Annotated in this window: 50 protein-coding genes and 4 pseudogenes (1 of these 54 running past the window's edge); 22 read left to right on the top strand and 32 right to left on the bottom strand. The window is 57.6% G+C overall.

The genetic code is table 11. From position 1 onward, the window contains the following. A protein-coding gene (gene ligD / locus FHW77_RS24725) for a DNA ligase D (protein ID WP_182590894.1) crosses the window boundary here: on the top strand, positions 1–2,531 show its 3' portion. It extends 121 nt beyond the left edge of the window; the window shows 2,531 of its 2,652 coding nt (coding positions 122–2,652); its start codon lies beyond the left edge, outside the window; its stop codon occupies positions 2,529–2,531. Between the two features lie 41 nt (positions 2,532–2,572). On the opposite strand, the gene FHW77_RS24720 is transcribed toward ligD (FHW77_RS24725), so the two are convergent. The 6 genes from FHW77_RS24720 to ku (FHW77_RS24695) all read right to left on the bottom strand — a co-directional run bounded on the left by FHW77_RS24720 (position 2,573) and on the right by ku (FHW77_RS24695) (position 6,595). Further along, the gene (locus FHW77_RS24720; protein ID WP_373968668.1) at positions 2,573–2,818 is read right to left on the bottom strand and encodes a hypothetical protein; all 246 of its coding nucleotides are present in this window, start codon (positions 2,816–2,818) and stop codon (positions 2,573–2,575) included. Between the two features lie 10 nt (positions 2,819–2,828). Continuing rightward, complete coding sequence (locus FHW77_RS24715) at positions 2,829–3,128, bottom strand: DUF982 domain-containing protein (protein ID WP_022557679.1); 300 nt, start codon at positions 3,126–3,128, stop codon at positions 2,829–2,831. 68 nt (positions 3,129–3,196) lie between these two features. Next, positions 3,197–3,673 (bottom strand): Hsp20 family protein, encoded by a 477-nt coding sequence (locus FHW77_RS24710; protein ID WP_182590893.1) that lies wholly within the window; start codon positions 3,671–3,673, stop codon positions 3,197–3,199. A gap of 170 nt (positions 3,674–3,843) precedes the next feature. Then, positions 3,844–4,875 (bottom strand): non-homologous end-joining DNA ligase, encoded by a 1,032-nt coding sequence (gene ligD, locus FHW77_RS24705; RefSeq protein ID WP_182590892.1) that lies wholly within the window; start codon positions 4,873–4,875, stop codon positions 3,844–3,846. Then, complete coding sequence (ku, locus tag FHW77_RS24700) at positions 4,872–5,684, bottom strand: non-homologous end joining protein Ku (protein WP_112635137.1); 813 nt, start codon at positions 5,682–5,684, stop codon at positions 4,872–4,874. The genes ligD (FHW77_RS24705) and ku (FHW77_RS24700) overlap by 4 nt, the downstream gene beginning before the upstream one ends. Positions 5,685–5,695: 11 nt before the next feature. Further along, entirely contained in the window at positions 5,696–6,595 is a 900-nt protein-coding gene (ku, locus tag FHW77_RS24695) for a non-homologous end joining protein Ku (RefSeq protein ID WP_182590891.1), read from the bottom strand. Between the two features lie 200 nt (positions 6,596–6,795). Here ku (FHW77_RS24695) and FHW77_RS24690 point away from each other — a divergent pair, with 200 nt between their 5' ends. From FHW77_RS24690 to FHW77_RS24670, 5 genes are all read left to right on the top strand, one after another. Then, positions 6,796–6,972, top strand: a complete 177-nt coding sequence (locus FHW77_RS24690) for a hypothetical protein (RefSeq protein WP_080823558.1) — start codon at positions 6,796–6,798, stop codon at positions 6,970–6,972. An 8-nt stretch (positions 6,973–6,980) separates the two neighbouring features. After that, complete coding sequence (gene xth, locus FHW77_RS24685; protein ID WP_182590890.1) at positions 6,981–7,757, top strand: exodeoxyribonuclease III; 777 nt, start codon at positions 6,981–6,983, stop codon at positions 7,755–7,757. A gap of 548 nt (positions 7,758–8,305) precedes the next feature. Continuing rightward, the gene (locus tag FHW77_RS24680; RefSeq protein WP_182590889.1) at positions 8,306–8,854 is read left to right on the top strand and encodes a TRAP transporter small permease subunit; all 549 of its coding nucleotides are present in this window, start codon (positions 8,306–8,308) and stop codon (positions 8,852–8,854) included. A 13-nt stretch (positions 8,855–8,867) separates the two neighbouring features. Then, the gene (locus FHW77_RS24675) at positions 8,868–10,376 is read left to right on the top strand and encodes a TRAP transporter large permease (RefSeq protein WP_045534939.1); all 1,509 of its coding nucleotides are present in this window, start codon (positions 8,868–8,870) and stop codon (positions 10,374–10,376) included. An 82-nt stretch (positions 10,377–10,458) separates the two neighbouring features. After that, on the top strand, positions 10,459–11,571 hold the full coding sequence (locus FHW77_RS24670; protein WP_034499231.1) for a TRAP transporter substrate-binding protein: 1,113 nt from the start codon (positions 10,459–10,461) through the stop codon (positions 11,569–11,571). Between the two features lie 65 nt (positions 11,572–11,636). Here FHW77_RS24670 and mctR read toward each other — a convergent pair whose 3' ends face one another. The 4 genes from mctR to FHW77_RS24650 form a co-directional block, all read right to left on the bottom strand. Further along, on the bottom strand, positions 11,637–12,269 hold the full coding sequence (mctR, locus tag FHW77_RS24665) for a two-component system response regulator MctR (RefSeq protein ID WP_182590888.1): 633 nt from the start codon (positions 12,267–12,269) through the stop codon (positions 11,637–11,639). Continuing rightward, entirely contained in the window at positions 12,266–13,663 is a 1,398-nt protein-coding gene (gene mctS / locus FHW77_RS24660; protein WP_006699343.1) for a two-component system sensor histidine kinase MctS, read from the bottom strand. The genes mctR and mctS overlap by 4 nt, the downstream gene beginning before the upstream one ends. 117 nt (positions 13,664–13,780) lie before the next feature. Further along, complete coding sequence (locus FHW77_RS24655) at positions 13,781–14,185, bottom strand: GFA family protein (RefSeq protein ID WP_064264062.1); 405 nt, start codon at positions 14,183–14,185, stop codon at positions 13,781–13,783. A gap of 54 nt (positions 14,186–14,239) precedes the next feature. Continuing rightward, entirely contained in the window at positions 14,240–15,139 is a 900-nt protein-coding gene (locus FHW77_RS24650) for a hypothetical protein (protein ID WP_034499235.1), read from the bottom strand. A gap of 629 nt (positions 15,140–15,768) precedes the next feature. On the opposite strand from FHW77_RS24650, the gene repA reads away from it, so the two are divergent. From repA to repC, 3 genes are all read left to right on the top strand, one after another. Beyond that, positions 15,769–17,052, top strand: coding sequence for a plasmid partitioning protein RepA (repA, locus tag FHW77_RS24645; protein WP_042936411.1), 1,284 nt, complete (start codon positions 15,769–15,771; stop codon positions 17,050–17,052). Further along, complete coding sequence (gene repB, locus FHW77_RS24640) at positions 17,049–18,074, top strand: plasmid partitioning protein RepB (protein WP_107341559.1); 1,026 nt, start codon at positions 17,049–17,051, stop codon at positions 18,072–18,074. The genes repA and repB overlap by 4 nt, the downstream gene beginning before the upstream one ends. Positions 18,075–18,270: 196 nt before the next feature. Continuing rightward, a complete protein-coding gene (gene repC, locus FHW77_RS24635; RefSeq protein WP_107341558.1) occupies positions 18,271–19,485 on the top strand; it encodes a plasmid replication protein RepC in 1,215 nt (404 codons plus the stop codon). Positions 19,486–20,398: 913 nt separating this feature from the next. Here repC and FHW77_RS24630 read toward each other — a convergent pair. The 8 genes from FHW77_RS24630 to FHW77_RS24595 all read right to left on the bottom strand — a co-directional run bounded on the left by FHW77_RS24630 (position 20,399) and on the right by FHW77_RS24595 (position 26,333). Continuing rightward, on the bottom strand, positions 20,399–21,409 hold the full coding sequence (locus FHW77_RS24630; protein WP_182590887.1) for a hypothetical protein: 1,011 nt from the start codon (positions 21,407–21,409) through the stop codon (positions 20,399–20,401). Positions 21,410–21,633: 224 nt separating this feature from the next. Continuing rightward, positions 21,634–22,839 (bottom strand): arsenite efflux MFS transporter ArsK, encoded by a 1,206-nt coding sequence (arsK, locus tag FHW77_RS24625; RefSeq protein ID WP_034499249.1) that lies wholly within the window; start codon positions 22,837–22,839, stop codon positions 21,634–21,636. Continuing rightward, positions 22,836–23,561, bottom strand: a complete 726-nt coding sequence (arsH, locus tag FHW77_RS24620) for an arsenical resistance protein ArsH (protein WP_022557053.1) — start codon at positions 23,559–23,561, stop codon at positions 22,836–22,838. Before arsH ends, arsK begins: the two co-directional genes overlap by 4 nt. Next, the gene (gene arsC, locus FHW77_RS24615; RefSeq protein ID WP_172873212.1) at positions 23,536–23,958 is read right to left on the bottom strand and encodes an arsenate reductase (glutaredoxin); all 423 of its coding nucleotides are present in this window, start codon (positions 23,956–23,958) and stop codon (positions 23,536–23,538) included. The genes arsH and arsC overlap by 26 nt, the downstream gene beginning before the upstream one ends. A gap of 5 nt (positions 23,959–23,963) precedes the next feature. After that, a complete protein-coding gene (gene arsB, locus FHW77_RS24610; RefSeq protein ID WP_022557055.1) occupies positions 23,964–25,004 on the bottom strand; it encodes an ACR3 family arsenite efflux transporter in 1,041 nt (346 codons plus the stop codon). Next, positions 24,980–25,453 (bottom strand): GNAT family N-acetyltransferase, encoded by a 474-nt coding sequence (locus tag FHW77_RS24605; protein WP_234905377.1) that lies wholly within the window; start codon positions 25,451–25,453, stop codon positions 24,980–24,982. The genes arsB and FHW77_RS24605 overlap by 25 nt, the downstream gene beginning before the upstream one ends. Next, a complete protein-coding gene (locus tag FHW77_RS24600; protein WP_142187331.1) occupies positions 25,450–25,980 on the bottom strand; it encodes an arsenate reductase ArsC in 531 nt (176 codons plus the stop codon). Before FHW77_RS24600 ends, FHW77_RS24605 begins: the two co-directional genes overlap by 4 nt. Next, a complete protein-coding gene (locus tag FHW77_RS24595; RefSeq protein WP_022557058.1) occupies positions 25,977–26,333 on the bottom strand; it encodes an ArsR/SmtB family transcription factor in 357 nt (118 codons plus the stop codon). The genes FHW77_RS24600 and FHW77_RS24595 overlap by 4 nt, the downstream gene beginning before the upstream one ends. 41 nt (positions 26,334–26,374) lie before the next feature. Between FHW77_RS24595 and FHW77_RS24590 the strand changes: the two genes are divergently transcribed. The 3 genes and pseudogenes from FHW77_RS24590 (at position 26,375) to FHW77_RS24580 (ending at position 28,453) form a co-directional block, all read left to right on the top strand. Next, positions 26,375–26,896 (top strand): DUF6428 family protein, encoded by a 522-nt coding sequence (locus FHW77_RS24590; RefSeq protein WP_022557060.1) that lies wholly within the window; start codon positions 26,375–26,377, stop codon positions 26,894–26,896. Positions 26,897–26,950: 54 nt separating this feature from the next. Then, positions 26,951–27,178: pseudogene (locus tag FHW77_RS27080) on the top strand (DUF7673 family protein); the annotation flags it as partial. 138 nt (positions 27,179–27,316) lie between these two features. Further along, positions 27,317–28,453 (top strand): annotated as a pseudogene (locus FHW77_RS24580) (site-specific integrase). Between the two features lie 15 nt (positions 28,454–28,468). Here FHW77_RS24580 and FHW77_RS24575 read toward each other — a convergent pair. The 7 genes and pseudogenes from FHW77_RS24575 to FHW77_RS24545 form a co-directional block, all read right to left on the bottom strand. Then, positions 28,469–28,882, bottom strand: a complete 414-nt coding sequence (locus FHW77_RS24575; protein ID WP_045534923.1) for a type II toxin-antitoxin system VapC family toxin — start codon at positions 28,880–28,882, stop codon at positions 28,469–28,471. Beyond that, on the bottom strand, positions 28,879–29,127 hold the full coding sequence (locus FHW77_RS24570; RefSeq protein ID WP_022557064.1) for a type II toxin-antitoxin system VapB family antitoxin: 249 nt from the start codon (positions 29,125–29,127) through the stop codon (positions 28,879–28,881). The genes FHW77_RS24575 and FHW77_RS24570 overlap by 4 nt, the downstream gene beginning before the upstream one ends. Positions 29,128–30,132: 1,005 nt before the next feature. Beyond that, positions 30,133–30,938, bottom strand: a pseudogene (locus FHW77_RS24565) (isocitrate lyase/PEP mutase family protein). Positions 30,939–30,954: 16 nt separating this feature from the next. Further along, positions 30,955–31,766: pseudogene (locus tag FHW77_RS26865) on the bottom strand (bifunctional transcriptional activator/DNA repair enzyme AdaA). Positions 31,767–31,816: 50 nt separating this feature from the next. Beyond that, positions 31,817–32,095, bottom strand: a complete 279-nt coding sequence (locus FHW77_RS27075; RefSeq protein ID WP_022557071.1) for a hypothetical protein — start codon at positions 32,093–32,095, stop codon at positions 31,817–31,819. 839 nt (positions 32,096–32,934) lie between these two features. Beyond that, a complete protein-coding gene (locus FHW77_RS24550; protein WP_244465128.1) occupies positions 32,935–33,330 on the bottom strand; it encodes an AAA family ATPase in 396 nt (131 codons plus the stop codon). 113 nt (positions 33,331–33,443) lie between these two features. Further along, on the bottom strand, positions 33,444–34,589 hold the full coding sequence (locus FHW77_RS24545) for a tyrosine-type recombinase/integrase (RefSeq protein ID WP_034499261.1): 1,146 nt from the start codon (positions 34,587–34,589) through the stop codon (positions 33,444–33,446). 192 nt (positions 34,590–34,781) lie between these two features. On the opposite strand from FHW77_RS24545, the gene FHW77_RS24540 reads away from it, so the two are divergent. Then, positions 34,782–35,921: an RHE_PE00001 family protein gene (locus tag FHW77_RS24540; RefSeq protein WP_182590886.1), complete on the top strand. Its 1,140-nt coding sequence runs from the start codon at positions 34,782–34,784 to the stop codon at positions 35,919–35,921. A gap of 34 nt (positions 35,922–35,955) precedes the next feature. Here FHW77_RS24540 and FHW77_RS24535 read toward each other — a convergent pair whose 3' ends face one another. The 6 genes from FHW77_RS24535 to FHW77_RS24510 all read right to left on the bottom strand — a co-directional run bounded on the left by FHW77_RS24535 (position 35,956) and on the right by FHW77_RS24510 (position 41,707). Next, positions 35,956–36,690 carry a DUF6602 domain-containing protein gene (locus FHW77_RS24535; RefSeq protein WP_182590885.1) on the bottom strand — a complete coding sequence of 245 codons (735 nt, stop codon included), beginning with the start codon at positions 36,688–36,690 and terminating at the stop codon, positions 35,956–35,958. Continuing rightward, complete coding sequence (locus FHW77_RS24530) at positions 36,687–37,637, bottom strand: AAA family ATPase (protein ID WP_182590884.1); 951 nt, start codon at positions 37,635–37,637, stop codon at positions 36,687–36,689. Before FHW77_RS24530 ends, FHW77_RS24535 begins: the two co-directional genes overlap by 4 nt. Continuing rightward, the gene (locus FHW77_RS24525) at positions 37,637–38,149 is read right to left on the bottom strand and encodes an HORMA-1 domain-containing protein (protein ID WP_182590883.1); all 513 of its coding nucleotides are present in this window, start codon (positions 38,147–38,149) and stop codon (positions 37,637–37,639) included. The genes FHW77_RS24530 and FHW77_RS24525 overlap by 1 nt, the downstream gene beginning before the upstream one ends. Positions 38,150–38,156: 7 nt before the next feature. Further along, complete coding sequence (locus FHW77_RS24520; RefSeq protein WP_182590882.1) at positions 38,157–39,122, bottom strand: CBASS oligonucleotide cyclase; 966 nt, start codon at positions 39,120–39,122, stop codon at positions 38,157–38,159. Between the two features lie 289 nt (positions 39,123–39,411). Then, positions 39,412–41,544: a PD-(D/E)XK nuclease family protein gene (locus FHW77_RS26855; protein ID WP_286086148.1), complete on the bottom strand. Its 2,133-nt coding sequence runs from the start codon at positions 41,542–41,544 to the stop codon at positions 39,412–39,414. Between the two features lie 19 nt (positions 41,545–41,563). Then, entirely contained in the window at positions 41,564–41,707 is a 144-nt protein-coding gene (locus FHW77_RS24510; protein ID WP_182590881.1) for a hypothetical protein, read from the bottom strand. 130 nt (positions 41,708–41,837) lie between these two features. On the opposite strand from FHW77_RS24510, the gene FHW77_RS24505 reads away from it, so the two are divergent. From FHW77_RS24505 to brxL, 9 genes are all read left to right on the top strand, one after another. Beyond that, the gene (locus tag FHW77_RS24505; protein ID WP_182590880.1) at positions 41,838–42,722 is read left to right on the top strand and encodes a BrxR family helix-turn-helix transcriptional regulator; all 885 of its coding nucleotides are present in this window, start codon (positions 41,838–41,840) and stop codon (positions 42,720–42,722) included. A gap of 347 nt (positions 42,723–43,069) precedes the next feature. Next, positions 43,070–43,573, top strand: a complete 504-nt coding sequence (locus FHW77_RS24500) for a BrxE family protein (protein WP_210277069.1) — start codon at positions 43,070–43,072, stop codon at positions 43,571–43,573. Between the two features lies 1 nt (position 43,574). Beyond that, positions 43,575–44,360, top strand: a complete 786-nt coding sequence (locus FHW77_RS24495) for a BrxA family protein (protein ID WP_210277068.1) — start codon at positions 43,575–43,577, stop codon at positions 44,358–44,360. Further along, complete coding sequence (locus FHW77_RS24490) at positions 44,341–44,916, top strand: BREX protein BrxB domain-containing protein (RefSeq protein WP_182590878.1); 576 nt, start codon at positions 44,341–44,343, stop codon at positions 44,914–44,916. The genes FHW77_RS24495 and FHW77_RS24490 overlap by 20 nt, the downstream gene beginning before the upstream one ends. Positions 44,917–44,940: 24 nt before the next feature. Beyond that, positions 44,941–48,567, top strand: a complete 3,627-nt coding sequence (gene brxC, locus FHW77_RS24485; protein ID WP_182590877.1) for a BREX system P-loop protein BrxC — start codon at positions 44,941–44,943, stop codon at positions 48,565–48,567. Between the two features lie 2 nt (positions 48,568–48,569). After that, positions 48,570–50,459 (top strand): Eco57I restriction-modification methylase domain-containing protein, encoded by a 1,890-nt coding sequence (locus FHW77_RS24480; protein ID WP_182590876.1) that lies wholly within the window; start codon positions 48,570–48,572, stop codon positions 50,457–50,459. Next, the gene (locus FHW77_RS24475; RefSeq protein WP_182590875.1) at positions 50,456–52,357 is read left to right on the top strand and encodes a BREX-1 system adenine-specific DNA-methyltransferase PglX; all 1,902 of its coding nucleotides are present in this window, start codon (positions 50,456–50,458) and stop codon (positions 52,355–52,357) included. The genes FHW77_RS24480 and FHW77_RS24475 overlap by 4 nt, the downstream gene beginning before the upstream one ends. 87 nt (positions 52,358–52,444) lie before the next feature. After that, positions 52,445–54,973: a PglZ domain-containing protein gene (locus FHW77_RS24470; protein WP_182590874.1), complete on the top strand. Its 2,529-nt coding sequence runs from the start codon at positions 52,445–52,447 to the stop codon at positions 54,971–54,973. After that, on the top strand, positions 54,970–57,063 hold the full coding sequence (gene brxL / locus FHW77_RS24465) for a BREX system Lon protease-like protein BrxL (protein ID WP_182590873.1): 2,094 nt from the start codon (positions 54,970–54,972) through the stop codon (positions 57,061–57,063). The genes FHW77_RS24470 and brxL overlap by 4 nt, the downstream gene beginning before the upstream one ends. A 120-nt stretch (positions 57,064–57,183) precedes the next feature. On the opposite strand, the gene FHW77_RS26620 is transcribed toward brxL, so the two are convergent. Continuing rightward, a partial coding sequence (locus FHW77_RS26620; RefSeq protein WP_210277067.1) for a hypothetical protein occupies positions 57,184–57,671 on the bottom strand: 488 nt, incomplete at its 5' end.

The raw sequence follows: 57,671 nt of genomic DNA, 5'->3' as shown, positions 1-57,671 counted from the left end.
ACGCCACGCGGCTCCATTATGACCTGCGCCTCGAACTCGATGGCGTCTTCAAGTCCTGGGCTGTCACCAAGGGACCGTCTCTCGATCCCCAGGACAAGCGCCTGGCCGTGGAGGTCGAAGACCATCCACTGGACTATGGTGACTTCGAAGGCACGATACCAAAAGGTCAGTATGGCGGCGGCACGGTCATGCTCTGGGACCGTGGCTACTGGGAGCCGGAAGGCAACAGGACGCCCGAGCAGGCTCTCGCCAAGGGCGACTTCAAATTTACCCTTGAAGGCGAGCGGCTGCATGGCAGCTTCGTCCTGGTGCGGATGCGCAACGACCGTGACGGGGGCAAACGGACGAACTGGCTGCTGATCAAGCATCGCGACGACTTCTCGGTCGATGAAAACGGCGCCGCCATCCTTGACGAAAACGACACGTCGGTTGCCTCGGGCAGAACCATGGCCGCCATCGCTGCCGGTAAAGGAAAGAAACCAAAACCGTTCATGGTGCAGAGCGGCGATGTGCAGGCCGACGCCGTCTGGGACAGCAATCATGGACTGGCGGCAGACAAACGTGCGGGGGATGCGAAGAAAAAGCGCCCGGCAGCGCGGAAAGCAGTGAAGTCCGCGATGCCCGACTTCATACCTCCGCAGCTTTGCGAAACGCTCGAACGCCCACCCTCGGCCGATGGCTGGATCCACGAGATCAAATTCGACGGATACCGTATTCAGGCGCGCATTGAAAACGGCGAAGTCACGCTGAAGACGCGCAAGGGGCTGGACTGGACGGCCAAGTATCCGGCGATTGCGACGTCGGCCGCAAGCTTGCCTGATGCCATCATCGACGGTGAGATCTGTGCGCTCGATGAAAACGGTGCCCCGGACTTCGCCGCACTTCAGGCGGCGCTGTCAGAAGGTAAAACGGATGCGCTCGTCTATTTTGCTTTCGACCTGCTGTTCGAGGGGAGTGAGGATCTAAGGCAACTACCGCTCACGGAACGCAAGAAAAGGCTCGAAGCGCTGCTGAGTAAGGCGGGGGGAGATCCGCGCCTGCGGTTCGTCGAACACTTTGAGACCGGCGGCGATGCAGTATTGAAATCGGCGTGCAAGCTCTCGCTGGAGGGCATTGTCTCGAAGCAGGCGGATGCCCCCTATCAGTCGGGGCGTACCGATACCTGGGCGAAATCCAAATGCCGCGCCGGACATGAGGTTGTCATTGGCGCTTACGCCAAAACCGACGGCAAGTTTCGTTCACTTCTTGTCGGCGTCTTCAGGGACAATCACTTCGTCTATGTCGGGCGGGTCGGGACCGGCTATGGTGCCAAAACGGTGGATACAATCCTGCCGAAGCTTCGGGAACTGGAAACCTCAAAATCGCCTTTTACCGGAATAGGCGCTCCGAAAAAGGAACCCAACATCGTCTGGGTCAAGCCCGAACTGGTGGCCGAGATCCAGTTCGCTGGCTGGACCGCGGATGGACTGGTCCGTCAGGCAGCCTTTAAGGGTTTGCGCGAAGACAAGCCGGCGAAGGAGGTCGAGGCCGAAACGCCGGCATCGCCCGGGAAAACTGAAACGCCAACGCCGGCCCGGCCAAAGCCGTCGCGACCGGCACGCGGCAAGAACACCAAGGCAGAAGTTATGGGCGTGATGATCTCCAGCCCTGACAAGCCACTCTGGCCCGATGCAAATGACGGTGAGCCGGTCACCAAGGAAGATCTCGCGCACTATCATGAGGCCGTTGGTCCATGGCTGATCGACCATATCAAGGGACGGCCATGCTCTATCATCCGGACACCTGACGGCATCGGCGGTGAGCAGTTCTTCCAGAGACACGCGATGCCGGGAACGTCGAACCTGCTCGAGCTTGTCAAGGTGTTCGGCGACAAGAAACCCTATCTGCAGATTGATCGCGTTGAGGGCCTTGCCGCCATCGCCCAGATCGGCGGCGTCGAACTGCATCCCTGGAATTGCGAGCCCAACGAACCGGAGGTGCCCGGTCGTCTTGTCTTCGACCTTGATCCGGGTCCGGACGTACTCTTCTCCACCGTGGTCGAAGCCGCGCGGGAAATGCGCGACCGGCTGGAGGAGCTTGGCCTCGTCAGCTTCTGCAAGACCACCGGCGGCAAGGGCCTTCACGTCGTCACCCCGCTTGCGGTACCGAAGGGAAAGAAGCTGAGCTGGCCGGAGGCGAAAGGCTTCGCACACGATGTCTGCATGCAGATGGCCCGTGACAACCCTGACCTTTACCTGATCAAGATGGCGAAGAACCAGCGCAACGGCCGGATCTTCCTCGACTACCTGCGCAATGACCGAATGGCGACTGCTGTTGCGCCGCTGTCACCGCGCGCCCGGCCAGGCGCACCAGTATCGATGCCACTGACCTGGAAACAGGTAAAAGCGGATCTTGATCCGAAACGCTTCACCATTCGCACCGTACCGGCGCTTTTGTCGAAGACAACCGCCTGGGAGGATTACTGCGACGGGCAGCGTTCGCTGGAGCAGGCCATCAAGCGGCTGACGAAGTCGATGAAACAGGCCGCCTGAGAGCGGCCTGGATCAAGACCCGTAGCGCCGGTCAAGGTCGCTCAGCGCAGCCTGAACCTCATCGATTGGACAGGTTCCGGCGTTCCAGGCATATGGCGGAACGCCGGCCTTGAGTCGATCGTGTAGGGGTCCGAAGCCCAGGCGGCCAAAATGGTCCTTTTTTCGTCGACTTGGAGCGTGGTTGCATCCACCACATCGACCGGCCGCGCAATTTTCATACCCGTGGACAGGATTGTCGTGCCCATCAGTGCGATATCGCTCGCGGTAAGCTGCGGATTCTCATGCATGTCGGCTTCCTCAGCGAACGTGCGGATCCTTGTCGTGCGGGTGACGGGGCGCGGAGATGACATCAACGTCCGGGGCCAGCAGATCGTGTTTGGCGGCAAAGGCTGCAAACAGACCCCGGGCGGTGTCCGCTTCGATCTCACCGCGCAATGCCGCGCTGCAGGCCTTCAGCGCCATTGAATGCGCCGTATCGCGCATCGATGCCGGCCATTCCGCCAGATGCCGGTAAGCGTCGATGACGCTGCGAACCTCGGTCGGAAATCCAAGGCCGATAAGGATGGTTACGGGCTCTTTGAACATATCGGGTTTCATCGCGATCTCCTTCCTACCCCCGATGTTGACGGGCGCCGCTGCAGCGGCGCCCGTTTTTTAAAAATCGATCAGGCAGCCTTTTGCGCTTCGATCTGCGCCGGGGCAACCTTATGCTGAAGGGCCGGGCTGGTCTGGATATCGATCTTGCGCGGTTTCAAGGCCTCAGGAATCTCACGAACGAGATTGATCGACAGAAGACCGTTGCGGAGATCGGCGCCATTCACCCTGACATGGTCGGCAAGTTCGAAACGATGTTCGAAGGGCCGGCCGGCTATACCGCGATAAAGGTATTCATCGGCGGAAGCGTCCTGCTTCTTGCCGGTAACGGTGAGAAGGTTGGATTGAAAGGTGATGTCGAGCTCGTCCTCGGCAAACCCTGCGACCGCGACCGAAATCCGGTAGCTGTCATCGCCGGTCTTGACGATGTCATAGGGCGGCCAGTCGCTGATCGAGCGGGCGCGCTGGGCATTTTCAAGAAGATTGAAGATCCGGTCGAAGCCGACGGTCGAGCGGAACAGGGGTGCGTAGTCATAAGATGTTGCCATAGCCATATCCTCCTTGAAGCAACATGGGTACAGAAGCGCCGAAAGGCGGCGCTTCCAGCAAGTCCAGCCCTGTCTCAGCAGCTGGCGGCAATCGATTTGGTTTTCGGGAATTTACGATTCAAGTTCGTCGTCAAAAAAAAATTGACGTCCACGCGCCGGCCAAGACCAACTCAGTCGAGTTCATGGACCGCGGCATTGTCCTGTACCTCGCGCAGGCCTTTATAGGACGCATGACGCAGGTTGCCATCGTCGGTCCAGCCACGGAACTCGATTTCGGCGATGAGCGTCGGCTGCGCGAAGACGTAATTCCTGCCCTTGAGCGGAACGGCCGGTGTCTTCGTCTTCAGCCTATCCAGGGTCTTCTTCAGATACGCCGCATCTTTCTCCTTGAACCCGGTTCCAACGGCGCCAACATAGACCCAGTCATGTCCACGTCTCGCCGCCAGCAGCAAACTGCCGATCCCGCCGCGCGCCACCGCCGACTGCTCGTAACCGACAATCATGAAGCTCTCGCTTTGAACACACTTGATCTTCAGCCAGTCTCCGGTCCGGCCCGAGCGATAAGGGCTGTCACGATGTTTTGCGATGATTCCTTCCATGCCGAGGGAGCACGCGCTCGCCAATAATTCAGCGCCGTCCGCTTCTATTTCTTCGGACAGCTGGATTGCGCCGGTCGCGTCTTCCAGCAGGTCCCCCAGCAAGTGCCGGCGGACCGAAAGCTCGGTACGAGTGAGATCGTGACCATCGAAATACATAAGGTCGAAGGCGAAGAGTACGGCTTCTGTCGACGCCCGTTTGCCGCCTCGCCCGCCGAGCGAGCGTTGCAGAGCGCCGAAATCGGAGCGACCCTCGCCGTTCAACACCACCGCTTCGCCGTCAAGGATGGCTGTTGCAATTCCAAGGTCCCTGGCCGCTGCGGCGATAGCGGGAAACCGGTGCGTCCAGTCGTGGCCGCCCCGGGTAATGATCCGCACACCCTTCGGCTCGATATGGACCGCGAGCCGATAGCCGTCCCACTTCATTTCATAGACCCACTCGGGGCCGGACGGCGGGGCCGTCTTCAGGAGCGCCAGACATGGCTCGACGCGATCTGGCATCGGGTCGAACGGCAGATTGGGCTGAGCCGGATCGCGCCTGCGGCGCGGCTGCGATTTTGCCGTCAGGCTGTCATTCTGCAGGAGCGGCTTGGCGGGGCGTTTCATTTGCCCGCCCGGTTCTCGGCCGCAACCGACTTCTTCAGCGCGTCCATGATATTGATGACATTGCTGGGTGCCGACTTCGTCGGTGTGGATGTCCTGGGTTTTGCAGACTTCTTCAGCGCTTTCTTCTTGGCGGCAATGATGTCAAGCAACCGGTCCTGAACCGGATCGATGACCATCTTGGGGTCCCAGTGCTGCGTTTGCTTTTTGATCAGTTGCTGCACGAGACGCATCATCTCGCTATCGGCCGTTTCATCTTCTTCGATCCCGCCAAAGTAAGTATCCTCGTCACGGACTTCATCCCCATAGCGTAGCGTCCACAGAACGATACCCTTGCCGCGTGGCTCAAGCATGACGGCGCGCTCGCGGCGGGTAATTACGAGACGTGAAATCCCCACCATGTTCTGCGCTTCCATCGCATCCCTGATGACCGAGAATGCTTCCTGGCCGACGGCATCGTTGGGTGAAAGATAATAGGGCGTGTCGAGCCATATCCACTCAATGCTGTCACGGGGCGTAAACGTCGAGATGTCGATGGTCTTTGTGCTGTCGAGCGCAACGTTTTCCAGTTCTTCGTCTTCGAGGATGATGTATTCATTCTCGCCACGCTCATAGCCCTTGACCTCATCCTCCTCCCTCACCTCTTTTCCGGTAACGCTATCGACGTAGTGGCTGACGACCCGGTTTTCGGTATCGCGGTTGAGGGTGTGGAAGCGGACCTTCTCACTTTCGGACGTTGCCGGCATCATCTGCACGGGACAGGTGACGAGCGAGAGTTTCAGATAACCTTTCCAATAGGGACGGACAGCCATGATTTCCTCCGTCAGCCGGCGCGGCGCGTCTGTGACGAGACCGCATTTGATTTGGCAGCAGCACCCGGTTTTGAAGCCTTCTGACGGCCACCACTCTTATTGGCGTTAGAAGCGGCGCGTTTCTGGCTGGATTTGGTGCCCATGCCAGCACTCTCACGCAGCGCCTGCAAAAGGTCGTTTTGCTTGGGGACCGCTGCGGCCTTCTTCTTCGGCAGGGCCCTGCCCTCGATCTTGGCCTTCACCAGCTCGGCAACGGCGGCCTCATAACGGTCGTCGAACGTGCTGGCGTCGAAGGTCCCCTTCTTTGTGCCGATAATGTGCGCGGCGAGCTCAAGCATCTCGCCTTCGATCTTAAGGTCCGGCAACTCCTCGAAGGCCTCCGCCGACGAGCGGACTTCATAGTCAAAGTTGAGCGTCGTGGCGATCAGGCCCTTCGCGTGTGGCCTGATCAGCACCGTACGCAGGCGTCGGAAGAGCACGGTGCGGGCGATCGCAGCAACTTTGGCTCGTTTCATACCATCGCGCAACAGAACGAAAGCTTCCGTCCCCATCCTGTCGGGCGCCAGATAATACGGCTTGTCGAAATAGACGCTGTCGATCTCGCTGCAGGGGATGAAGGCGTCGATCTTCAGCGTCTTGTCGCTGTGAGGCACGGCGGCAGCCACCTCATCCGGCTCGAGAACGATGTACTGGCCGTTCTCGATCTCATAGCCCTTGACCTGGGCGTCCCGTTCCACAGGATCGCCGGTCTCGCTGTCGATGAATTCGCGTTTCACCCGGTTGCCGGTTCGTCGATTGAGGGTGTTGAAAGCGATCCGTTCCGATGATGATGCCGCAGTGTAGAGAGCCACAGGACACGCGACCTCTCCGAATTTGATAAAGCCCTTCCAGTTCGCTCGCGGGGCAACCATGACGCAAAACTCCTGCCACAACCAATGCGATTCAAGCGAATCAGCGTGCATTTGTTCCGAGTCAAAACGAATCATTTTTCAAGGACTTAAGGCCACGATCATCACTCGCATTACGAGTCTGCGCTAGACTCTTGATTCCGGTGCATCTTTTTGCGGCGACGAACGTTTCCCCGTCACGAAACGCGAAGAGGAGGCCCGTTATGAGCAAACGTGAACTGATCGATACCGGAACCGACAAGCGTTATGTCCGCCGCGATAAGGACGGCAAGTTCAAGGAAAGCGTCGACGTCTCGCGATCGCTCTCCGCCGACGCACGCCACGATGCGAAGCATGATGCGAAACCGGGCCAGGGTGACCGGGGTGATCGCAAGCACTGACGAACCCGGTGAAGCTCGCCACGTACAACGTCAACGGCATCAACGGCCGGCTCGAAGTCCTGCTTCGCTGGCTCGATCAGGCAAAACCCGATGTCGTCTGCCTGCAGGAGTTGAAGGCACCGGACGAGAAATTTCCGCGCCGCCAGATTGAGCGCGCGGGCTACGGCGCCATATGGCACGGGCAGAAATCATGGAATGGCGTTGCAATTCTCGCCCGGGGTCAGGAACCTCTCGAGACGAGCCGGGGGCTTCCCGGAGACCCTGACGACAGCCACAGCCGGTATATCGAGGCTGCCATCGATGGCATGATCATCGGATGCCTTTACCTGCCGAACGGTAACCCGGCACCGGGCCCAAAATTTGACTACAAGCTGCGTTGGTTGGAGCGGCTGCGTTCCTACGCAGGTCAACTGATTGAGCTGGACGTGCCATGCACCCTTGTCGGAGACTTCAACGTCATGCCGACCGATCTCGATGTCTATAAGCCTGAGCGCTGGCGAGACGATGCTCTGTTTCGCCCCGAGGTTCGCGCAGCCTATGCCGACCTGATCTCTATGGGCTGGACGGACGCCATCAGACTGCTGCATCCAAATGAGCGAATCTATACGTTCTGGAAGTACTTCCGGAACGCGTTTGCTCGTAACGCGGGTCTGCGCATCGATCATTTTTTGCTGAGTTCGTCACTAGTCGAACAACTGCAGGCTTGTGGCGTCGATAAGTTTGCGCGTGCGTGGGAGCACACCAGTGATCACGCCCCCGCCTGGATTGAGCTGGACGACCGATAGAGAGAGGATCAGGGTGCTTCGCAGCCTCCCTGCTGGCGGCGATTGGCGGACCAACATTTCGCATGAGCGCTGTCATCGCGGCCGGGCTGGAAAGATCTTGTCCATAATCGAGAACATGTCGACGACTTTGGACTATCGTAACGCGTCCGAAAAGCCGGCGTCCATCTTGCTTGTAGAGAGGCGATCAAGTCGACGATTCAGGGGTCGCAACCGCTCTCAGATCTTAGCGGCGATCAAGGTTGCAAAAAGCCATGCGACGGTCTTCCTGAGGAGATCGGCCGATGATGGCGGCAGAACATTGGGCAGCCGCCTAACCTTCATCTTGGGCGCGCGTTCAAGTTGAAAAGACGCCACCAGCACCAACGCGCTTTTGTCTCAACATACGGCACGTTTCTGCTTTGATACGCTCTTATACCCAGTTCTCGGTATGCCTGAACAAGTTCGACCGTGGCAGCTCTTGAGCGAGAACCGGCCATTGATATCTTGCCCGCATTAGAGCGGCAGCACGTGTATTGAGGAGTACGCGGCCGCTTTCTGGGGAGGATCTCATGAGATTTCTGTTGGCCGTTTCGCGCGCCATTGATGCAGCCAATTCCGCGATCGGCAAAGGTATTTCGTGGCTGCTTCTGGTGGCTATTTTCATCAGCGCCATCAACGCGGTCATGCGCAAGGCGTTCTCCATGAGCTCAAACGCATGGCTTGAATCACAGTGGTACCTTTTTTCTGCCGTATTCCTGATCGCCGCCGCCTACACGCTCCTCAACAATGAGCATGTGAAGGTCGACCTTGTTTACGGGAATCTTCCGCGCAAGGGGCAGTTATGGGTCGATATGCTCGGCACCATCTTCTTTCTCATGCCTTTCTGCATCATCACGGTCTATCTCTCCTGGCCCGTGTTCCTGCAGAAATTCGCCTCCGGCGAAGTTTCGAACAACACGGGCGGCCTTATCCAGTGGCCGGTCTGGGCGCTAATCCCGATCGGTTTCAGCCTCCTTGCCCTGCAGGGTGTTTCGGAGCTCATCAAGCGCGTCGCCATCCTGCGCGGCGTTATTCCTGATCCGGTTGCAGAGGCAGACGCCGAAGCGGCGATGCTCTGATCGAAGGAAAACAATAATGGCATTCATTGCGGAAAATCTCGCGCCGATCATGTTCGCCGCGCTCATCATCGTCCTGCTGCTCGGCTACCCGGTAGCCTTCGCCCTGGCCTTCGTCGGCTTCTTTTTTGGTTTCATCGGGATCGAACTCGGGCTGCTCCCGGCAACCCTGTTTCAGGCCATTCCCGATCGCATCTTCGGCCAGATGTCAAACGAAACATTGCTGGCCATACCTTTCTTCACCTTCATGGGGCTGATCCTCGAAAAGAGCGGTATGGCGGAAGATCTGCTGGACACAATCGGCCAGCTGTTCGGACCCGTCCGCGGTGGCATTGCCTTTGCGGTGATTTTCGTAGGAGCGATTTTGGCCGCTACCACAGGCGTTGTTGCAGCCTCGGTCATCTCGATGGGCCTTATCTCGCTGCCGATCATGCTGCGTTATGGTTATGACCGCAAAATCGCCGCCGGCACGATCGCAGCGTCGGGCACGCTGGCGCAGATCATACCGCCGAGCCTCGTCCTGATCGTACTCGCCGACCAGCTCGGACGCTCGGTTGGTGACATGTACAAGGGCGCTCTTGTTCCCGGCCTGATGCTCGTAGGGGCTTATACGCTCTACATCATCATCACCTCGATCATCAGCCCGGCAAAGGTCCCGGCCTTGCCATTGGAAGCGCGGACCCTGCGTGGCGGCAAGCTGCTGCTGAAGGTCATCACCTCTCTGGTGCCACCTCTCGTGCTGATATTCCTTGTGCTGGGCACGATCTTCCTCGGCATCGCAACGCCGACGGAAGGCGGCGCGATGGGAGCGGTGGGCGCGCTTGCGCTTGCGCTCGCCAACCGCAAACTCAATTTCGGTCTCATACAGCAGTCGCTTTACGCCACCGCGAAGCTGTCGTCCTTCGTGCTGCTTATCCTGCTCGGCGCGCGGGTCTTTTCGCTGACGTTTTACGGCGTGAACGGGCATGTCTGGGTCGAGCATCTCATGACGTCGGTCCCGGGCGGAGAAATCGGCTTCCTGATTGTCGCGAACCTGCTGGTCTTTTTCCTAGCCTTCTTCCTCGACTATTTCGAGTTGGCCTTCATTATCATCCCGCTCCTGGCACCTGTCGCAGATGCTCTCGGCATCGACCTGATCTGGTTCGGCGTCATGCTGGCGGTCAATATGCAGACATCGTTCATGCATCCGCCCTTCGGTTTCTCGCTGTTCTTCCTGCGATCCGTGGCGCCGACACGCGCTTACAGGGATCGCATTACCGGGCAGACGATCCAGCCGGTGACGTCAACCCAGATTTATCTGGGAGCAATCCCCTATCTCTTTATTCAACTTGCCATGGTCGTCATCATCATCGCCTTCCCTGGCATCGTGATGCACTACAAATCGGGCGCCAAGCAGGTCGATCCGTCTGCCGTCCATATCAACGTTCCCATGCCGAGCGCAGGGACGGACGCCGATCCTTTCGCAAATCCCTTCCTGGCACCCGGCAACAGCGCGCCGAGCTTTGGAAAGCCCTCGACACCTTGAAATCAGTCGGGCGCGGAGGCGCCCGTCACAGCCTGCCGGCGGGCCAAACGCCGGAGACGTCTAAAGAAGGAGGAGGTAATTCATGAAGGTCAATCCAGGTCGCCGGCAACTATTGTCGGGCGGCGTGCTGGCGGGGGCGGCTGCGGCCGTTTCCACACTGGCAACGCCGGCCATAGCCCAATCTTTGCCCAACATTCGTTGGCGTCTCACGTCAGGCTTCCCGAATAATCTGGATACGATCTACGGCGGTGCCGTAGTCATGTCCAACGCCCTGAAGGCGATAACGGGAGGCAAGTTCGAAATCCAGGTTTTCCAGGCAGGCGAGATCGTCCCCGGCGCTCAGGCGATCGACGCCGTAAAAGCCAATACCGTCGAAATCTCCCATACCTGCGGATATTATTTCACCGGCAAGGATCCGACGTTCGCCATCGGCTCGACCATTCCGTTCGGCCTGAACGCCCGCCAGCAAAATGCCTGGCTTTATCACGGCGGCGGTAACGAAGCTTACAACGAGTTCCTGTCCGACTATGGCGTCATCGGCATTCCCGGTGGTGCGACGGGTGCCCAGATGGGCGGCTGGTACCGCAAGGAAATCAAGAGTCTGGAGGACATCAAGGGCCTCAAGATGCGCATTGCCGGCGTTGCTGGACAGGTGCTGGCCAAGCTCGGCGCCGTGCCGCAGCAGCTTCCGGGTGGCGACATTTATCCCGCGCTGGAGCGGGGAACCATTGACGCTGCTGAATGGGTAGGTCCCTACGACGACGAAAAGCTCGGCTTCTACCAGATCGCGCCCTATTATTATTACCCCGCGTTCTGGGAGGGTGGACTGACGATCCACTTCTTCGTCAACAAGGATCAATATGCGGCCCTGCCCGAAGAATACAAGGCAGCGCTGGACACCGCTTGCAAGGCCGCCAATATCAACATGCAGGCGCTCTACGATGTCAAGAACAAGGACGCGATCCGCTCGCTGGTGTCCAAGGGCACGCAGCTTCGACCGCTGCCTCGGGATGTACTCGACGCCGCCTACAGGGCGACCTTCGAACTCTACGACGAATACACCCAGAAGCACCCGGCATGGGCCAAGATCTATCCTGGCTGGAAGAAGTTTCGAGATGAGAGCTTTGAGTGGTTCCGCGTGGCCGAATATACCTATGACAGCTACGGCTATGCGATGCAGACGGCAGGCAAATAAGCCTGCATAAACGTCTTTCGGGCCCCGGGATGGCGACATTTCGGGACCCGATTTTCAGCCTCGTCTTACTCTTTGATAAGTCCGTTATCTACCGCATAGCGAATGAGGCCGGCGGTCGTCGCGATATCAAGTTTCCGCTTGATGTTCTTGCGATGGGTTTCCATCGTGCGCTCCGAGATATCGAGCGTAAGAGCAGCATCGCGATTACTTTTCCCGCGTGCGATCAGAAGCAGAACGTCCTGCTCACGTGTTGTCAGCTCCTTCAGCCTTCCGGATGATCCCTCCATAAGGACATCGCGGACACCTGAGGAAAAATAAGTTCCACCGGCGGCCACGGTCTCGAGTGCTGCCACAATTTCTTCGGTCGCCACGTCTTTGAGGATGTAACCGGCAGCACCATACATGACCGACGTCGATATATATTCCCGGCTGTCATGCATGGACAACATCAGCACCCGAGAGGAAAGGTGCTTCTCCCTGAAGAGCTCAAGAGCATCGATGCCATTGATCTGTGGCATGTTTATATCCATCAGTACGACATGGGGTTGCGTGGCGACAGCCGTATCAATACCCGCCGTGGCAGAGGCCGCGGTCCCAACGACCTCGATATGCTCATAAGTCTCAAGCACAGCCTTCAACCCGTCCAGAACCAGAGGGTGGTTATCGACAAGAAGGACACGGATCGAATGACGGTTCACTCTGCAGCCTCCTGTAGACGTTGGCCTCGATCCTTCATGGCGGTAATCGGCAGGACCGCGCGCAGAACAGTGCCTTTTGCGGAGCTTTCGACTTCAAGCCTGCCGCCGAAATGGGTCATGCGTTCCTGCATGTTTCTCAAGCCAAGGCCCTTGCTGGCCGGCATCTCCTTCTCTGTCCGGGCGGCCGGAAATCCGCGTCCATTATCGCTGACGACCATCTGCACCCTTTCATCCCGACTGGAGAACCTGATGGTCACCTGCGTTGCATCGGAATGGCGCTCGATATTGGTGAGCGCTTCCTGGGCAACACGATAAAGGGCGACGCGTGCTTCAGGAAGCAGCATGTGCTTGAAAGCCACGGACTCGAGCGTGGCGGCGATGCCGGTTCGTTCTGAAAAGCTTGAAATCAGTGCTTCCAGCGCCGCAGATAACCCCAGATCGTCGAGAACGCGGGGTCGCAAATCATGAGAGATACGGCGGACCTCCTTGATCGCCTCGGTCAATGCCGACGCACCCTTGCCAATCGCTTCGACAGCGCCCGTGTTCTCCGGCGTCACTTTGCGCCGCGCAAGATCGATTGCGAACCGGACACCGACCAGATTTTGAGAGATGCCGTCGTGCAACTCGCGAGCGATGCGCAGGCGCTCCTCTTCCTGAGTATCGATCACCCTCTGCATCAATGCTTTGAGACGGCCGTCTGCCAGCCTTTGCTGGCGCAGATTGAGCACCATACATGTGGCAAACACCAGCAGCACCGCAGGGACCGAAAACAAGGCAACAATCAGGAAATTCCATGTGATGGAGTGACGTAGTTCTTCCTTGGCCGCCGCCGTCGCGGCGAAAACATCATCCAGATAGACCCCTGTGCCGATCATCCAGCGCCATTTGTCGAGGCCGGCGGCGAAAGAAAGCTTGTCAGCCATCTTGCGTGTGGAGGGTTTCTCCCATTTGTACTGGACGAGGCCACCCCCCTCCTTGGCTTTCTGAATCAGGTCGTAGATAACCCTGTTGCCGTCAGGATCATAGAGATCAAGCCAGTTATTGCCGGGGCGGAAATTCTGCCGCGGATGAACGACATTTATCCCATCATAGTCATAAACGAAGAAATAACCGTCCCTGCCATAATCGAGGTCTGTCAGAATACGCTTGACCTCTTCCTTGGCGGTTTCGTCATCCGGTCCCGCTTTATCGTAGACCGAACGGATCGCGGAAAGGGCGAGATTGGTGAGGTTGAGAAGTTCAGCCTCTTTTGCCGCAAGCATGTTTCGCTCGAAGGCATCGATACTGGTGCGTGCCAGCGTCATGGACTGCCAGGTGATGAGCGCCGTAATAACGATAATGGCAAGAACAAGGGGCCCTATTGCCAGTGCAAGGATCTGGTTCCTGAGTCTCATGCGGCCCCTCCGACACATTCGCTCCGACGCATCTTCACCTAACAACAGTTCGCGCTGCAAGTCGAGCATCCCCGGGCCCGTGACCAGGATGCCGCAACAAGCCTTTTTGACCGACGCTTAGTCTTTGGCTCGACCCGGAAGATCGGTTAGGCTCTGCGCCCATGGCAAAGCCGAAGAGCACCAGATCTGCGAACGGGGCCTCAGTTCCTGACGCTGGTTCACCGTTCCCAGTCTGATCCCAATCTGCTCTGCATCCTCGTGCTCTCCGGTCGTGTAGACGGGCGATCCGCAGTCGGCACAGAAGAACTGGAGGCGCCGGCGGCCGTTGTCGGCGCTCTTTACGTAAAGTCTGGGCGTACCGGACGTGATCTGGAACCGGTTGCGGTGTGTGCTGACGGTCACTCTATACGCGGAGCCGGTCAACCTCTGGCAGTCGGTACAGTGGCAGATTGCGACGTCCTGCGGGTCAATCTCGGCTTCATACGTGATCTTTCGGCATTGGCATGCGCCATCGATGTGCATGTGAGGCTCCTTTCATTGTTGCTATTGAAACGTCGAGGATGCCTCCCCCAGACATTAAATCTGCCCCGCCCGCGCCCCGTCGTGGGCGTGGCCGTCCTTGCGCCTGCGTCGTTCGCGCATTTTCGCCTGCCGTCTCGCAGCCCGCAATTCGTCCAGTGTCGGCTGCCACCAACCGCGGTTCCTATCAAACTGGATCGGCTCGTGTTGTGCCGGCCAGGTGTGAATCAGCTCTTCCAGTGTGGGCAATCGCCACAGTACCCACACATGTTCATCGCTGACGCCAGGATGGTGCTCTGCGACCTCTGCCGGATCGACAAGTTCTCCGGTCACTTCGGTGGCGACAACTACGCAATAGGCAGGGGTAGCCACCGGTCGTCCTAGGGGCGGCATTTCGTCACTTGCAACGGGAAGCCTTTTCTTCCTGCGTTCCGCCGCGCGCCGCTTTGTCCTGGCTTCTTCCTCCGTGCCTCTTCTGGCTTGGGCTCTCTTGCGTCTTTCCTCTGGTTCTGCCCGTTTTGCAGCATCTTCAATAGCATCCCATCGCTGCTGTAGTTCCTCATAGAATGCAAAGGGCACTTCCCAAGCTTTGGCTTCACTGTTCCAGCGGGCGAAGGGAATCTGTCGTAGTTCGTCAACGACCTCACGGGAATAGGGCGTTCGGACGCGCAAACCGCCGTTGTGGACCTCCAGGTATGGGCTCAGTATAGGCTCAAACTCGAAGAGGTCGCGTCCCCTCTCCTCTTCGAAGGGAGCCTTGCGGTCGGCTTCCGACGCCAGCCACCGGTCAATTCGGCGCCGCGCGGTGCTGCCGGGAACCGTCCACGCCTGTAGGCGGTCACTCCATCGCGCCTTGGGAAAAGTCTCTCGGAACCGTGCGACGGTCATGCGGTCGAACGGAAACGACACCGTTTCCAAAACCGGGTTGTTGGGCTGATGCTCTTGTTCGTCGTCCATTTCAGAAAACGATCCGCCGCGGGCCCGGTTGCGTCCAGTGCACGAATTTTAAAAAACTAAACGCGCCACTAACCCGTCCGCGAGACAATCCCCGACAGAAGCTGACCGACGAATGCCAGGGAACCCACGATGATGGTGATCGGTCTTGCAACGGCTGACTTCGCGCGCCGACTTGCCGTCAACAACACAGACGGCGGCGACACGAAGACATGGAGTGCATTCGTCCCGGCACCCCGGCATCAGGGCCGAGAGCCGTGCGAAAGCTGTCGTTTTTGATGCTGCCGTTTTTGATAAGTAGTAGCGTCGCCAAGGGCGTTCGCGGACGAGACGTATCTTCGGCGGTCGCTGCGCCGGTTTCGCGGGCTCTCGTCAGGAAGCGCCATTTCGGCCAGATCGTGCAATAGTCTGTCACGGCCTGGAATCTTGCTCTCATGTATTGGGCGGCCGAGGCAATGCAGGCAATAGTGAAAACATAAGTTTGGATAGATGACCGCAACGCGTTTTTAGACAGGCCGCGGCGACCAGCAATTTACGCGACAGGTTGTAGCCGTTTCAGCGTCACGGCCTCAACGGCAGATGATCCCCTTGAGGGTCGGTCAACCCTTATCTCTGGACGTAGCGCGAGAATCATGTTGTATCTTTGGCGGGATTTAGTCGGCAAACCGAACTTTGCCCGCCAAGGGGACGATATGGCGATAGCGAATAAGATCGAAGCGGCGATTGTGCAGAAGGAAGATGCGGGCGGCAAGATAGCACGTCACGCAAGCCTTTTGTCGCAGCAATTGCAGGAACTGCGAACACGCATGTATCCGCCTAAGTCAGAAAAAAGCCTGCGCCCCTTCCTGACCAACGAAGTATCCAAACTGACGTCCATTCCTGATTCCACCCTGAAACTTCTCTCGAGTGAGGGGCGTGGTCCGATTCCCGGGCGGCTGGAAAACAATCATCGCGTCTACACCCTGGCCCAGATCAACGAATTGCGGGAGCTTTTCGCAAGCCAGAAGCCTGCAGATGCATTGAGATTCTTGCCCCGGCGCCGCGAGGGTGAACACCTTCAGGTGGTGGCAATCGCCAACTTCAAGGGCGGCAGTGCCAAGACCACGACCTGCGTCCACCTTGCGCACTATCTCGCCTTGCAGGGCTATCGTGTCCTTGCACTGGACCTCGATCCGCAGGCGTCACTCTCCGCTCTCTTCGGCGCCCAGCCTGAATTTGACGTAGGCGCCAATGAGACGATCTATGCGGCGTTGCGCTATGACGATGCAGAGCGTCGGCCGATCCGCGACATCATTCGCAAAACATATTTCGACGGCATCGACCTGATACCGGGCAACCTCGAGGTCATGGAATATGAGCACGAGACGCCCAGGGTTCTGGCGCAGAAATCCGGCTCAGGGGCAATTTTCTTCGAGCGCTTGAAACTGGCATTGGCCGAGGTGGATCAGGACTACGACGTCGTGATTCTCGATACCCCTCCTTCCCTTGGGTTCCTCACCCTCAGCGCGATCTACGCCGCCACCAGCATGATCATCACCGTCCATCCGGCAATGCTTGACGTGGCTTCGATGAGCCAGTTCCTGTTGATGATGGGAGACCTGATCAGCGTGCTGAACGAAAGCGGCGCACAACTCGATCAGGATTTCATTCGCTATCTGGTTACCCGCCACGATCCGAACGACGCGCCGCAGTCGCAGGTAGTCGCGATGATGCGTCATCTGTTTGGCACGGATGTCCTCCTGCCGACCTTGATCGAGAGCACGGCTGTGGAAGCAGCGGGGCTTGCGAAGCGCTCCATCTATGAACTCGAAATGGGCCAAATCGGTCGTGACACGCATAAACGTGCTCGCGAGGCGGTTGACGCCGTGAACGAAGCGATCGTGAAACTCATCAACACAAGTTGGGGGCGTACATGACGAGCAAGTCGCGCAAATCGATTGTGGCAAACTTCGGTTTGCTTTCTGCCGAGTTGGAAAACCGGCTCTCGACCGAGAACCCGACCCCCGCTCCCCAGCCCGTGCCAACTGCGCGAGTGGGCGCAGGCGTGATCGGTGCGGCGCATCGGGCGATCGACGACATCAAATCTGAACGCGACCGCCTGAAGGCTCTGGTCGAAGCCGGCGGAGGCACGATCCGCGAACTCGATCCCTTAAGTATCGACCCCTCGCCCTTTCCTGATCGTCTTCCTGACGATGATGCGGCCGATTTCGAGGCTTTCAGGAACTCGATACGGTCCGAAGGTCAGAAGGTTCCCATACAGGTCCGAAAATCACCTTCGTCTCCTGACCGCTATCAGGTGATCTACGGCCACCGCCGGCTCCAGGCAGCCAGAGACCTTGGAATTCCGGTCAAGGCGATCGAGGTCGAGATTTCCGACATCGAACTTGCTATCGCACAGGGTATTGAAAATGCTGATCGCCAGGATCTGACCTGGATCGAGCGCGCCCTCTTCGCCCGCCGCATGGATGATGCTGGTGTAAAGCCTCGGGATATCAAGGCTGCGCTGTCTATCGATGACCCCGAACTCGCTCGCATGCGGTCCGTCTACCGTGTCGTCCCGACCGAAATCATCGAAGCAATCGGGCGGGCGGGCAAGGTCGGTCGCCCGAGGTGGGCCGACTTTGCAAAGAATTATTCCGAAAGGCCGGATCTCCACGATGCATTGAGGAATGTTTTATCCGGCAGCGCCGAAAAGCGCCTGGGATCGGACCAGAAGTTTCTCGCAGCATTCAATGCTCTCAAACCTGAGGCCCCCCAGAAGGACACTGGCGAGGTGATTGCTGGACCCGCAGGCGAGCAACTGGGCAGGCTTGTTCGTACCGCGAACGAGGTTCGTATTTCAGCGCACACAGCGTCCGCGAAGGAATTCCTGAGCTTTATTGAATCGGAATTGCCGACGCTGGCTGAGCGCTTCAGTCGTGAGAAGTCCAGGAACTGATCGAAGCCGCAAGTGGATTTCGACACTAATTACGGAAGGAAAGCGCGCAAAAGAAAAAGGCCCCCGAAACGTTGCCGTCATGGAAGCCCTTCTCGTTGTGTGAGAGCTTGAGAATCGCATTTCCATGAATCCTAGTCAAGAGTCTTTGGCACCGTTTTGGTGAGCGTATTTCTTTTGCCTTTTGAGAGGCGAGGACATGGAAGGTGGACAAGTATCGACGCCCTTTGGGCGGCGACAGGTTACCCTTGCGCTTGTGAGGCGGCAAATTGCCACGAGCAGGATTGAGGAAGGTAAATCGGCAAACAAGTGGAAGGTTTTTCGCGATGCATCTGAAGCTCGGGAGGTGCTTGGTCTGCAGGATAGAAGCCTCGCGGTTCTCGATGCGCTTTTGAGCTTCTATCCGGAGAACGAACTGCGCCAAGACGCGCAGCTCGTCGTCTTTCCCTCGAACATTCAGCTGTCAATTCGTGCCCATGGCATTGCAGGCGCGACCCTGCGTCGGCATCTTGCGGCCCTCGTTGATGCCGGCTTGATTATCCGCAAGGATAGCGCCAACGGGAAACGCTACGCGAGAAAAGGCGACGATGGCTCGATCGAGCATGCGTACGGATTCGACATATCACCTCTTCTTATGAGAGCTGAGGAGCTTGCGTGCCTCGCCCAGCAGGTTGCTGCCGATCGGATCGCCTTTAGACAGGCGAAGGAAAATCTGACGATCTGGCGGCGGGATATCCGCAAGCTGATCACTGCGGCTGTTGAGGAAGGGGCAGCAGGCAATTGGGACGAAATAGAGGAGCGCTATATCGCGATCGTGGGAGAAATTCCGCGCAATCCCACCTTGGCTGAACTCAAGGACCTCGGTCTCAGGATGAGCCGTCTACGTGAGGATATCGTCAAACTCCTGAATTCTGAAGATTTTTCGTCAAAAATGAACGCCAATGATGCTCATATTGAGCGTCACATACAGAATTCAAATACCAACCCTCCTAATGAACTTGAACCTAGCTCTCGAAACGAGCAGGGAGCGAAGCCGAGTGAGGACGGGCAGCCCCAGCATGTGCCGATCAAGGCTTTCCCAATCGGACTTGTGCTGCGGGCCTGCCCCGAAATTTCAAACTATGGGCCCGATGGTCAAATTCGGAACTGGCGTGAACTCATGACAGCCGCAGTGGTCGTCAGATCCATGCTTGGGGTCAGCCCGTCTGCATATCAGGAAGCCTGCGAGGCAATGGGCCCAGAGAACGCGGCGGTGACGATTGCCTGCATTTTGGAGCGCGGTGGTCACATTAATTCACCGGGCGGATATCTCAGAGATTTGACAAGCAAGGCTAAGCGAGGCGAATTTTCACTTGGTCCGGTCCTAATGGCTCTGCTGCGTGCCGGGGGCCACAACGTCAAAGCCACTGGGTAATGTTGAGGCAACATAAGTGCGGGGGGAACAAAAATTGTTCCTCCAGGCAAGCTGAAGCCAAACGGACCGTGAATTCTAGGCGGAGCGCAGGTTACTGTGCGAATACCCTCGGTCGAGGAGACACTGGTGGCTGTACTGAGCCAGAATCGTAGGTGAGAATTGACGCGCAGGATCGTAGTTGGGGGACCAGCACATAGTGCCAAGTTCTGTCGCGGACTAGAATGCATCGATGCTAACCACGGTGGCGCGATCGCGGACACCCATGAATTTCAGTTCGTCGATACAAGGCGTGCTCGGATGTCGTACCGTCATTGGTTTCAACATGACCGAAATCTGCTCCCAGCCCCGACCCTCGTCGCCTATCCCTGCGGGGACTCAGCCTGGCAATGTCACGTCGGCAGGCGGCCGGGCGCTGCTTGGTGACCCGTAGCTGTTCTCGTTTTCTAGGCGCTGGGCGGCAAGAGCCTCGATCTAGGCCGACCGTGCCAGACACTTGTTTGGCCCCCTGTTGCGACGTCGGAGATCGGGAAGTTTTGCGTAAACCAAAATCTTCCCATTGGCGCGAACTTGTCGTCTCCTCTGGTGCAAGCCTTCGAGAAGACAGAGCATGATGGACAAAGTGCGGGCGACACAGCGCTTATGATTTACCGACAGTTTCCTCGCTTCCAGCGACCGTGCAGGTATCGCTGGCGACAGGATTTCATTCGCACCTAACTTGAACGAGATATCCCGCTTCTCGGGCCGAGTGTTCCCCAGCGCCATGCTCATCCGGTACGACCTGCGCTCGCCGCGCTTGCTGCGCCAATGAACTGCACCTTCACCCGACAGAATCGTCAATGTCGCTCCCGAGGGGGGTAGCGCGTCGAAAGAACGAGCCGTTCAACGCAGGTCAGCATGAGGATTGATAACAGGCTCATGAAGCCCACCAGTTCAATATCAGAAATGGGCGCGGGGCATCGGGGGTGGATACGAATATGTCACCGCGGCCGCAATGGTCACCGCAACGCATTCCCAAATAGCGAATTTGTACGGTGCGAACTGGTTTTCCGTTGTCGGTGAATACTGCCGCTATCCCGTTCTCGATCAGCTCGAGCACCAGGTACGTCCAGTCGACCCCGGCATTTCCATCGGCTCTTCCTACACAATCGCTTAAACGAGCCTTCGGTTTGAGCGCTTCAAGCAGCTCTTCTGCGCGCTTACCCCGAATTTTTCCGAGCCGGTCAGCTTCGCTCCGCGGCTGACGCGGAGACGAGTTGGCGAGAGTCTCAAGATCCGCGTGCGATAGCGCCACTGAAATTAGACCGAATGAGGCCTCGGCGCACGGAGCGGGCGTGGCCTCCAACAAGCGAATCGTTTGAGTTCGATCGACATCCCCGCCAGGCATGGGCCTTCCGGATTCTGCCGAAGTTGATCCAAGACTGCCGATGAGCAAAGCAAGAACACCAAAATTCGTTTTGCTGGCTGAAATCATAGTGTTTCGGGTAGCCGAGGAAAATTCAGCCGATGTCACCATGACCGAAAAATTGTGCTTGAAATCGTGGTCTCCAACGTATGTTCGTGCGATCTTGCCAAACCACGTGATCTTGAAACGATTGGAATTGCCGATCCGGTCGAATTTGATTTTGTGCTTGGCAACCGTATCATGGCCGAGCAGGTATATCTGAAACGCGAAATCATTCCGGTCTGTTATCGTTTCCGGGCTGGGGTCAATAAGCAGTTCGAGGCCGTCGAGAAACTCCGGCGTATATTCATCCTTGGAGCAGATTCTAATCCGCCCATTGTGCCAGTCATCCGACGACAATACGCAGGATTGATAGTTTTCCCAAGAGTAAGGTGCGTCCCAGTCGCTGGCGTAGTTCGAACTATCCTTTATATCACGCTCTGAATTGTAATTTGCCGTCTCGAGATGAATGTCGAACCACACTTCTCCGTCGATCTCTTTTGCTGACCATAAAGCTCTTTGATTGGATGTCCCTCTGGCCAGGGATTACCTTCGAAGTAGATCCTGTTTGATTCCATATATGTTTCTCCTCTTTCAATCAGGCGTGACTTGAGAAAATTCAGTCAGTCGCTTCGGGAGAACCCGAGAGACCACGGCGGCAAGTGGCGCGACTACGATGGCGAAACCCTTGCCGCCAACGCCTCGCGCTATCCGGAGGTGAGAACGGTCCGGGTGGCCCGCTGCAACGGGAAGATCAGTCCGAACATGACGATCGCTGCGCCGCCAAGTATGGCTACGACTATTAGAGAGACGGGGATGCTGAAATTCGCCATCGCGGACGCCATCACGAACGGCGCCAAGGCCGACAGCACCAGCTTGGACGCCATGGTCTTTCCCTGCAGCTTGCCATAGCCATCACTGCCGAACAGGTACAGAGGTAGAGTGCCGGCGACGATGCTCAGCAGGCCGTTGCCCATGCCGAAAATCACCGCAAACACCATGGCGCCGGGTACCGACGGGGCGAGCGCCAACAGGATCAGAGTGCCGCCGGGAATCAGGACGGCCGCGACAATCGCCAGAGAAAGCGCCGGCAAGTTCTTGCCGAACACCATGTTGATGAGGCGGCTGGCAACCTGGGATGGGCCGAAGAGCGTACCGACCAGGGCGGCCGTGGTGCCGAGTCCGAGACCGGAGAGCAACGGCACCATATGCACCAATACAGCCGCGCTGGAGAGCGACAGCAGCGAAAACGCCGTGACCATCAGTGCGAAGCCAGCGCGGCGTTGTTCTGGTGGCAGTATTCCTTCAACCCGCTGCGGCGGAGCTTTGGTCGTCGACCGGCGCGCGGTAACGCCGTGCGAAAGCCAGGCGTGGATCGGCAGACATATGAACAGGTTCAGACCGGCATAAAGCAGATAAATATTTTGCCAGGAGATGTGCGCATGGAGAGCCGTCGTGATTGGCCAGAACATCGTGGAGGCGAAGCCGGCGAGCAGCGTCAGGTAGGTAATACTGCGCGAGGCCACATGCGGTCTGATCTGGACCAGGAGCGCGAACGCGGCGCCGTACTGCACCAGGTTGGCTGCCACCTGGATTGCGATAAGGGCAACGACGTAGGCCGACTTGCTTGTTGCAAAAGCGCAGGCTGCAAGGGCGACGGCGGCGATCGCCGACCCTATGGTCATGATCCGTCCGGCCCCAATGCGGTCGAACAAGCCGCCGAGCCAAGGCGCCGTCAGGCCGCCGATCAGGAGCGCAACCGATAGCGCTCCGAAGATCCATTCGGTCGACCAGGCAAAATCCGCGGCCATGTCGGGTGCTAGGATGCTGAAGCTGTAATAGAGGGTGCCGTAACCGATGTTCTGCGTGACACCGAGCGCGACAATAGCGGCGACGGGAGCGCGCTCGCTCATATGGATTTCAGGCTCACGCGCTGCTCCAGCTTTTCGGCTTCTTCTTTTCGCTCGCTGTAGCGATCGGTGAGGTAGGCAGAGACGTCACGGGTCAGGATCGTGAACTTCACCAGTTCCTCGCAGACGTCGACGACGCGATCATAATAGGAAGACGGCTTCATGCGGCCGTCGGTGTCGAACTCTTGGAAAGCCTTGGCCACCGACGACTGGTTCGGGATGGTGATCATCCGCATCCAGCGACCGAGGACCCGTAGCTGGTTGACCGCATTGAACGACTGCGAACCACCGGAAACCTGCATAACGGCCAGGGTCTTGCCCTGCGTCGGCCGCACCGAACCAACCGAAAGCGGGAGCCAGTCGATCTGCGCCTTCATGATACCGGTCATGGCGCCGTGGCGTTCCGGACTAATCCAGACTTGGCCTTCCGACCAGGCAGAAAGCTCACGCAGCTCCTGCACCTGTGGATGGCTCACCGGCGCCGCATCGGGAAGCGGCAGGCCCGCTGGATTGAAGATCCGAACCTCGCAGCCAAAATGTTCGAGCAGGCGCGCCGCCTCATTCGCCAGGAGCCGGCTATAAGATACGGCGCGCAGGGAACCATAGAGGATCAGAATGCGCGGCTTGTGCGATGAGAATGGAGGACGCAGGGCGCCCAAATCTGGCTGACAAAGATGCGAGAGGGATGCGGCAGGAAGATCAGACAATGCGTTTGCCCTCCGCATCGAGGACCTGCTCACCATCTTCTTTGGTGAAGGCGCCCTTGTGGGTGTCGGGCAGAATGTCCAGCACCACTTCGGATGGTCGTGCCAAGCGCGTGCCAAGCGGCGTCACGACCAGAGGCCGGTTGATTAGAATCGGGTTTTTAAGCATCGCGTTGAGCAGCTGATCGTCGCTCAGCTCCGGATTGTCGAGGTTCAACTCCGCATAGGGCGTGCCCTTTTTACGGATGGCGCCGCGCACCGTCAGGCCGGCATCAGCGATCATCTGCACAAGCTGTGCGCGCGTCGGCGGGGTTTTCAGGTATTCGATCACCGTGGGCTCAATGCCGGCGTTGCGGATCATCTCAAGGGTGTTGCGCGACGTTCCGCAGGCGGGGTTGTGATATATTGTGACGTCCATGGTCGTCAGGCCCTTTCGATGGTGGAAGTGGAGGAGCGGACGGCGGCGCCGCGCTCGTACCAGCCCTTGCTGCGGTTGACGATCCAGACCACTGACAGCATGACCGGCACTTCGATCAGCACGCCTACGACGGTCGCCAGGGCTGCTCCGGAATCGAAACCGAACAGGCTGATGGCCGCTGCCACCGCCAGTTCAAAGAAGTTGGATGCGCCAATGAGAGCGGAAGGGCCTGCAACGCAGTGCTGCTCCCCACTCGCGCGGTTGAGAAGGTAGGCCAGGCCGGAGTTGAAATAGACCTGGATGAGGATCGGCACGGCCAACAGGGCGATCACGCCCGGCTGCGCGAAGATCTGCTCGCCTTGAAAGCCGAACAATAATATCAGGGTCGCCAGTAGAGCGACCAGGGATACCGGCTGCAACCTGGCAGCGAGACGGTTTACGTCGGTCAGCCGACGCAGGATTTGCGCCGAGATTACCGGCAGGACGATATAGAGCACGACCGACAGGATAAGAGTATTCCACGGGACCGTAATGGCCGAAAGGCCGAGTAGCAGCCCGACGATCGGTGCGAAGGCCAACACCATGATCACATCGTTTAACGCGACCTGGCTCAGCGTGAAATGCGGCTCGCCTTTGGTCAGGTTCGACCAGACGAACACCATGGCGGTGCAGGGCGCGGCCGCAAGGATGATCAGGCCAGCGATATAGGAATCGATCTGGCCTGCCGGCAGGTAAGGCCGGAACAGATAGCCGATAAACAGCCAGCCAAGCAGCGCCATCGAAAACGGTTTTAATGCCCAGTTGATGAACAGGGTAACGCCGATCCCTCGCCAGTGGCGGCCGACCTGCCCGAGGGACGCGAAATCGATCTTGAGCAGCATTGGGATGATCATCAGCCAGATCAGCACTGCCACTGGCAGGTTGACCTTCGCGACTTCGGCCGCGCCGATCGTCTGGAAGGCCCCGGGCGTAAGGTGGCCGAGGGTCACCCCGACGACGATGCAGGCGATGACCCACACCGTCAGATAGCGTTCAAACGTGGACATGATTTTACCCTTGGATAGTCTTGGCAAACAGGCCGGCGGAGGCCGGGAAAAGGCTTGCCGCCTGGCCTGTTTGCAAGATTGCGGCCGGCGCGCTTGTGCGATCGACCTTCACGAAGCCCAAAATAATCAAAGAATGCAGTGGCCGTTTCTGTCAGCAGGTAAAGGGTGGGGGCACCATCGCGCGCTGCCTGGTCAAGCATCTGGCGTGAAATGGCTTCGCCATAACCGCGTCTGCGTTGGTCGGGCAGGGCGACCACAGAGCGCAACAGCGCGTAGTCTCCATAGGGCTCCAGCCCAGCGAAGCCGATAATCTGGGCCCGGTCCGCAAAGCGAAAGAAGGTGCGCCCGCTTTGCTCCAGATCGTCGATCGGAAGTCCCGCCGCCTGCAGTGCTGCCTGGAGGTCCTGATCGCGCCCGCTGGCCGGCTGCTGATCCAAAACGTCGCTCACGCGACGTCGCCCTTACGGCTGGTGCTGCCTTCCATCGTGCCGATCGTGCGGAGCTGAGTTTCCAGCGCCAGCTTGTCGATCGACGCGAGGGGCAGATTCACAAACGCGGTGATCCGGTTCTTGAGGTAGCGGGCGGCTTGGGAGAAGGCCTGGCCCTTCTCAACCACAGAACCTTCGACGGCTGCCGGATCTTCAACGCCCCAGTGGGCAGTCATCGGGTGGCCGATCCAGACCGGACAGGCTTCGCCAGCGGCATTGTCGCAGACCGTGAAGATGAAATCCATTTGCGGCGCGCCAGGCTCCGCGAAGACATCCCAGCTTTTTGAGCTGAACCCCGTTGCCTCGTATCCGAGGCTTCGCAGCGTATCCAAAGCAAGCGGATGGACCTCGCCCTTGGGCTGGCTGCCAGCGGAGAAAGCGCGGAATCGGCCCTTGCCTTCCCCATTCAAGATGGACTCGGCGAGGATCGAACGGGCCGAATTGCCGGTGCAGAGAAACAGGACGTTATAAACGCGATCAGCGGTCATTGTAGGTTCTCCTTTGCGGTTGGCGCGCAGCAGGCGGCGACCTCGGTGGCCGGTGCGCATATCTCCGGGTGCCCGGCGCAGCAGTCTTCCATCAGGAAGCGAACCAGCGCGCCCAGCCCATCGTAATTGGCGGTGTAGATAATCGAACGGGATTCCCGCTGCTGGTTGATCAGCCCGGCGCGTTCCAGCTCCTTCAGATGAAAAGACACGTTGGAGGGCGAGACCTCTGCCTTTTCGGCAATAGCACCGGCAGCCATTCCGTCCGGACCGGCTACCACCAGCATGCGGACAATATGCAGCCTTGTTTCCTGCGACAGTGCCGCAAATGACATTAGGGCTTGACGTTCTTCCATATTTCTACAATCCTTGAATTATTGAAACAGGAGTAGCCGAAATGAACGCACTCGACAAGCCCTTTCTCGAAACGGATATCAGCCTTGGCCACCTGCTCGACACCCTCGACGGCGTCCGGGATCTGCCGTTGATCTTCTCCTACGACGGCCGCCCGGTGAAAGGTGGCTATCACGTGACCGAGGTGAAGGCGGGACAGTTCGCAGCACTCGACTGTGGCGCCGAGCACGAAGAATGGTCTGAAATCTTCGTACAGCTGTGGGACATCCACGAAGACGACCGCTCGCATATGCCGGCCGGCAAGTTCGCCGCCATCTTCCGCAAGGTATCGGAGCATCTGCGGCTCGATGGATCGGCCAAGTTGACCTTCGAAGTCAGTGACGGCGTCCGGCCGATGCAGCTTTACTGTGCGGCGGCCCCCGCCCTGCACAGCGGTGCGGTACATGTAGACCTGGTACCGCGGCCAGCGAGCTGTAAGCCGCACGATCGATGGCTCGCCGAAGAAAATCGGAAGGCCTCGGCGTGCTCTGGCCCAACACAACAGACGGGCTCGTGCTGCTCCTGAGTCCGCCCAATTAGGGTCAATCCGGCGAATTGGGAGAACGCCTTGTTCTTTTGAATCAGCGAGTTAGAATCCGCTCGATTAGGACAGCCGACACACTTAACCTGGGCCAAATCACGCTCTGCAAAGGCTTCAAAACATGGAAGATCGCGTCCGCTTCGCGCTGGAAAAGTTGCTCAACGTCCCCATGGCGATACCGGCCAGAGCTGGAGGGTCGCCAACTTCATTCTTGCCTGGTGGAACGCAGACGTGCATGGCGACTTTAATCTCACAGACCTTGCCGACGTCGATCGCGACGTCTGCGAAGACATGGTGACAGTCTTCACTTTTCTCGCGCGAAGAGGATCTTGTTTACCCCGAGGCTTACAAACCGGAGATCATTCAAATCATTCGCCGCTGGCGGCCGGACGTCGAGATCGATTGATGTCGAAACCGCGCAACCAAGCTTCCCTGTCTAACAGCGAGCGGCGCGCTGTCGAGCTCGACACGATCGCATCGGTGCTGCCAATCGAGCGCAGGGACGAACTCGCCGAACTTCTGACTGACCAGGATGTCGAAACGCTAAAACATCTGGTCAACCAGGGCATGGGCGACAACACGCTGCGGGCGCTGACCTCCGATCTGGCGTATATCGAAGCCTGGGGATTGGCGGCGACCAAAAAATCACTCCCCTGGCCGGCACCCGAGGCGCTGCTGCTGAAATTCGTCGCCCACCATTTGTGGGATCCGGAGAAGCGTGCCAGCGACCCCGACCACGGCATGCCTGATGACGTTGAGGCAAACCTCAGACGCCAGGGTTTCCTGAAATCCATCGGCCCGCACGCCCCCGATACTCTGCGGCGCCAGCTTGCGGGTTGGTCGACCATGACCCAATGGCGCGGCTTATCCGGACCCTTCTCCTCCCCTTCCCTCAAACAGGTGATCCGGCTCGCGGTCCGCGCCGTTCCACGAAAGCGTCGTCGATAAAGCGCAAAAGCGGTCACGGGGGACATCCTGCAAATGCTGCTCGCCATGTGCGCAAGTGACAGCTTGCGTGACATCGGGGACAGAGCGATTTTGATGGTCGCCTGTGCAGCGAGATCGCAGGCCTCCGCATGGAGCAACTGACCGAGGAAACACCGATCGAGGTGCCTGACAGCCCTCCCCTACCCTCTTTGGCAATTCATCTTGGGCGGACCAAAACGACGACCGGAGAGGACGACGAAGTCGTCTATCTCACAGGCCGGCCTGTCGAGGCATTGAATGCCGGGCTGACGGCCGCCAGGATCGATATGGGAAGCGTGTTTCGGGGCATCGGAAGGTGGGGAACGGTCTCGCGCCGGGCGCTCGATCCGCAGTCGATCGACGCGATCCTTAAACATCGGGCGGAAATGGCGGGGTTGGATCCCGGGGAGTTTTCTGCGCACGGTTTGCGGTCAGGATATTTGACGGAGGCCGCCGATCGCGGCATTCCGCTGCCTGAGGCGATGGATACAGTCGCGCCATCGATCAGTGCAACAGGCGTCCAGCTACTGCAACAACGCGACAAAGCGAAGCGGGCGTGCGGCCCGATTGTTGTAGGATCCGCTATCACTGTTAGAATTGCCAAGGCGAGATCAATTCAAGTCCTGTTGTTTCGAAATCTTTGAGGTTTCTGGTCGCCAACCGGCCACCATTGATCCGCGCTATCGCCGCGATCATGCCGTCCGGAGCCGACATCCTCCTCCCCTGCCGCGCAGCGTCTCCCATGATATCGCCATAGGCCAATGCTGCTTCTTCCGTGAAGGCGAACATCTTGTCCGAGAACCGGCGACGCCAGCTCACAAGTCCTTCTTCCAAGCGATCTGCTCGCTGATCCGGCCTGATCTTTTGAATACCAAATGCGATCTCAGCAACTGCAACCGTCGGCAATGCCAATTCGGCATCGTGGCGAACCAGCCATGCTATGACCGCAGAATCGGGAGCTTTCTTAAAAGTCTCAGACATCACATTCGTGTCCAGAAAAATCAAAGCTCTACGCCTTTGTGCGCGCGTCTGTTTTCATTGATGATACTGTCGAAATCCATATCCGTACCCGACTGGGATGAAAGACGGCTATAGAATTTCGCAGCGGGTTCACGTCCCGCCTCTCGAGCCTCATAGGATTCGAGCGCGCGCTCGACGATTTCGGCAATCGTGCGATTTTCTCGGCGGGCGAGCTTATGGGCAAGGTCGCGCGCTTTGGAACTGCGGACAGATAGTTGCGGGGTTACCATTAAGTGCTCCTTCCTCTGGATCAAATTTAACTTAGAACGAAATAGCCATCAAGATGGCATCTGCCATTTTGATGGCTATCCGGTGTTTCTGATTTGGCGGCCTGTGTTTTCGTCCATCATGCACGGCCGTCCCGCGTGGAGACCAACACGTACCCTCCCCCGGACGCCATACGCCAAGCAATTTCGCCGTAGACGGCCACCGAAACGCATTTCACGCTGGTTTTAACCAGACCGCCGTCCGACCTCGGATCTCGAGGGTCGCGGGCCTGCATTAGGTCATAAAACACGCTTGCAACTGTTCAATTTCTCGCGCATTCGTTATCTGCACAAAGCACTCCGAAGATCGCGCGCGAAAATCATCAGTGCCTACAATGCCGCAGGCTATGTCGAGAAAAACGACACCAACCTATATACCCCCAACAATCTGACCGCCAATAAGGAGGGTGACGGACCGGTTCACGTGAAGTTTGGCGACTGCTCGGGCAAGACCGCTAATTGTATCCCGATTACCGCTAGTTGGAATTGCGCGGCAAGGCTCGTGGGCCGCAGCAGAAATTCTTGACGGCAGTTGGTCCTTCCCTGAAGCGGTTCCCGCACCTCAGTCGCGGGCGAAGGTAGAACCGGCCTTTCTTGGCCGAAGGTATCGCCACGTTCAACAAATTCCAGCGCAGTCCGATGGGTTGCAAATCTGCGTCCCCGCTACGCCCCTAATCCCAGCCTTTGCGGCCGCGCACGGTCACCAGTGTACATCTGCGCAACTAACTGGTCTCCCGCCCATCTGGCGTCGCTTCTCGCCTCTGGTGAGGCTGCGTTTGAATCATGTAGCGCGCCTGTAACTGACCAATTCGCCTCCGTTCTTTACAAAACACCTGAAGAACGCGTGCGACAATCATGGCAAGCGGCATCTGCCAATCAGTTCGCCACAAAATGCCCTATCGACTACGCCACGCTTCTCCACCGACGACAGGTCCATGAGGTGCAGATCGACGAAGTGGCTGCTGAGCACTAAAGGGCCAAGGGGTAAGCTAATTTCCGGAACATTCTTCCAAGGTACAGAAGAGCGTTCGCTTCTTCTTCAACGGCAGAGATGAGAGCGATATATGGTGCCGGTCCTAAAGTGATGCCGGCCACGGCCAACTCGGTCAACCTATGGACGTCCTGGCTGCTAGTTGTCATCAAATTAACAGGCATTGTTGCCGCGTCACAGACTCGGCGGTTCAACGCATCATCTGTCAATCCAGGAACGAGAAAGCCGTCAGCGCCGGCCGTTGCATATGCTTCTCGCGGACAAGCGCCTCCTCGACTAAATCAGCGTGTGCGGTGCCCTGATCGGCTTTTAGGAAGACGCCTGTCCGGGCATTGATGAATGCTGGAACACCGGTAGAATCGGCTGAACGGCGAGCCGCGAGTAACCGAGCAGCCTGATCCTCAACACCATAGAGGCCGGGGCCATCCACGATCTGGTCCTCAAAATTGAAGCCGACAATGCGTAGTTCTAGTAACCTTCGGACGTTCTGCCCGACAATTTCAGGATCGGCAGCATACCTACCCTCAAAATTGACGGTGACCGGTAGCTTCACCGATTTTGCGATTCTCGTGACAACTGCAAGCATCTCCTCAAAGGGAAGCTGTTGGCCATCTGCGTAACCTTGGGCAGCAGCAACGGACCAGCTGCTGGTCGCAACAGCTTTTGAACCAGCGCGCGCCACCGCAAGGGCACTTCCGGCATCCCAGACATTGTAGAGAAACAGCGGGTTCGACGGTTTATGTAAGCTTCGAAAATACTGGGCTTTGTAGATTTGGGATGTCATGCAGGGTATTCCTTAATTACTGTTTTATGTTGTCGTTCGATTCGATCAGCCGCCGCTTGCGCCAGAGGCCTCCGTCATATCCCGTCAAAGATCCGTCTGCTCCGATGACCCTGTGACATGGAATCATGAGAGCTATTTGATTGGCACCAGTGGCACGTGCCACCGCCCGAATTGCGGTGGGGCGACCGATCTGACGTGCAATTTCGGAATAGGTTCGGGCTCGAGAGCTGGTATTTCGCGCAATACGTCCCACACGTGTTGAGTGAAGGGGTTGGCGGACATCGCAAGTAGTGTTGAAAACCTGTCGCAACGCGCCGCAAGATACTCAGTGAGTTCTGCCGTGGCCTGCTCCAAGAGGGGCATGCTACCGATACGGATACCCTCGTTGGACACCTGCTGGAGCTTTTTGAGCTCTGCAGGCAGACCTTTTCGATCCACGAATTCCAAAAAGACGCAGATGGCTCTGACTACTCACGGCGATCATGTCGCCGAGCGGCGTCGTTATCCATGTTGCCCGTCGCTGCTTGTCCGATTGCAACTGCGATGGAGATTGGCCGAGTAGACGCGCTAAAGCGGCGCGAAACGCGCTGGCAGATTCAAAGCTGGCCTCGTGTTGAGCCAAAACAACTTTCCCGCCAACGGCCAGCGTCTCCAATTCTTGGCGGAGCCGCCGTTGACGCGTTTTCGCGCTTAGGTTTTCGCGCAGGGAAGGTTAGATGACGAAAAACGCCGGTTGAAGCGACACACGAACACTTGACCATCGAAACGTTCATTTCGGGCCAGTAAAGCTGCGTAGAGTGTGTCAGGGTCCGGAAGATCAAATATGATGCGGAATTCCTAGCCTTGCAAAGGACAACACACCGCCGGCTTTCGGGCGTCTATTCATCTTTCCGCGTTGACCGGATCAAATTCCGCGCTTCCGCCGCTCCAACAGCTTCAATCCGTTTGCGCAACCGGTCCCCTACCCTGCCACGCAGGTTCTCCAACATGATATTGCCATTGGCCAATGTCGCTTCTTCCATGAAGGCAAACATCTTGTTGGAGAACCAGCGACGCCACCTCACAAGTCCGTCTTCCAGACGATCTGCACGCCGATCCGGTCTGATCTTTTGGATATCAAAGCCATCACACCAACCGCCCTCGCTATTACCGGGCATTCCCTGCCCTGCCGGCGCCCGAGGCGCTACTGCTGAGATTCTTTGCTCAACGCCTGTGGGATCTAGGAAACCGCGCCAGCGACCCCATTCACGGCAAGCCTGTTGAAGTAGGCCCGGACGCACTGCGTTAGGATAGTCCGGTTTAGGTCGGACACCAAAACCTTGTCAGCTGGCAAGGTTTTTGCCACCGAAGTAATGCAATATTCGCGGTCGCTCGGTTCTCTGACGGTGCACCACGGACACGACTTACGCCTAAACCTTGTCAGCTGACAAGGTTTCCACCATCCGGGTTGAACTCGTTCGTGACCGCGCGGGACTTCGGTACTGCGCTTTACACTAGAGTGCTGGCTCTGGAGGTTGCGGACGGTCCGCCAGGGGAGGAATGGTTGCTTTCAACGTTGCTACTCGGACCTATTCCCGGACAAGACCAGAGCTAATTTAAATTTCAAGGCAAGCGTCGGAACTGGCCATATAGCAAAGCCGCTTTTTGCGGAGGAGGAGAGGGGGCGGGGCTCGTTGCATCGGCAACAAGCATCCCCGTATTTAGTAAAGCGCGTCAAAGCACCACCCAGAAGATCGAGCTGCGCGATGGCCGCAGAATGGGCTTCAGTGTTGTTGAATTCTTCCGTTTCCGTCGCTTGCGAATAGGATGTTGGAGGTCTTCACGCCCGCAAGTGGGTCCTGTTCCGCGGCCGGCCATTGGCGATGAGCCTCACGTCGCCCGCGCCGCGTCGTGAGAACCTCCGGTGTAGTCTCCATGGAGAAACTCCTTGTCCCTCGTCCATGGAACGTCGATCACAGATCAGGTGAGTGCAGGCAACGTGGGGGCAGAACACCGGTTACGGTAAATCTCGACGTGACCAAAGCCTGTCGAGCGTGTGGTCCGGCACTTCTACCCCATCGACGGGTTGCATTCCAGGATAGGCAATGCGGCAAGCCATTGCTTCCCCGGATTGTTTGAGGTCGATCGAAGCGTAGCCAAGTAGCAGAAACTCGCCAGTTCGCCGTCCGGCAGGGCGATTGCGATCGATCAAGCCCCGCAGAATTTGGAATGCGTTTGGCAGGCGATGAACTTCGTCACGGATGACCAGCTTGTTACAAAGGCTTGCAAGATAGAGTTCTAGTTCCGCCAGTTTGGCCCAATCCGCCTCCGACTCCAGATCGAGATAAGTCGAGGGCCGGCTTTCGCCAATATTGCCTGCCGATGTCGCTTTACCGACCTGACGACGTCCCAACAGCGCCCCGCAGGGCTTTCGTTGACCATGTGTTGGAGTTCGGCTTCAATTCCTCGTTTAATCAGCCATGCGTTCATGGAGTTGTGTTCCGTGATTGCAAGGAGGAAAATCAATTATGTTAGGAGTCTGGTTGCCCGACCGCTTCTCCGCGTAGCATTGTTATAATAGCTCGAAGCCTGCTGCACCGATCGATGGCGCGACTGTTCCATTGCTTCGGGGAGGGGGATGCCGCGATTGGCGGCTTCCGTCAGATACCCTGACCGCAACCCGTGCGCCGAAAACTCCCCTGGCTCCAACCCTGCCATTTTGGCGCGCTGCTTGAGAATGGCATTGATCGACTGCGGGTCGAGCGCCCGCTTCGAAACTGTATTCCACCTGCCAATCCCCCGAAACACGCTGCCTTTTTCAATGCCTGCGACTGCCATCCAGGCATTAAGCGCCTCCACCGGCTGGCCCGTCAGGTAGACGATCTCATCTTGTTCGCCGGTGGTTGTTTTCGTCCGGCCGAGATGGATGGCGAGAGAGGGGAGGGGAGGGCTGTCGGGCACTTCGATCGGAGCCTCGACAGTCAGTTGCTCGACGTGCAATGAGGCAATCTCGCTGCGTCGGCGACCACCCGAGGCAAAGGCGACCATCAGTATCGCCCGATCGCGAACGTCGCGCAGGCTATCACTTGCGCACGTGGCTAGCAGCATTTGCAGGATGTCCCCTGTGACCGCTTTTGCGCTTTTTCGACGGCGCTTTCGGGGAACAGCACGAACTGCCAACCGGATCGCCTGTTTGAGGGCAGGGGAGGCGAAAGCGCCGTCAAGACCGCGCCATTTGGTGAGTGTCGACCAACTAGCCAGCCTGCGGCGCACCGTATCAGGCGCATGCGGGCCGATGGATTTCAGAAAACCCTGGCGCCTGAGATTCTCGTCGACATCGGCGGGCATGCCGTGGTTGGGGTCGCCTGCGCGCTTTTCCGGATCCCACAGATGATGGGCGACGAATTTGAGCAATAGGGCTTCAGGTGCCGGCCATGGTAGCGATTGTCCGGTCGAAGCCAGCCCCCAGGCCTCTAGATAAGTGAGATCGGATGTCAGTGCGCGCAGCGTATTGTCGCCCATGCCCTGGTTGACGAGGTGACGCAGCGTCTCGACGTCCTCATCGGTCAACAGTTCGGCGAGTTCGTCGCGGCGTTCCAGCGGCAACACCGATGCGATGGTGTCGAGTTCTTCGGCGCGGCGCTCGACGGCGGTCAGCGATGTTTTTGGCACGGGGTGCTCCAAAAGAATGCGCGTTCTGGCGGCCGTCAGGACCGGGATTTGCTACGATTTTCGGTGATTTGCGCCGCGAAATCAACTACCATCGATAAGGGGTACTTATCGATGGTTATAGCCTCACCTACCAATCATACCATGTGAGGAACCTTAACATTAAGATAGTGTTCTTGAAAGAAATCATTTACCATGATTTCAATGGCTTACGATCTCGCGAAAATCAGCATGAGTACCTTAATGCGGCCGGCTTTCGACACCGCTGTCGCTCTCACCCGTCTCGATGAGCGCGTTGCCCGCTCGCCGGTTGGCGCCGGCTTCCTCGAGCGGCAAAATTTCGCCGACGCCTGCGCCTCGCTGTGGATCGACGGCGAGCTCGTCCATCTCGAAGACCTCGTCCTGCACGACGCTACCCGCGACATCCGCACCCCAACCCACGAGCTCACCATCGCCCGCGACGTTTTACGAACCCGCCGTCGCATCGCCGGGCAGTCGCCGGACTGGGCTTTGTCCGTAGAGGGTATCAGAATTTTGCGACAGACGTCGGACATCAATCCGGTCAGCGCTGCGGCGGCGGAGACGGCCGGCGTCGTTCGGCCCGCGGCCACTATAGATCCGGATGGGGAGGGGGATGATGGTGATGCCCCGGAGGATCTCCCCGGCGTCGACTACGCCGCCATCGATGCTCTGCTCGCCCGTTCTGAAGCGGCAATCGAGCAAGCGAAGCGGCCAGGACGCGCCGACGCCAGCGAACGAGACCCTCTCGTCTATGATCTCGACTGGGATGAGGATGCCCGACTCGACGAATGGCGCGGCGTTCTGCACCAGGCCGACCATCTGCCGGCGGTGCTGCAGGCGATCGTTACCCTCGATGCCTGGAACGAGCTTTCCGTACTGCAGCACGCGCCGTGGCTTGGCCGGCTGTTTTCCGCCTCGATCCTGCGCCAGGCCGGCATCACGTCAGGTGCCTATCTCGCCGCTATCAATCTCGGCCTGAAAACCATCCTCGTTGATCGACGCCGGCATCGCGACCGGGAGACGAGATTGCTCGCCATCGCCCATGGTTTTTTGGCGGCCGCCGAGATTGGTATGAAAGAGCATGACCGGCTGGTTTTGGCGCGCAAGCTGTTCGAGCGAAAGCTTGAGGGTAGGCGGATGTCGTCAAAGTTGCCGGAGCTCGTCGAGCTGGTGATGGCGAAACCGCTGGTGTCGGCCGGGATGGTGGCCAAGACGCTCGACGTCACGCCGCAGGCGGCGCGGCGGATTGTTTTGGAGCTGGGGCTCAGGGAGATGACGGGGAGGGGAAGGTTTCGGGCGTGGGGAATTTTATAAGCTCTCATGCGGGCCGTCTGCTTGCAGTCACTGCCTAAGATGGTAGCTCCACATCCAGCCAACGTGCGTACGCTCGGATATCTATCATCGGGACAGTCGCTTTTTCCTGAAGCCGAGCGATCAACTCGAATAGAAACGCAGTCGCCGGTTTGCGCATTGGCGTCAGCGTGTCTAGGCCGTCCAAGTCGCGCGCAAAGATCCCATGCGCTGCAACGCAACCCAGATCGAGGCGGTTATCTTCCGCGCCCTCAGTCAGCGATTTGGTAAGAGCGTGACCAAGGCCAGGAGACCAGTCGCTCTCAAGGGTTAACAAGCCGCCAATGATATGTTGCAGCGGTTTGGCAGGGTATGTGCCCCCGGCATGTGGAATTGGCAGGCTTGTTCGATGTAGAGATCGCACGCTCGCGATCTTACTACGAGCATATGCGACTTGCTCAGCGTTAATTGACTGCTTGGCCTCAAAGACAGCGTAGACGCTCTCGGCAGGAATGACGGTTTGTCCCTGGAAAGAAAAAATAAAAGGAGAATATTGGCGATCGAATACGACGACGTCCATCTGATCGCTGAAAGCGCCTGTGCTGTCGACGACGTGAGCCGAAGCTGCTTGATAGCGCATAGGCAGATATGTCTGCAGCATCTGGAGCCAGACGGCTTCGCTGGCGTCACCCTTCGTTCCAGGATGACCGAAAGCCTTACGAGCCCGGCCGAGGCGCTCTTGAATATCGTCATGCAACTCCGAAAGGAGCGTCTGAATTGACCAATTGCTCATTTTGCAACTCCCGCAATAACCTCGTCTCGGAACGCCGGCGTCGGCCTCATCTCCTTGGCGATCTGCAGCGCGCGCACGCCCTCGACCGGCTTGTTGGGGTAGGCATCCAGTGCAATTGCCGGCAGGAGACGTTGGGTCAGGTCAGAGAACGTGAAACCGAGATCGTCCCCGGCCGCGCCCGTGGCTTCGACCAGCATTCGCAGCTGGCTTCCGGTGACCCCAAGAGGTCCAAGACGTAGCGAAAGTATGTGATGCCGCTGCTCGTTGTTTGGGCGGGAAAATGTTAAGATGTCCGCTGCCCGGCGGCGCACTGCAGGGTCAAGTGCATTGAGCCGGTTTGTGCACATGATCACCGCTGCGGGTAGTCGGAGGTTTGCAAGCCGATCGATGCCTCTGATAAAGGCATTCACCCCGGCCCGGTCTTCATGATGCATCTGCGCGGCCTCACGTGACTGTGCCAGTGCGTCGGCTTCGTCCACGAGCAGGATGATTCCGCCCTTGGCTTTGCGATCTCCCTTAAGCCTGCTTGCCGCCTGCACCGTGTGTTCGAACGCCGCCGACAGCAATTGAGTCATTTCGCCGACGCGACCTTGACCCCGTGTGGCCAGACTGAGCGGAAAGAGGGTGATTTCGATGTCTTCCTGGCGCGCAACGGCATCTCCGATCGTCTCGGCGAGTTCAGTCTTGCCCGATCCGACGTCTCCAGCAAGGACAACAAGGGGAGGGCGGCGCAAAATAACGTCGAGCAAGGGCCGCGCTTCCGTGGCGTGAAATCGGGCCGCCCACTTCTCAAGTCCTTGCGGATTGACCATCAGGCCGAGGATTTTCCCCAGGCGCGATTTTTGATCATCAAGACCGACAAGTCGGCCGAGGCGCTCCTGCGGCTCGAAATCAGGGTAACTTTGACGACGTTCGAAGAGTTCGTCCAGTCCGGGCATGTTCTGCATCAGTAGCTCCTTACGCACGAGCGATCGAGTGCCCGACCACCGGCTGAGTAGGTATGGTCGGAGGCGAAATAGCCGCTCACCGGCGGTTCGGTCCCGGTGGAACGTTGAAAGGGAAGCCCACTTCTGAACGCATCGCGATCGCCTTGAGGCAGCGCAAAATAGGCGTCGGTGTAAGCCAAAAAACTGGTGAAAGCTGCGCCGGAGACATCTTTCCCCGGTCGAATTTTGCCGGGATCGTCATCACTTGCTGTACCATTCGCGAGATCGCGTGCGGTGAATTTCAACGTAGGTTCGATCCAGGAGCCATCACGCTTGAATCCATAGGTGACAGACGACAAATAGCCCGCTTTCATCATAGCGACGGCCTCCGCCTCATAGTCGGCAATGGCCTGATCGCTCGGCTTACCGTAAAAGCGCTGAATGCGTTTAAGGTCAGTCGCGATCTTTGCGGCCATGTGGCGCGCATGCGTGACGGTGAATGTCGTGCTTTCCGTATAGCTATAACTCGACATGGCAGCCTCAGACCTGAAACGTTGTTCCAAAGACCTTCTGCCAGTAGCCGACGGTCAATTGCTTGTTGGGGGCAGCTAATGCGGCGTCGATCGCGTCGCCAGCATCGAGCGCAGCATCGACGATGTCGCTCATATTGACGCCCGTGTAGAGGCGCGAGACATTATTCACATTGTTCACCGGATCGATGATCCGCATTGGCTCCGAGAAACCGCCGATGCTAGAAAGCGGATAGTAATCGGAAAAGGCGATCTGATCCTTGAGGCCGCTCGTCGCGATGTAAGTGAAGAAGTGCTGCAGCGCTTCGGGATAGTCGGCTAAGTCAAGACCATCATCGCAGAGCTTTGCCATGATCAGCTCAATCATGAACGATTTGAAACGGAAACCGTCGCGCTCCTGCTTCTGACGGCGCGCCCAAAATTTTACAAGCCTGACGACCTGGGCAAAATGTTTTTCTTGGGCCTTCTTTCTTTTGCTCGCGAACTCCAGATGAAGAGGAATACTGGTCTTAAGGAATGACCCGTCATCCTGGCTCACCAGATTTCCGTACCATTGCGCGTCACCATGGTAGAGGATCGGCACGACATCGACGTCCAACCCGGATCCGCGGAAAGAGACCGTTACCGAGTAGGTCTGGGGCGTCACCTGATCGGCCGCAAAATTCGGGAAAGCCTTGCGCAGTCGCTCGGCAAGATAGGTGAGAAGTGCGCTCACAGATTGGGGCGCATCAGCGCCACCGATATAGCAAGCCACGTCAATGTCGTTGAGCGAACGCAGGGCAGTTCCCTTTGCGAGGCTACCCGAGAGCATAATCTTGCGAAGTGTGAAGTCAGGGTGCTCGTCAAGGTACGACTCGAGCTTTTCTCGCAGCCGTCGTGCTTGCGCGCGATATTCATTTGCTTTGTCTTGAGGAAGATTCACGCGTTCCTCGGCAAAGCTCAGTATTTCACGATGACCTACATGCTCACGGCTCATGCTCATCTCCATACGCGGCGGGTGTTAGGATGCAATCCGAGCAAGAGCTGCTGACACCCGCTGGATGACTATAAAAAATATATAGATATAGAAACTATCTCTGTCAATAAAATATTCTTGTTTTCTGCGAGCACCGGTTGATCTCGATTGGCCTTTCGCACAATTGGCATAGCAAGCTCCAACTGCGGGCACGGACAATTGGGCCTCGCGAGGAAAGCAGCCAATTAGGGATACGGTTACATCGAAGTGCGAACCGGCGGACGGGTTGCCACATCAATGCGAGACTTTCTTAGGCCACCATCGTGGCTGGTGAAGGCGAGACAGAAATAATCGTGGCGCCCGTCATCAGAACGATCAGACCCTGCACGGCTCCCGTCATGTCGAGATAGGCACGGACCTGTGCGCGATAATGATCGAGCGTCTGCGGGGCAGGCGCCACATCACTCTTCCAATCAACGATCACAGCCGGCTGGCCGGCCGCATCGATCGTCAACGCGTCGGCGATGCCGGCGGTCGCGACCAATCCGGCGTCTTCCTGTCGAAGGGCGTAGACCGGAAACTCAGCGAGCAACGCGGGGCGCAAGGCGACGATCTCTGGCAAGGTCAACGTTCGGGAGACGCAAAGTGCAAGTTCATCGGCAGACAGCCCGTTCGCCGGATCCGTGGAGGGGGACATACCAAGCGCCAGAATGAGGACTTCTGCCCTAGCCCGCAGCGACGTCGAGCTATCTTCACATTCGCCGGTCAGCACCTCTTCCATGAGTTTGTGCAGGATGAGGCCACGTTCACGCCCACCCTGAATAGGCGTTGGCACGTCCGGCTCCGGGCCCGGCTCATCGCCTGTGCCGGTCCAGATATCGATCTCTTCCTCGTGAAGCACTTGGCCGGCTGCATTTTCGTCACGGCTCGGCGCAAGCCAACTCAGGCGAACCTGGCGAGCGCCGATCGCGCTGGCCTCCGCAGCGAAACCCTCGCGCGTCTGATTGTTGTCCGTGTCGCCAGCCGCGACAAAGTTATCGAGCGGAAAATGCGAGGCATCGATAGCGGGAAGCGCGGCGATGGACAGATCGACCAGCCCAATCCAGGCCGACTTCGAAGGCGTCACATCGTTGAGGCCGATCAGCCGGACAAAGCGTCGGGGCGAGGCAGCCAAGGCGCTCGCCGGCATCCAGGCGACCCTAACGCAAGCCTCCAGGCCGTCATCCTGTTTCAGTGCCTCAAGCGTGCTGTCTATCGAGGCGGCAGGGCCTGCCATCAGCGCCTTGCGCCAGATCGCCAGGGAGCGGCCTTTCAGGAAGGCTTCGCCGATTTCCAGCGCGACATCCGGACCTTTTATCAGCAGATCTACTGCCGTGCGCAAAGTGGGCACATGATCCAAGCCGTCGGGCCAGCTGTCCGGCTTGAGACGGGACAAGAGCCGGTTCCAGGCTGAGGTAGTCGACAAAGGCGCATCGCTCGGCAGGACGCGCAGCCAACCCTCTGGAAGGGACGCGAACGGAGCGGAATCCCGACACAAGGTTGCTAGGCGACGCAGGCGCGAGTGGCTCAGTCCGCGCACGACGATGTCGGCAAGGGCTGCAGCTGCCTGTCCCTCGCGTGTGGTGACGACCCGGACGCCATGAACGAAATGCAGGTCGATGTTGGCATCGGCGCGTAGCGCGACGAAGTGATCATCAAAGTCGGCGGGCGATGCGGCGGCGATGGCGATCTCCGCGGGCGAGACGCCAGAGGCAAGGAGCGACCGCGCCCAGCGCATGGCCTCTACGGCCTCATGATAGGCTGTTGCGGCACTGATGCTGTGGACTGCCGGCCGTTCCGCTTCGGCCGGGACGATCGCCACGTCGCAACCACCCAGCCAAACCGGGACTGAGCGCGGGCCAGCGATCCACCGCACGGGGATATGCGTCGCCAATGCCTTCAAGAGCGGCCGCCAGCACGGCGAAAGTTCGGTCAGCCCGACGATGTCGATTGCGCCGAGAATGGCAGGCGCATGCGCGATGCGGCTGGCAGCGGCCGCGACAATGTCGGCCGGACGGATCATCTCTCCGGGAAGTTCGGCGAGTACGGCCGCCTCCAATCGCGCGAGGGCCTCAAGCCTCGGGTGGCCGCTAGCTAGGGCATCGAGATCGATGCTGGCGCGCCAAGCCTTGTGCAGCGTTCCCGCCGCCGCGCCAATCATGCCAGGCAACATCTTGATACTTTCCAGCTCACCCATCGGTGTGGCGGGGAGAACCGCCTGAATCGCCGCGCGCAGGCTCTCCTCATCAATCGGACGAATAAAGCCGCCCCCGAGTCGAACGGCGGCCTGTTCAAACGACATGATTTGGAGCCCGTGGCGGCCGTCGCTGGCCGCCGCGAGTCTGGCTTCCCGCATCGCGAGACGACCATGGATGACAAGAGTGGATCGACTTGCGGCGGCCATGTTCGTTCTTCCTCCCGGATCACTTTTTGTTCGGGCGCTGGGTCAGCGCCGACGCCGCAGCACTTTTCGCGGCCTTGCTGCGCCTGGGGTCCCGCAAAACTTTAGAGGCGGCACTGGCCGCCTTCTTGCCGGTCACTTCGCGGTTCAGACTGCGCTTGGGCATTGCCTTTCCTCTCACGAATTTTGGCGTCGTCACCATTGACGATCTGCCCCGACGTGAATAATAGTTATACGGATCGCGTCGATATGTCCATATACTTTTTATCTGTGTCGGCGATTGGAGACGGAGTGCGATGTTGGAAAGCGGTATGGCGTTGAAATGGGGTGTGGAGCGTCGGCTGGAATTCATCGAGTTCCGGCTCTTCTGGGAAGGTGGTGTCAATCGCTCGGACATTATCGATATGTTTGATGTCTCTGTGCCTCAGGCATCCAAGGACTTGACCCTTTATCAGGAGCGTGCGCCCCGCAACGCGGTCTATGACAAAAGCGCAAAGCGCTACGTTGCTGCGCCCGACTTTTCACCGATTTTCCTCAAGCCGGATCCGGACGGTTACCTGTCTCGCCTTCGCTCCTTGGCCGAGGGGCTTAGCGAATCAACCGAATCGTGGATCGCCAGTCCGCCCGATACGGACATTGCCCTGACTCCTCGACGCCGTGTTGATTCTGGCGCGCTGCGAGCCGTTCTCGACGCCGTACGAGACAAAAAGTCGTTGGAGGTTCATTACCAGTCAATGAGCAAGGAGCGGGCTGCGCCCGTATGGCGGCGGATGACGCCGCATGCTCTTGGCTATGACGGCTTCCGCTGGCACGCACGCGCCTATTGCCACATCGACAACAAGTTCAAAGATTTTCTGCTGCCGCGCGTTCTCGGCGTTCGAAATCCAGGCGCGCCCGGAGCATCCGGCGTTGATGATCGGCAGTGGAATGAGACCTTCGATGTCGAAATAGGGCCGCACCCGGACTTGACGCAAAGTCAGAAGGATGTGGTCGCGAAGGATTTCGGCATGAAGGACGGGCGGGCGGTCCTTACGGTTCGCTACGCCATGCTCTTCTATGTCCTCAAGCGTCTTGGGCTCCTGGGGGACGCTACGAAACTCAGCGCGAGAACACAGCATATCGTGACGCTCAACCGCGACGAAACGGATGACGCGCTCAAGGCTGCGGATTTTCAACTCTAGTGGGTGACTGAAGCGGAGGTAATCGGGGCGCGGATGGGGCCGCGTTCGCAGAGCATTTGCCTATCGTATGCAATACAAGTTCGTGAGGATAGTCGGATTCATCAAAAGCGAATGGCACTCGTGGTTGCAGCTTAGAGTTTGGTTGACTACTATAGGCAGTATCGAAGCCGAAACCTCTTTCGTGGAAATAATACTGGCAAAAAAGGCGAGGAACATAGTCACGATGTCGATTAAAACGCCGAGAGCTGTTTAGTTAAAGAAAAAGCAATGATAGCACATAAAGGGTTGCGAGATTAAAGCGCGTCCTTTTTTTCGTGATGGTTGTATCCGGTGTGGAGGAGATAGTAGTGCAAAATGACCCACTGAGTGATCTGCTGAAAATGCGGCTGCTCGTCGGTTATCTCGGTGAGATTGATCAATTTGGCTGGTGGAAAACCTCGTTCTACCAGCCAGCAAGCCAAGCGTTTCTCGCGCCCATTTTTCCACGTACCGGGCATGTCGCGAAGTATCACGGTGTGGCAGAAGCGGCGCGGCTCGTTCATGACGAGAGCTTAAGTGCTGGATCATATCACCTATTTCGACTTCCAGAAGAGCTAGAGCATGATCTGCATACAGCTCTTGCTGAAGTTGAGGACCCAGAGATTCAAGATGTCTCAATACACGGAAAAGATGCTGCCTTCGAGAGGCTGCGGGAGATGGGCGACAAATCGATCTCCCCGCCAGATGGCCCCATCTCGCTAGGACAAATCAACGCTTTAAGTAAATCACACTCCATCGCGCAAATGGCAGGCATTTATGCGGCTTCATTTCAGCGGGGAAGCAAGGCTTTCCCCTATTTCACTCGGACCTGAAGTGACCGGTGCAATCTACACAACGCAGCTTCAAGCAGGGTTGGGCTTAGTGGCAGAGACCAAGGCACTGCTGGACCTCTGGGTTCCCAGTATGAGCGCTGGGGAACTCCAGGAAGTCGCACGGCAGTCCGGAAGTTTCCCGATGATCACCGCACGGAGGCTTCGCAATATCGTCACTGAGTGTTTTGCGCCCCGCTACCTCGTTTCGGGAGCATCTCCCGCGTCTCACCTTAAGATGCTAATGGCATCCGTACCGTTAGCTGACCTTGTGCAACTAATGTTGCTATTCACGAGCAGGGCAAACCCTATCCTGGGAGATTTCGTACGAGAGATCTACTGGTCTCGTTACGCTGGTGGCTACCAACAGGTCAGTAACGAAGAGGCGCGCGCATTTGTCGAGCGAGCGATCGATGACGGCCTTACTTCAAAGCGCTGGTCAGACACTACCGTTCGGAGAGTCGCCGGCTACCTCACAGGTTGTTGCGCAGACTACGGCCTCCTGGAAAAGGGGCTTAGGTCGAATAGACGTATTCTTCCATACCGAGCGACGACAACAGCTTCGGCTTATCTGGCGCACGACCTTCACTTTAAGGGCTTGGGCGACAATGCCCTGCTCACTCACCAGGATTGGCAACTTTTCGGGATGGCGCGCGAGGATGTCATCAATGAACTCAAGCGTCTGGCGTTGAAGGGCCACCTGATTGTGCAGGCAGCCGGGGACGTCGTGCGTATCGGCTGGAAGCACCGAAGCATAGAGGCGCTCTGCGATGACATCTCTAAAGGCTGATTTTGATGAGCTGCGTGAACGAATAAAGCAGGGCCGAGAACTCGGTCACGCCAGTTTCGAGCCTATTTTCTACCTTGTGTTCCCCCCAGAGCAGATTGTCGATGTCAAACGACAGACACCCGCTTGGACGTCTAAGCTACGACAAGATCAGTGGGAAGTTGAGGTCTTTTCTGTCGCGGAGCATCTGTGGGCGCTTCTAAGAGATGATCCGTTCTGGGATCTTTGCGTCGCAGAGGATAGGTCGGCGCCGACCGACTGGCAGCGCTCGAACCGGGCCCTGGCGGACATAATTACTACAAGCAACGGATTGCTGTCGCGGCTTGAGTCAGTTCTGGCGAAACGAGAGGGCAAACCGAATTCTCTTGTCCTGGTCACGGACCTAGAAGCGCTGCATCCCTTTATGCGCATCGGTGCAATCGAGAGCCAGTTGCAGGGCAAATTTCACGTGCCCACCGTTTTCCTCTATCCCGGTGTGAGGACTGGCAAAACCCGACTAAAATTTCTGGGCTTTTATCCTGAAGATGGCAATTACCGTTCCGTCCATGTGGGCGGATGAACAAATTGATGCAGTGAGATGAACATGGCGATCCGTGCGCTTTTTGACCCAAACAAAGACATTCAAAGAACCATTGAGAAGGTCATCAGCTACGGCGCTTCAGAGGAAAGCCGTCTGAAGGCCGAAATCTCTGAGTACGTCGTCACTGATAGCATCGAAGAGCAATTTCGTAAGCTTCTCGATCGCATGCAACTTGCCATGGAGACGGGAGGCGAGAACGAAATAGGCGTCTGGGTCTCAGGCTTCTACGGATCAGGCAAGAGCTCCTTCACGAAGTATCTTGGTATGGCGTTTGATGACAAACGCACCATTGATGGAACGCCTTTCATCAATCACCTTCAGGACCGGCTGAACAAGGCCCAAACGAAAGCTCTCCTCACTACGGTTGCTAGACGTTTCCCGGCTGCAGTCGTGATGCTGGATCTGGCAAGCGAGATGCTTGCCGGCGCGACGATGGAGGACGTCTCAACTGTCCTGTATTTTAAGGTCCTGCAGTGGGCAGGTTACTCTCGCAACCTGAAGGTTGCGGCGTTCGAGCGTATGGTCGAAAAAGATGGCCGTACGCAAGAATTGGAGGAGTGCGTAGGCCGCGCTCTGAAAGGCGCAGATTGGTCACGAGTTCAGAACAACCCGCTCGCCATCGATGGTCTGATCCCGAAGATTGCGCATGAGATGTATCCGGCGTTGTTCCCGGAACTCAAGTCGTTCTCATCCAGCACTGAGGGGTTTTACGAGTTTGAAGATCAGCGCGTCCAAGCGATGATCGACATTGTTCGCGAGAAAAGCGGAAAAGAGAACATCATTTTCGTGGTCGATGAGGTCGGCCAGTATGTGGCGTCACGAGACAACCTGATCCTCAATCTTGACGGGCTTGCAAAAAACCTCAAGCGACTGGGAGACGGCAAAGTCTGGATCATCTCGACTGCGCAACAAACACTGACGGAGGACGACCCCCGCGCGACCCTCAATTCCGACAAGCTGTTCAAACTGAAGGATCGCTTTCCGATCCAGATTGACCTTGAGTCGAATGATATCAAGGAAATTTGCTATCGTCGTCTTCTCGGAAAGTCTGCGGCCGGCGCAGCAGAACTGGGCAAGATCTTTGACACACACGGGCAAGCGTTGCGCCATAACACGAAGCTTCACGACGCGAGATACTACGACGCTGACTTCAGTCGTGAAAGCTTCATCAACCTCTATCCCTTCCTGCCGGCTCATTTTGATATCCTCCTCCATCTGCTCGGCGCGCTTGCGAAATCAACCGGCGGCATTGGCCTGCGCTCAGCGATCAAGGTCATTCAGGACGTTCTCAAGGGCGAAGGCGGCTCGAAGCCAATGGCCGACCAGCCAGTCGGCTGGCTCGCCACAACTGTTACACTGTACGACGACCTTGAGAAGGATATCAGGCGTGCCTTCCCTTCAATCTTCCAATCTGTTGGGAAAGTGCAGATCGAATATTTTGGCAGTGAGCTCCACCAGGAGGTGGCAAAAGCCATCGCCATTCTTCAGATCCTCGGCAATCTACCGGTGACCGCCCAAAATGTTGCAGCGCTGATGCAGCCCGGCGTAACGGCGCCCTCGCGGCTTGAGGATGTGAAAAAAGCCGTCGAAGAGATGCTCGTCAATGTGCGTGTGCCGCTGGGCGAGAAGGACGGCAATCTCGTCTTCTTGAGTGAACTCCTGCGCGACATTGAGGAAGAGCGGGGCGGAATTGCCCTTCGGTCTGTTGATCTCAAGAGCATCTTCGCATCGAACTTGCGCGAAGTGTTCGACCCGCTCCCGCGCTATACCCTGCACGGGTCGATGGCTGTTGCCACAGGCGTGAAACTGCAATCAGGCAGTATCGCAACGAGCGTGGCGGGCGATCAGAACGCCATCCAGACCATCGTTGAATTTGTTAAGGCCGACGACTACAAAACCGCCCGAACGAGGATGATCGACGAGTCGCGCGGACGCCAGAACCGCAATGTCATTGGCCTTGTTGCGCGAACCAACACAGACCTCGATGATCTCAATGGCGAGATCTATCGTTGTCAGCGCATTGCCGAACTTCACCGCAATGATCCGGAGCAGGAGATCAGAGATTATTGCACCGGTCAGTTGGAACGCGCTGCAAAGTTGTCGCTCCAACTTCAGAGTAAGATGAAGCAGGCGCTCCAGGCCGGTTCCTTTGTCTTCCGGGGTGAAGCAACCGCCGTTGCCGCGCTGGACGCTGATCTCCTGGAAGCCGCGAAAAAGCTGCTTGGTAAGGTCGCGGCAGAGGTTTTCGACCGTTACGCGGAAGCCCCGGTTCGTGTGCCAACAGACAATGCGGAGAAGTTCCTCAAAGTCGCCAATCCCGCCGCTCTTGCAAGCACGCTCGACCCATTGAGCTTGGTTCAGACGGTTGCCGGCAAAGCCAGCTTCCGGACGGATCACCGCGCGATGATCAGCATCCGCGATTACATTGATCGTCATGGCAGTGCCAACGGCAAGCGCCTGTTGGATGACTTCTCCAATGATCCGTTCGGCTGGTCCCCAGACACCACCCGATACATCTTGGCCGCTATGCTGATGGCTGGGGAAATCAAGCTAACCGTATCGGGTCGAGAAGTCACTGCGGCGGGCGCTCAGGCGATCGAGGCGCTCAAGACAAATAATAGCTTCCGCCAGGTGGGTGTTTCTCTTCGTCATGAAAGGCCCTCGAACGAGACACTGAGCCGAGCAGCGCAGCGATTGACGGATCTCCTTGGCGATGTCGTTATCCCGCTGGAGCAAGAGATCACCAAAGCGACGGCCAAACACTTCACACAGTTGCAGTTGGAATACGGAACACTGTCCGAGAGGCTAAGCCGTCTGGCGCTTGGCGGCAGCGAGCGCGTCAAAGGAATGAACCAGGAGATCGCCGATATCCTGTTCACCGACGCCTCCGATGCTCCGCAACGGCTCGGCGCAGAGGAGTCATCGATTTACACCAATTTGAAGTGGGCGCACGAGGTCAAGCGCGCGCTCGACAATGGTCTGGAAAAGACGCTGAGCGAACTCCAGGATCACTGCCGCGAAATCAGCCAACTGCCAAACACCGGGGTTCCGGGCGACCTTCGTCGGGATTCGGAAGATGCCCTGAAAACTGTCACGGACTGGATCGCCACGGATGATTTTTATCGTCATGCAGCCGATTTCAGCACCCAGTTGACCGAGACAAAGGCGCGCGTGAGAGATGCCGTCGCGACATTGGCAGACCAGCAAAAGCAGCGGCTGAAGGATGGCCTGGACGATTTGCAGCGTGTTCCCGAATGGAGCGAGCTCACCCAGGAAGAGCGGAGTAACGTTGCTGCTCGGCTTGATGCCTTGGAGATCAGCGTTGACCATAATCTCGCAGGCCTAAAGCGGCTTCTGACGCGGGACTACGACATCAACAGGACGGTTGACGACTTGCGCCGCTTCATTCAGCGCCAGGGACAAGAGCGCATCCTGCAACGTGTTGAAGCGAAACCGAAGGGTGTGGAGGACGGCGGCCCCAAGAAGCGGACCGAGGCGATCCCGCTGCCGGCAAAGCTGACGACCCTTGCCGATCTGGAAATGCTCATTCTGCGCTTGAATGAGCTTCGCGGTCAGTTCTCAACCTATCAGGATGTCGAGCTCTCGCTCATCATTGAGGGAGAGAAATAGCCATGGCTTTCGATCAGGCAACACGGGGCCGTTTGCAGCGGTTCGTGAATGAGGCCCGCAAGGCGCTCGAAGACGAATTTACGCGCCAACTTCAGCTCGACTACGGCCTTGACCCTGCCTCTGGCACGGTAACGCCAATCGAAAATCTGCGTCATCTCAACGACACGCAGAGGGAAACGGCACGTATCCTGCGGGACACGCTGGCGCATTATTGCGCAAGTCCAGGGACAAGTCCGGCCTCCGGGCTTGACCGCATCGTGCGGGAGCAGGCCTTCACGGTTCTGAACCGATTGGCAGCCCTGCGCATGGCGGAAGCGCGCGGGCTGTTGATCGAATCTGTCGGCAATGGATACCAGGCAAAAGGCTTTCAGCTTTATGCCCGGCTGGCGGGAGCGGGACTTGGCGAAACCGGAGATGCCTATCGCACCTATCTTCTCAGTGTGTTTGATGAGCTATCGCAGGATCTGCCGGCTCTCTTCGATCGCTACTCGCCGCAAGGGCGCCTATTTCCGCGCGAAGCAGCACTTGTGCAGGTCCTGTCTCTGATCAATCACGGTGAAATCGATCCGCTCTGGGCCGAGGATGAGACGATCGGCTGGATCTACCAGTATTTCAACTCCAAAGAAGAGCGCAAAGCTATGCGCGACGCGTCCCAGGCGCCGCGCAACAGCCGCGAACTGGCGGTGCGCAACCAATTTTTCACCCCGCGCTATGTGGTGGAGTTCTTGGTCGACAACACACTGGGGCGGCTCTGGTTCAACTGGACAGAGGGGCAGACGGAGCTTCGTGACCGTTGCCAATATCTGCTGGTGAAACCGGACGAACAGCCTGAAGCGGCAAGAAGGCTGCGCGACCCGCGCACGATCAAGCTGCTCGATCCCGCTTGCGGTTCTATGCATTTCGGTCTCTATGCCTTCGACCTGTTCGAGGAGATTTATCGCGAGGCCTGGGATTGGGAGCAGACCCATGGCCCCGCGGCGCTGGATCGAGAAACCGGCGGCAGCCCAGATTTGAAACCTCTGGCGCAAACCTACGCCGACATCGATGTGCTGCTTCGCGACGTACCGCGTCTGATCATCGAGCATAATATCTATGGCGTCGATATCGACACGCGCGCGGCGCAGATTGCATCTCTGGCCTTGTGGCTACGGGCACAGCGGGCCTGGCATGAGACGGGGGTGAAGGCCAAGGACCGGCCGCAGGTGGGCCAGGGTCAGGTGGTGGCCGCAGTGGCACCGCCCGCCGAGGTGGATCTGCGAAAACGGTTTATGGAGGATCTCGACCCGCTGGACGCCCAACTTTTCGAGCAAACGCTGTTTATGCTCAAGGGTCTGCCGGAGCTTGGTGTGCTGTTGCAGGTCGAAAAGGAGCTGCCTGCACTCATCCGCCGGGTCTTTGGCGAGCACGGCGATTTGTTTCGTGCTCAAGACATGGCGCAGTGGCAGAAGGCGGAGACGCGGCTGCGCAAAGCACTAATGGATTATGCCCGCGCGGCGCGATCCACCTATCAGGGCCGGCTGTTTGCCGAGGACGCATTGCAAGGGCTGCGGATGATCGACCACTGCCGAGAGGTGTTCGACGTGGTTTTAATGAACCCGCCCTTCGGGGCTCCTTCGGCGGGAACAAAGACGAACCTCGGGAAAGCCTACCCAAAGAGCAAAAACGACCTCCTGGCCATTTTCGTTGATCGTGGTTTAGAAATCATACGTAGAGGTGCCCGGCTGGGAGCAATTACGTCCAGGACCTGCTTCTTCTTGTCGACTTTTCAAAAATGGCGTGAAGATGTGGTTCTCGGGATTGCCCAGCCGGAAGTTATGGCGGACCTAGGTAACGGAGTAATGGACGATGCGATGGTCGAGGCCGCCGCTTATGTTCTGGAGAAACAAGCATGAGTACGTTTCTAAGGCTCCTAACTGAAAAAGATAAAGCCGCACGTCTTCTCGATACCTGCGGCGCGGTTCGAAGAGGCGCCAAAAATGCTTGGATTTTTCAGGTAGATCCGGAATCTTTTCAGTCCGTTCCTACCGCTCCGTTCGCTTACTGGGTGAGCGATGCCCTTCGCGAAATTTTCCAAACTATGCCTGCAGTTGAAGCGCAACATCGTAGCGCAAAGCAAGGCCTTGCGACCGCGGACGACTTCCGCTTTGTCCGTATTTGGTGGGAGCCATTGAGTGACAGTTGGTCTGGTTTTGCTAAAGGCGGCGCGTTTTCACCGCACTATGCTGACATTTACCTTCTAGTGAACTGGCCAGCGAACAGGACGCAAATTGAGAACAATCTGAATGAAAAAGGCGAAATTCGCTCAAACATCTGGATGCTTAGAGATACCGCAACGAATTTTTTCGGGCGACCCGGCATTACGTGGCCTCGCCGCACACAGGGAGGGTTGAGTTTCCGCGCATTACCCCGCGGCTGCATTTTTGCTGACAAAGGCCCATCAGCATTCCTTGACGGCGACTCACCTGTTGAGTTGCTGTCGATGCTCGCTTTAGTGAACAGCCGTGCCTTTGGTCTTTTAGTGTCGCTGCAAATGGCGTTTGGATCTTACGAGGTCGGCGTCATCAAACGAACCCCGATACCAAATCTCAATTCTTATCAGCACGCGACATTGGCTGCTCTGGCGCGCCGTGCTTGGTCTTCGCGACGCAACCTCGACACAATCGACGAGACCTCTCACGCGTTCCTGCTACCAGCTGCATTACGGGCACGCCTTGGAGATTACGATCCACTGGTTATCGAAGCTGAGATGGCGGATATCCTGTCTAAAATCGAGAATATCGCCTTCGACTTGTACGGGTTCAGCAACGCGGATCGTGCCGTAATGCTTGGAACGTCCGAACTGGATGGCGGTGACGACAGCGAGAGTGTCGAAGACGTCGACGATAGTGAAGTAGACGATCTTGCCGAGCCTATCAACATGACGGACGGTCTTCTCAGTTGGGCGATCGGCGCCGTGTTCGGCCGCTTCGACTGGCGTCTCGCAACCAGTGAACGAGACGCCCCGCCCGAGCCAGAACCCTTTGACCCGCTGCCGGCCAAGAGCCCCGGCATGCTGCCCGACGGTGCCGCACCGTTCCACGATCACAGCGGAATCCTTGTTGACGACCAGGGCCACACGCATGATCTGGCACGGCTGATCGAAGAAGTCCTAACCCGCGTCAAGACGGATGTGCCGGCAGACGTGCGCCGTTGGCTGCAGCGTGATTTCTTCCCCTTGCACGTGAAGCAATACAGCAAGAGCCGTCGCAAGGCGCCGATCTATTGGCCGCTCTCAACCATTTCGGGCAGTTACACGCTGTGGCTCTATTACTCCCACCTGACCAGCCAGACGCTCTACACGGCCGTCAACGATTTTGTGGAGCCGAAACTAAAGCAGGTCAGCCGCGACGTGGCCATCCTGCGCGATAAGGGCGCTGCCCGCACCCGCGATGACGAAAAGGCGTTCGAAGCGCTTCAAGCGCTTGAGCTAGAGCTGATCGAGCTGCGCGATACCTTGCTTGACATAGCCCCGACCTATCGTCCCAACCATGACGACGGTGTGCAGATCACGGCCGCACCCCTGTGGCCGCTGTTCCGCCACAAGCCCTGGCAGAAGGTCTTGAAAGACACCTGGGCCAAGCTTGAAAAGGGCGATTATGACTGGGCTCATCTGGCCATGGCTTATTGGCCCGACCGCGTACGCGAAAAGTGCAAGACCGATAAGTCGCTCGCCATCGCCCACGACCTAGAGGATCTCTACGAGCCGGTGCCCTCGACGGAGGGCGGCAAGAAGAAGGGCAGCGGGACATGAGGCGATATTCGAATAGTGCCACGCCGATCGGTTTCTTTGGTCGCTTGAACGATATGAACGACGGATGTTTAGAAGAGATTTGAACCGATGAGCATTGCACATTTCATCAGGGAGCAAATCCTTCTGAAACGCCTGGTAAAGGCGGGATGTATGGTCGTTTACGATCCCGACCATCGGTACCGCGATCTATGCCTGAGCCTGGCAAGTGACCGCATTGTCATCGTCGACGTATCGGAGGGTGGCATTGAGGCGCGCGAAGCAGCCCTTTCCGCGCTGCTTGAACTTGGCAAACCAGAACCAACCGTCGATGGTCTGCTGATCTATGTGCCAGCCCGCAAGCCGGACACGGACGAGGCTATGCAAATGGACCCGTTTTCCATCTATTCGACGTGCGGGGCCGTTTTCCCGCAGGATGACGGCGATGAATATCTGAGCCTCTGCCTTCGCGCTCGCCCGGACCACACCACCGAGATCCGCAAGGCCTTCGCTGCAGCACCCGCCGGCCCCGCATTCTCCGTTATCGATGCCATCGGCGGCGGCGCCAGCTGGCCCCATCTCCGCGCCGCGTTGGGCGTGGAATCCGGACGAGAGATTCTGACCGCGCTTCTGGTGCCCAGCGACAGGCAGTCTGCTGAGCTGAACCGGCAGGAGGGCTGGTCCGACGAGGCGCGGGAGTTCCTGCGGGCGACGCTGTCGATGAGCGTCAAAACGCGCGGCAAGACCTGGAGCGCTTTGGCCGACGAACTCTGGCGCTTTGTTCTGTTTAGCGAATTTGCATTCGATCTGCCGGGTGCTTTGCCAGGTGCCATCAAGGATGTTCCCCATGCACCGGTCGAGGCGCGTCCCGTCATCGATGACGTCTGTGAGCGACTGCGCAACGATCCACGCTGGAAATCGACCTATATCGAACGTGCAGAGGCCATTGAGGCCGAGCTCGATCTACCGAAGCAATGCGCCTCGATTGAGGATCTTGGCGAGCGCGACACCTTCCCATTCGAAGAACGCACCTATTTGAGCGTTGCTATCAAAGGCATCACCACAGACGATCTGGACGCGGCGCGCAAGGTTCTGGCAAGGCACAAACACTCAGTTTGGCTGGGCAAAGCAGAAAGTCAGGCGCAATGGGAATTGGTGCGTTCAAGTCTCAATCTCCTCGAAGCGTGCGAGGACTATGAGCGTCAGCTTCTTAATCGCACCCGCACGCAATCGGACCTTATCGATTTTTATGTCACGACGCTGCGTGAAGTCGATCGTCTCCAGCGAGAATTTGAACAGGCCGTCGGAGAGTTTGTTGACCCTCAAGACATGATGCATGCGGTCATTCATCAATCTCGCCAGCGCTATCGGCGGCTGGCTGAGAAGGTGCAGACCATCTTCATGAAGCATCTCGCCACGTCTGGCTGGCCGCCGGCTGAGCGGTTAGCAAATGCGGAAACGTTCGATCGGTTCGTTGCCTCGCGCCTCAAAGAGTCGGGGCGCCGAGTGGCCTACATCCTGGTTGACGCGCTCCGTTATGAGCTCGGCGTCGCCTTGGAAAGGATGCTGGCTGAAGATGGACCGGTCGAGCTTTCTGCTGCCTTCGCGCAGTTGCCAACAATTACGCCTGTCGGCATGGCCAGCTTGCTGCCAGATGCCAGGGCACAGCTGACCTTGACCACGGAAACCGGGACGCTTGTGCCAAAGCTTGGTGGCATAGCGCTCGCGAATGTGAACGCGCGAATGGATGTGCTCAGACGCAAATTCGGCGATCGCGTCAGCGAAATGACTCTTGCCGATTTCGTTCGCGGGAAATCGAAGATCCCGCCCACCGTGGATCTGTTGGTGCTGCGGTCGACGGAGATCGACAGCCAGCTTGAGAACAATCCGGAGACAACGCTCGGCCTCATCCCGTCAACGCTGAAATTCATCCGCAACGCGCTCCACAAATTGAAGAACGAGAAATTCAACGACGCCGTGATTGTAACAGACCACGGGTTCTTCCTGAACGCCCAGGCGGATCATGGCGACGTGTGCGCCAAGCCCGCAGGCAATTGGGTTGTGAATGCTCATGACCGCATGCTTCTTGGCACTGGTAACGAGGATGGCAACAATCTCGTCGTCTCGGGTGAGCGGATTGGCATCCGCTCCGATGTTCCGCAAGTAGCGCTGCCGAAAAGCATGGCTCCTTACAGCAGTGGTCATCTCTACTTCCATGGCGGCGCATCGTTGGCCGAGGCCGTCGTTCCCGTTCTTGTCGCCCGCCTCGATTCTGGCGCGAAGGCCGCCGTTTCGCATTCTTCCGTTGAGCTCCGGTATCGCAACGGTGCCAAGCAGATCACGACTCGTGTGCCAGTAATCGAGGTTGCCTTACATTCAGATGACATGTTCTCACGTGACGTCAGCGTTGAGATCCTGCTAGAGGCACAGGATGCCAAGGGACAGGTTGTAGGTGAGCCCAAACCGAGCGCCGACGTTAACCCCGCCACGCGCACGATCAGTCTTTCTCCGGGTGATCGTAAGCAGATCGCCATAGGTATGAGCCCTGAGTTTGAGGGTAAATTCATGGTCAAAGCCTTGAATCCGACAACCTTGGCCAGCTTCTTCACTCTCACCCTTGAGACGGACTACACCGTATGAGCGATCACGACCAACTCGATACGAAGCTCCTATCGGCATTCGATGGAAAGGTCGTTCGCAAAGACCTCCTGCATCGGATCAAGAAGGGAACGAACGTGCCGACGTTTGTTCTTGAATTCCTGCTCGCTCGTTTCTGCGCCAGCGACAGCCAGGCGGAAATTGATGCCGGTATGGAGGCGGTGCTTGCAACGTTGCAGGACAACTATGTGCGCCCTGATGAGGCGAATGCAGCGCAGTCTAAGGTCGCGACAAAGGGCACTCACCGCTTCATCGATAAGGTGCATGTACGCTATGTCGAGAAGGAAAAGCGGCACTGGGCATCCCTAGAGAACTTCAATTCCCAACGCATTGCGATCGGCGAGAGGTTCTATCGCGACAATGACCGCCTGCTCGAAGGTGGAATTTGGGCGGAGGTCACACTCGCCCATAACGATATTGAGGAAGACAAGTACGCCTTCTACATCGAGGATCTGCGGCCCATACAATTGTCGCGGTTCGATTTTGCTCGTTATGCCGAAGGGCGGAATGGATTCACGCGTGACGAGTGGATCGATGCAATTATGCGCTCGGTCGGTTTGGAACCGTCAAAACTCGACCGGCGTGTGAAGATGCATTTCATCGCCCGGCTTGCTGCGCTGGTGGAGCCGAACTTCAACTATATTGAGCTCGGTCCGCGAGGCACGGGAAAATCCTACTTCTTCAGCGAGTTCTCGCCATACGCCACACTTATCTCCGGGGGGCAGGCAACAAAAGCGACGCTCTTTTACAACAATGCCCGGCGTAAAGTTGGTCTAGTCGGTTATTGGGACACGGTCGCTTTCGACGAGGTTGGCGGCATCAAAGTGCGTGATCCGGACACGATTCAGATCATGAAAGACTTCATGGCGAACGGCAGATTCTCGCGGGGCGCGGAAATCATCGCGGATGCGAGCTTGAGCTTCGTCGGAAATATTGATCTTTCGGTGCAGCAGGTTGTCAACTCAACGGAATATGACCTATTCCAGCCCTTGCCGCCTGAGCTGGATCTGGCGGTGATGGATCGGTTTGCTGCTTATATTCCCGGCTGGGAAATGCCCAAGAACAGCAGCTCATTCCTCACGAACCGATATGGCTTCATTACCGATTATTTGGCGGAGGCCTTCCACTATCAGTTCAAACATACAAACCGGTATGAAGAGGTCAGCCGCCGCGTCCGCCTAGGGAAGGCAGTTGAAGGCCGTGACGAGAAGGGTATCAAAAAAACCATCTGCGCATTTTTAAAAATCCTTCATCCAAACGGGCCTCCTACGGATGAAGAGTTCGATGAATACGTTGCCTACGCTGTCGAATGCCGGCGTCGCGTGAAAGAGCAGATGAACAAACGCAAGCCCGATGACGAGTTTGCGAAGATTGGTCTCTCCTTTTTTGATGCGACGGGGACAGAGGTGGTCGTCTATTGCCCTGAGTCGAAGAATGCCGAAGCGACGCAGCAGCCGGCACGACGCCGCTTGAGACAGAGCGCGGAAGGCTCTGTAGTTGATCACCCTGAAACGGCTTCTCCGACAGCCATTCATCCGTTGCACAACACGGAAGGTGCAGCTTCACTCATCTCTGAAAAGACTGAGCCAGAATTGAAGGAGCAGCACTTTAGCATCCTGTATGGAGACACCGGCCACAGCTACGAGACAATCATTGGCCCATATCTGCGGGGCGCCAGATCTGTGGTTATTGAGGACCCCTACATTCGGATGCCGCACCAAATCCAAAACTTCGTCAGGTTTTGCGAGACAGTTCTTCGACTTAGCGCGGCTAAAAAGATCACGCTCGTTACGGGATACGATGATAAGACCCAACTCGCTGACATCTCGGAAAAACTCGAGGAGCTCAAGCAAAGCCTTTTAGAGCTGGATGTTACCCTCGAGATGATTCTCAATCCCAACCTGCACGATCGAGAAATCAGGCTGGACAACGGCTGGGTTATCAAGATTGGCCGTGGCCTCGACTTCTATCAGAAACCAGGCGGGTGGTTCGAGATAGGATCTCATGACTTGAGCTTGCGCAAGTGCCTGGAAACAAAAGTCGATATATTCCGCGGCATTACAACGCGGTGAGGCGAACATAATAGCAAATTCGCAACATCTTCTTCTAGAGCTTAGATTGCGTCATCATCAGTTCGAACTAGCTACATCTCGCATGGAGACAGAGACCGTTAGCACTTCAGGCACTGCAGCTTAGGTCCTCGGGTGCTCACCATCATAGGATCCGCTCACTACCCAGATAAAGCTTTGCACATCGATGTTGTCGCGCGGTTGGAGGTCTACGAGGTTTGACTTGACTATGTCTGTCAGTGCCAGAAGACTTTCGTATACGCGGGCATCCAAATCTGGCCGATAAACCTTCGCGAAGCGATGACCGATCCGTTCTGCGAAATCCTTCGTTGCGTCAGGCTTGAGAAACATATGATCAGATGGCTTCCAGAGGAAGGGAAGGTATGTGACTATGGTCCACTTGTTTGCCTGAAAAGGCGAGAGGATCCGGTCCAGCTCTCGTAGCGATTTCGTTATATCTCCTTCCGCGAAGAAAGAGGCCGCTTGAATGAAACTTCTTGCCTCTGCACTTCGAAGGTAAGCGGCAAGGAAACCCCATCTGGCGCGGCTGATGCTGAGTAGGGTATTTCGGGCGTAGGAGTTCTCTGAATGTGAGGATCTATGTCTAGACC

Source organism: Agrobacterium sp. RC10-4-1, from assembly GCF_014138475.1.
GTDB lineage: Bacteria > Pseudomonadota > Alphaproteobacteria > Rhizobiales > Rhizobiaceae > Agrobacterium > Agrobacterium pusense.
The sequence above is the reverse complement of the archived record's forward strand: the minus strand, read 5'-3'. Positions and strand labels throughout refer to the sequence as shown.

Coding starts and splice junctions, on each gene's coding strand:
- FHW77_RS24720 (WP_373968668.1), bottom strand. CDS start 2,818: ATGCATGAGAATCCGCAGCTTACCGCGAGCGATATCGCACTGATGGGC.
- FHW77_RS24715 (WP_022557679.1), bottom strand. CDS start 3,128: ATGAAACCCGATATGTTCAAAGAGCCCGTAACCATCCTTATCGGCCTT.
- FHW77_RS24710 (WP_182590893.1), bottom strand. CDS start 3,673: ATGGCAACATCTTATGACTACGCACCCCTGTTCCGCTCGACCGTCGGC.
- ligD (WP_182590892.1), bottom strand. CDS start 4,875: ATGAAACGCCCCGCCAAGCCGCTCCTGCAGAATGACAGCCTGACGGCA.
- ku (WP_112635137.1), bottom strand. CDS start 5,684: ATGGCTGTCCGTCCCTATTGGAAAGGTTATCTGAAACTCTCGCTCGTC.
- ku (WP_182590891.1), bottom strand. CDS start 6,595: ATGGTTGCCCCGCGAGCGAACTGGAAGGGCTTTATCAAATTCGGAGAG.
- FHW77_RS24690 (WP_080823558.1), top strand. CDS start 6,796: ATGAGCAAACGTGAACTGATCGATACCGGAACCGACAAGCGTTATGTC.
- FHW77_RS24680 (WP_182590889.1), top strand. CDS start 8,306: ATGAGATTTCTGTTGGCCGTTTCGCGCGCCATTGATGCAGCCAATTCC.
- FHW77_RS24670 (WP_034499231.1), top strand. CDS start 10,459: ATGAAGGTCAATCCAGGTCGCCGGCAACTATTGTCGGGCGGCGTGCTG.
- mctS (WP_006699343.1), bottom strand. CDS start 13,663: ATGAGACTCAGGAACCAGATCCTTGCACTGGCAATAGGGCCCCTTGTT.
- FHW77_RS24655 (WP_064264062.1), bottom strand. CDS start 14,185: ATGCACATCGATGGCGCATGCCAATGCCGAAAGATCACGTATGAAGCC.
- FHW77_RS24650 (WP_034499235.1), bottom strand. CDS start 15,139: ATGGACGACGAACAAGAGCATCAGCCCAACAACCCGGTTTTGGAAACG.
- repA (WP_042936411.1), top strand. CDS start 15,769: ATGTTGTATCTTTGGCGGGATTTAGTCGGCAAACCGAACTTTGCCCGC.
- repB (WP_107341559.1), top strand. CDS start 17,049: ATGACGAGCAAGTCGCGCAAATCGATTGTGGCAAACTTCGGTTTGCTT.
- repC (WP_107341558.1), top strand. CDS start 18,271: ATGGAAGGTGGACAAGTATCGACGCCCTTTGGGCGGCGACAGGTTACC.
- arsK (WP_034499249.1), bottom strand. CDS start 22,839: ATGAGCGAGCGCGCTCCCGTCGCCGCTATTGTCGCGCTCGGTGTCACG.
- arsH (WP_022557053.1), bottom strand. CDS start 23,561: ATGCGGAGGGCAAACGCATTGTCTGATCTTCCTGCCGCATCCCTCTCG.
- arsC (WP_172873212.1), bottom strand. CDS start 23,958: ATGGACGTCACAATATATCACAACCCCGCCTGCGGAACGTCGCGCAAC.
- arsB (WP_022557055.1), bottom strand. CDS start 25,004: ATGTCCACGTTTGAACGCTATCTGACGGTGTGGGTCATCGCCTGCATC.
- FHW77_RS24600 (WP_142187331.1), bottom strand. CDS start 25,980: ATGACCGCTGATCGCGTTTATAACGTCCTGTTTCTCTGCACCGGCAAT.
- FHW77_RS24595 (WP_022557058.1), bottom strand. CDS start 26,333: ATGGAAGAACGTCAAGCCCTAATGTCATTTGCGGCACTGTCGCAGGAA.
- FHW77_RS24590 (WP_022557060.1), top strand. CDS start 26,375: ATGAACGCACTCGACAAGCCCTTTCTCGAAACGGATATCAGCCTTGGC.
- FHW77_RS24570 (WP_022557064.1), bottom strand. CDS start 29,127: ATGGTAACCCCGCAACTATCTGTCCGCAGTTCCAAAGCGCGCGACCTT.
- FHW77_RS27075 (WP_022557071.1), bottom strand. CDS start 32,095: ATGCCCGGTAATAGCGAGGGCGGTTGGTGTGATGGCTTTGATATCCAA.
- FHW77_RS24540 (WP_182590886.1), top strand. CDS start 34,782: ATGATTTCAATGGCTTACGATCTCGCGAAAATCAGCATGAGTACCTTA.
- FHW77_RS24535 (WP_182590885.1), bottom strand. CDS start 36,690: ATGAGCAATTGGTCAATTCAGACGCTCCTTTCGGAGTTGCATGACGAT.
- FHW77_RS24530 (WP_182590884.1), bottom strand. CDS start 37,637: ATGCAGAACATGCCCGGACTGGACGAACTCTTCGAACGTCGTCAAAGT.
- FHW77_RS24525 (WP_182590883.1), bottom strand. CDS start 38,149: ATGTCGAGTTATAGCTATACGGAAAGCACGACATTCACCGTCACGCAT.
- FHW77_RS24520 (WP_182590882.1), bottom strand. CDS start 39,122: ATGAGCCGTGAGCATGTAGGTCATCGTGAAATACTGAGCTTTGCCGAG.
- FHW77_RS26855 (WP_286086148.1), bottom strand. CDS start 41,544: ATGGCCGCCGCAAGTCGATCCACTCTTGTCATCCATGGTCGTCTCGCG.
- FHW77_RS24510 (WP_182590881.1), bottom strand. CDS start 41,707: ATGCCCAAGCGCAGTCTGAACCGCGAAGTGACCGGCAAGAAGGCGGCC.
- FHW77_RS24505 (WP_182590880.1), top strand. CDS start 41,838: ATGTTGGAAAGCGGTATGGCGTTGAAATGGGGTGTGGAGCGTCGGCTG.
- FHW77_RS24490 (WP_182590878.1), top strand. CDS start 44,341: ATGACATCTCTAAAGGCTGATTTTGATGAGCTGCGTGAACGAATAAAG.
- brxC (WP_182590877.1), top strand. CDS start 44,941: ATGGCGATCCGTGCGCTTTTTGACCCAAACAAAGACATTCAAAGAACC.
- FHW77_RS24480 (WP_182590876.1), top strand. CDS start 48,570: ATGGCTTTCGATCAGGCAACACGGGGCCGTTTGCAGCGGTTCGTGAAT.
- FHW77_RS24475 (WP_182590875.1), top strand. CDS start 50,456: ATGAGTACGTTTCTAAGGCTCCTAACTGAAAAAGATAAAGCCGCACGT.
- FHW77_RS24470 (WP_182590874.1), top strand. CDS start 52,445: ATGAGCATTGCACATTTCATCAGGGAGCAAATCCTTCTGAAACGCCTG.
- brxL (WP_182590873.1), top strand. CDS start 54,970: ATGAGCGATCACGACCAACTCGATACGAAGCTCCTATCGGCATTCGAT.